This window comes from Bradyrhizobium sp. CCBAU 53421, assembly GCF_015291625.1.
Taxonomy (GTDB): Bacteria; Pseudomonadota; Alphaproteobacteria; order Rhizobiales; family Xanthobacteraceae; genus Bradyrhizobium.
The window spans coordinates 2,950,670-3,007,811 of the sequence record NZ_CP030047.1; the positions used below are offsets into that span (position 1 = coordinate 2,950,670).

Sequence of the window (57,142 nt, forward strand, 5' to 3'; positions counted from 1 at the left end):
TCGACCGTCGGCCAGTTGAGCCGTGCCGAGCGGCACGGGATCAGGAGCAGGTCGGAGCGCAGCCCGAGCATCAGGCGTTCGATCATCGCGATCGGCATGTCGTTGAGCACGGCGAGCGCGACGGTGACCTCGTCGAACTTGCCTTGCTCGGCGAATTTGTAGACCGCCACATCGTCGAGCTCGTTGAGCTGCTTCATCAGCTTCACCAGCTCCTCGGCGATGCCGTAGTTGCGGCGCGGGGCGGCGGCTTCTTCCTGCGCGATGTCGTTCAGCACCTGGCTGATCTCCTCGCGGGCCCTCGGCGATGCGACCGCGAGCAGGCGGGCGCGCACGGTTTCCTTGGCGCGCTGCAGCAGGTCGCGCAGCAGCTTGGCCGGAATGTCGATGCGCAGCCCGAGGATCTCGACCAGCTCGTCGTCGCCTTCGGCGCGGGCGACGATCGAGGAATAGCCGTTGTCGGAGAAATGCGCGCCGGCGTTCTTGGCAAGGCGCCGGATTACCTTGTCCTCGCCGCGGTCGATGATCACGTCGGTGACGGAGGCGGGCAGGTTTTCCCGTGCCGAGATCGCGAACAGATGATCCTGGCCCTTGGTGCTGGCGATCTCGCGCAGTGCGGCGTTTGAGAGGCGGCTGGAGTGGGTCAGGACCTCGCCCGCGACGCCGATGTCGTCGTCCCAAGCGAGGTGCTGAATCACCTCAAACGGCGCATAGTCGAGCGGCGCGAGCCGCTTGCTGAGCTCGGCCCGCGCACGCGTCTCGACGCGCGCGACGAGCAGGCAGAGCACGTCGTCGAACACCTTGACCTGTTCATCGTTGAGGCGGTCGCCGTCGTTCAGGAACAGATCGGTGACCTGCCGCAGCGTCTGCACGCGTTTGGCCGACGTCCCGTCCCGGACCGCATCCTCGAGTTCGGCAATAATCGATTGTGACGCCTGTTGCGCCATCGATGGGCAACCTTGTTTTCGTTGAATGACACCTGTCCGTGCACCATGCAGGGCGCGGTCTTACACCTGCGTTAAGGTGGAACCCGGTGCAAATACGGGGCCGTCGCATCCTTAACGGGCCGCGACCGGACATGATTAAATTCGCGGTTCGCTCGGGCAGCACTTGGCCACTTTGCTTTAAGGAATTGTTTACGACGATGCGCGCGCGACGGCGAAGATGTCGATCGCGGCCGCGCGCCCGCGCAACTGCGTGGAGCCGAGCGGCGCCACGACGAAATCGTGGTCCGGGGGCAGCAGGCGCAGCAGCTCGCCCGAGACCAGCAGCGGCCGGCCGGCCTCCTTGCAATGCGCCTGCAGCCGCGCCGTGACGTTCACCGTGTCGCCGAAATAGGCGATCTGGCGCCGCGAGACCCCGCATTCGCTGACCACGACCGGACCGGCATGCATTCCGGCCCGAAACTCCGGCACCACGCCGAACTCCTTGCGATAGTGCTCGGCCCGCTTGGCAAGACGGTCCTCGATCGCGAACACGCAGTCGAGATAATTTCGCGACGGCTGGCCGGCGCCGACCGGCCAGGTCACGATGACCTCGTCGCCGACATAGGCATGAACCTCGCCGCCATGCGCCACGATCGCATCGTCGATGTCGCAGAAGAAGCGGGTCAGCAGCTCCTGCACGCGGAGCTCGCCCATCGCCTCCGCCAGCGTCGTCGAGCCGACCAGATCGAGGAACAGCAGCACACGTTCCTCGCGCACCGGCTGGCGGTAGCGTCCGAGCACGATGCTGAGCAGCGTATGCCCGCCGATCATCCGGACCAGCTCGTAGATCGTCGTGATCGGGATCGAGAGCAGCAGGCCGACACCGATGATCTTGAAGAAGGTCTCCCGAATCCACTTGGCCTCGACCCCATGTCCGTACAGAACGATCTCCAGCACAATCGCGGCGATCGCGACGATGACGGCGAGGATCACCGAACGGACGATCAACTCCACAATGAGCGGCCGTCGCCGCAGCCAGCCGCCGCGCGCGGCCAGATAGAGATGCGTGGCCCAGACGATCAGGGTGAGGGCGGCGCCGTCGAGCGCGCTGCGCACATAGTTCGCGACGGAGGCTTCGTTGGATTCATCGAAGGCATAGCGAAACAGCCCGCCGACGAGCAGGCCGAACACGGCTAGAACGATCACAGGCGTCACCGCGCGCCGCATGGTTCCTCCACAGCCATGAAATATCCTGCGCGGATCGGGAAGGCCAGCCGCGCGACGGATATGAACGGGATGGGCAGCGGTCACACTAACGTATGGTCCAGCCACGGGATCGACCGGAAAGGGAAGGCGGCATGATATCGGCTCTCACCACAGGCGCGCGCAGGCTCGGGGCCATGGTGGCCGTTTTCGTCATCGCCGCCTCGTCGGCCTGGGCGGGCGACCAGGGCGATGGTGAGCAGTCCTGCGACGGCAGCACCTACCAGATGGTCGAGTGCCTCAAGGCCAAGACCGCGCAATGGGACAAGCGGATGAACGTCGCCTATCAGCAGGCGCTGAAGGATGCCGCCGGTGACAAGCAGCGCGAACAACTGCGCACCGCGCAACGGTTATGGATCCAGTACCGTGACGCGAACTGCCTGTATTACGACCTCGGCGAGGGCACCATCGCTCGCCTCGACGCCGGCGAATGCATGCGCAGCATGACGGAGGCCCGGGCCAAGGAACTGGAGAATCTCGGCCATCAGTGAGCCATCTTCCGGAGTCAGGACCGACGTCATGACTGACGGAAAGAGCCAGGACGAATTGACCCAGCTTGCGGACGAGGCGCTGCGCGCACAGCCCGGCTGCGAGACCGCCCGCGTGCCGACGGTCGCAGCTCTGCCCGACGCGCAGATCGGACGCAACTGGGAGATCCCGAACGTCGTGCTCGGCGACAGCCTGATCAGCGACGTCGACCGCGCGGTGCTGTCGGTGCATCGCCGGCTCGGCCGCAAGTTTCACCTGGTGGTGGCCTGATCTCAGCTCGCCTGAGCCTGACGCGGCGCGGGCCGCGCGGCCATGCTGATCATCCTGACCGCGAACACCGCGGCGAGCGGCACCAGGAACAGTGCGTAGAGTGGCATCTCGGGGATCCGCTTGCCGAACGAGACCGTGAACTGCAGCAGCAGATAATAGCCGCCGATTAGATGCAGCCCGCGCCACGCGCGCCGGCCGAGCATCGCGGCCGTGCGATCGAACGAGGTCGCGGTCAGCGCGATGATGACGAGATAGCCGATACCGCCGAAGACATAGGAGACGATCGAGGTTGCGGCCGCGAAGCCGGGCGGATCGAGCATCGCGAACGCCGTGATCGCGACCGCATGGATGGCGTGCGAGGCGGCGAAGGCGACGCCCAGATACCGACGGTTGCGGCGCTGCCAATGCGTCCAGGCATTCGGCCGGAGCCGCGTCAGCGCCGCCGCGGAGAAGGCGAGGCAAAAGAACAGCAGCGAGGTCCGCGCCGTGAAGCGGATCACCATCCGCACGCCCTCGACCTCGAACTGCCGCATCGCGGCGATCCAGATCGAAAGCCCGATCAGGGTCAGCGTGAGCAGGCCGAACAGCCGCCAGCCCTCGAACCAGTTTCGACGCGTCGTCATGTCCGCCTCCCGTGCCAATGTAATCGTCAATTACATTGCGCGGTCTCGCGCGGTCAATCTGTGTAATCGGTGCTTACATTCACAACCGGGTGATGCTAGAGATGCGCCATGCGCCGCCCCGCCAAGAGCACGCCTGCCGGACGCCGGCCCGCCAAGCCGCGTCCGGCCGCGGCGCGGGCGCCGGCGGCCAAGCCGTACCACCACGGCGATCTCCGCCGCGTCCTGATCGAGGCCGCGATGCAGTTGGTCGGCGAGGGCGGGCCGGAGGCGGTCTCAGTGCGCGAGGCCGCCCGCCGCGCCGGGGTCTCGCCGGGCGCGCCGTTCCGGCATTTCCCGAGCCGGGATGCCCTGATGAATGCGGTGGCCGAGGAGGCGCAGCGCCGCTTCGGCGCCGAGATCGAGGCGGCGCTGGCCGATGCGCCGCCGGGCGATCCGCTTGGCCGCTTCCGCTGTCTCGGAATCGCCTATCTGCGCTGGGCGATGCAGAACCCGACCCATTTCGAGATCATCTCCAGCCGCCGCTTCTTCGACCACGACCGTTCGGCCGGGGTCTCCAGCGACAATGCGGAGTTGATCAGCCTGACCGCGCGTACGCTGGCGGAGGCATTTTCGGCCGGCCAGCTTGCGGCGCGCGACCTGAAGCAGGTCCAGATCGCCGGCCGCGCGCTGGTCTATGGCTTTGCCCGGATGCATATCGACGGTCATCTGCCGCGCTGGGGCGTCACTGAGGCGGAGGCCGAGCAGATGGCCGCCGACATCGTCGACCTCTTCATCGCCGGCATCGCAAGGCAGGCGGCACCTGCGGCGAAGGTCTGAGGCGCGCCGCGCCGGCCGGGCATGCTCCGGGCCGGCAAATTCATTGCGCGTTCATGACGATTCAATTACGTTTTTATGACGCGGTGCAGACACCGGCTGTGCCGTATGCCTCCTGGCCGTTGCCAGTCAAGGCCGTGGCATTGCGCCGGGTTGTATTGCGTCCCACCCATGGCGCCCGCGCCTCAGCAGAACTCTTCGGTTGCCGCACTGGCCGGCGGTCTTGCCGCGATCGGCATCTGGCGGTTGATGGCGGTCGCCGCGCCGCATCTCGGCGCGCTGATCCTGATGCTGCGGACCGAGACCGATTTCGGCTCGCGGCTGTGCTTCCTGCTCACCTGGGGAATCCTGAACTTCCTGTTCATCGCGTTGCTGCGCCGGCCGGCGCTGTCGGGCGCGCTGTCGCTGACGCTGGTCGTGGTGCTGGTGCTGCTGTCGCGCTTCAAGCACGACGTGGTGCAGATGACCGCGAACTTCGTCGACCTGATGGTGATCGATCGCGACACCGCGGCGTTCCTGCTCACGATCTTTCCGAACCTGCGCTGGTCGATCATCGGTGCCGGCCTCGTCACGCTGCCTTTGATGTACGCGCTGTGGTGGCTCGATCCGTTCCGCATCCGCCGCCTGCCGGCCGCGGCCGCCTGCCTTGCCTGCACCGCGGCACTCTCGGGCTATGCCTTCGCCTGGCCGGATGAGGCCTGGCGCGGCTATTACGACGACGGCTATCTGTCGAAATTCGCGCGCTCCGGCGTCACGGCGGTGTCCGACTTCGTTGCCTATGGCTTCATGGAGTCGGATCCGAGCGCAAGCGACCAGCTCAAGATGCCACTGGTCGACGCCTGCCATCCCGCCGGGCGGCGGCCGAACATCATCATGATCCATGATGAATCGAGCTTCGACATCCGCGCTGCGTCCGGCGTCAAGGTGCCGCCGGGCTATGGCAGCCAGTTCAAATCCTATGACGGTGTCGCACGCAAATTCCTCGCCGAGAGCAACGGCGGGCCGAGCTGGTTCACCGAGTACAACGTGCTGGCGGGATTGTCCTCGCGTTCGTTCGGCCGGTTCTCCTATTTCGTCACCCGCATCGCATCGGGCCGGGTCGAGCGCGGCCTGCCGCTGGCGCTGCGCCGCTGCGGCTACGACACGCTGTCGCTGTATCCGGCGTTCGGCGCCTTCATGAGCGCGCGCAGCTTCCAGGCCACGACAGGCATCCAGCACTTCTACGACGCGCATGACCTGCATGCGAAGGACGTCGAGCCCGACAGCTTCTTCTACGACAAGGCGCTGAAGCTGATGGCCGAGCAGAGGACGCTCGGCACGCCGCTGTTCACCTTCGTCTATCTCGCGGCCAATCATTTCCCGTGGGAGACGAAATTCCGTCCCGAGCTGCTGCCGGCATGGAAGCGGCCGGGCAACACGCCGTCGATCGACGAATATCTGCGCCGGCAGACGATGAGCGCTGGCGACTATGCCGGCTTCGTTGCCGCGCTGAAGAAGAAGTTTCCGGCGCAGCCGTTCCTGATCGTGCGCTATGGCGATCACCAGCCGGAGTTCTCGCCGCAGCTGCTCGATCCCGGGCTCGACGAGGCCGGCATCGGCAAGAAGCTGATGGATTACGATCCGCGCTACTACGCGACCTATTACGCGATCGACGCCGTCAACTTCGAGCCGGTGAAGAGCCCGGCGGTGATGGACACGATCGACGCCGCCTATCTGCCGCTGGTGATTCAGGAAGCCGCCGGCATTCCGCTCGATCCGTCGTTCGAGGAGCAGAAGGCGATCATGCTTCGCTGTGGCGGCGCGTTCTACTCCTGCAAGGATGGCGCCGAAGCGCGCCGCTTCAACCGCCTGTTGATCGACGCGGGGATCATCAAGGGACTTTAGGCGCGATCATCCTACGATTTTGCGCCCACCTTCTCCCACAGCCAGCGCGCCACGGCATCGGGCGACGATGATGCGTCGTTGCCGGACGCGCGCAGGTTCGCCTCACGCATCTCGGCGATGCCGATCTTGCCGAGCAGCGGCCGCAGCGCCGCCTTGAGAGCCTCGTCATCGCGCCGCTTTGGCGACAGCAGCACGATCGCGTCGTAGGGCGGGATCGCGTGCCTGTCGTCCGCGAGCGTGACCAGGTCGTATTTCGCGATCAGCCCGTCGCTGGTGTAGCCCGCGATGACGTCGACCTCGCCGGAGGCAACCGCGGCATACATGAAGTCCGGCTGCATCGTGCGCTGGGCGCGGAACGTCAGCCCGTAGCTCTTTTGGATACCGGCCCATTCCGGCCGCGAGAAGAATTCATAATCGCCGGCGATCGACATCGTCGCGGCGTGCGAGGCGAGGTCGGCGATCGAATGGATGCCGAGCTGATCGGCGCGCTTCTTCGGCATCACCAGCGCATAGGCGTTCTCGAAGCCGAGCTCGCCGAACAGCGTGATGTCCTGCTTCGCCAGCGTCGTCCTCAGCTCGCTCAGCAGCTCGGTGCGGGGCCTGATGTCGGTGTGGTGGAACTGGTTGGCCCACAGCGTGCCGGAATAGTCGACATAGACGTCGATGTCGCCGGCCGCGAGCGCATCGAAGATCACGTTGGAGCCGAGGCCGGCGCGGGTCGTCGTCGGCAGTCCGGCCGTTTGCAGCCGCTGCGCCATCAGCGCCGACAGCACATATTGCTCGGTGAACGTCTTGGCGCCGACGACGTAGCGCGCCTGCGGCCGCGCGATCGCGGGCACCAGCGTCGCCGCGATCAGGGCCGCGATGCCGAGCCCGCCGAGCGCGGCGCGGGTGCGGCTGCGATTGCGCAGGCCGTTCTCGATCAGCGCCAGCAATTGGTCGACGACAAGCGCGAGCACCGCGGCGGCGAAGCAGCCGAACAGCACGAACACCCAGTTCTGGGTCTGCAGCCCCGCGAAGATGTAGTTGCCGAGGCTGGTCTGGCCGATCGGCGTCGACAGCGTCGCGGTGCCGATCACCCACACCGCGGCGGTGCGGATGCCCGCCATCATCACCGGCAGCGCCAGCGGCAGCTCGACCATGGTGAGCGATTGCCGCGGCGTCATGCCGACGCCCTGGGCGGCTTCCAGCACCGCCGGATCGACGCCCGACAGGCCGGTGATGGTGTTGCGCAACACCGGCAGCATCGAATAGAGCGCGAGCGCCAGCACCGCCGGCAGGAAGCCGAAGGCGGAGAAGCTGAAGCCGAGCCACGCCGCGGTCAGGGCCGCGAGCGCCAGCAGCAGCGGATAGAACAGCGCGAGCAAAGCGAGACCGGGCACCGTCTGCACGATGCTGGCGAGCCCGAGCAGCGTGCCGCGCAGCACCGGCCGGTTGCGCGCGATGATCGCCAGCGGCAGGCTGATCAGAAGTCCGAGCGCGAGCGCAGTGACGCTGACCCGGACATGATTGCCGAGATAGTCGGGCAGATGCGCAAGCGCCTCGCTCCAGCGTGGATCGCTCATGCGGTGCCGTCCCGCGGCAGCAATGCGCCGAGCCGCTCCGCCTGCCGCCGCGGCGTGCGCAAGAGTTCGCCGACATAGGCGTCGGTGTTGGCCGCGAGCTCCGCTGCCGTACCCAGCGCGAGCAGCTTGCCGCCACGCATCACCGCGACCCGATCGGCCAGCAGCAGTGCCTCGGTCATGTCATGGGTGATCATGACCGTGGTCAGTCCGAGCTCGCGATGCAATGTGCGATAGTCGTCGCCGAGCGCGTCGCGGGTCAGCGGATCGAGTGCGCCGAACGGCTCGTCCATCAGCACGATGCGCGGCTTCGCAGCCAGCGCACGCGCGACGCCGACGCGCTGGCGCTGGCCGCCGGAGAGCTCGTGCGGCAGGCGGTCGCGATGTTGAGCGCGGTCGAGCCGCACGAGGTCGAGCAGTTCGTCGACCCGCGCCGAGATTTCGGCTTGCGGCCAGCCGAGCAGCTTGGGCGTGATGCCGATATTGCCGGCGACGGTGAGATGCGGAAACAACCCGCCGCTCTGGAAGACATAGCCGATGCGGCGCCGCAGCAGGATCGGGTCGATGCGGCTGACGTCTTCGCCCTCGACTGCGACCTTGCCGCGATCGGCCTCGATCAGGCGGTTGGCGAGCCGCAGCAGCGTCGTCTTGCCGGAGCCCGAGCCGCCGACGACAGCCAGGAATTCACCCTCGGCGACGTCGAGCGAGACGTCGTCGACCGCCACCACGCGACCCTTGTCAAAGCTCTTGCCGACATGCGCGTAGGCGATCAGCGGCGTTGCGGGCATTCTCTAGCCATTCCTGGACGACCTCAGGTCTCTCACTATCGTGAACGACAGTGATAGCCCATAAAATGGACTTTGACTTGAGGTGCACGCGCCTGCATCACGCGGTTGCGCAGGCTGTTCCAGGTGGGCTCGCGAAGCGGGTCAGCCCCTTCGAGGGCTGTGAGCACACATCACACTTCGTTCTTGGGTACGTATTTGCCCATGATGCACTTATAGCTCTGCAGGCGCCAATCGTGATACGGGCCCTTGGCGAGCCAGTCGGCGATGCCGATTTGGGCATTCACAGCGCAGGCGCCCATGGTGATGCCTGATTGGTCGCTGTTGGTGACGACCTTTTCCATGCAGAGCTGAGCATTGCAGAGAATGGCGACGAGCGTAACAAGCATGATGGTCTTTATCCGTAGGATTAACCCGGTCTGAACCGAATCATGCACGGTTCATGCCATTATCAGCGACTTTGGTGTCGCAGCCGGCAAGCCCGGGATAGTACGGCTGAGCGAATCACACGCTCGCCAGCGCGTAGCCGCACGTCCGCAGATACGCTATAGTTGATCCCCAACTACGACGTGAGATCGGGGCGAGTGAGGAACGTTGCGCGGTCGGGGGCTGCATCGATGATGACGTTACCTGAGTTGGCGGCAGGTGCTTTGGAGAAGTTTCTCGCCACGCATGTCAGCCGCACCTTCGGTGCCTCGCAGGCGCGCTTTGGCGAGCTCCTGCCGGCCGCAGCCCGCATTGCGCTTGAATGCATCGGCAACAGCGATGCGCTCTACCACAATGTCGAGCACACGATGCTGGTCACGCTGGCCGGGCATGACATCATCCGCGGTCGCGCGCTGCACACCCATGTCACCGCGGAGGACTACACCCATACGATCATCGCCTGCCTGACGCACGACATCGGCTATGTGCGCGGCCTGCTGAAGGGCGATGGACCGGATGGTTATGTCATCGATGCCTCCGGCAAGAAGGTCGTGCTGCCGCGCGGCTCGTCGGATGCCGGCCTGATGCCGTATCATGTCGACCGCTCGAAGCTCTATGTGCTCGACAGGCTCGAGGCCGTGCTTCCGCTCGATCGCGAGCGCGTCGCGCGCAACATCGAGGGGACGCGGTTTCCGGCGCCGGAAGGCCAGCAGTATGACGACGAGGCGGCGATCGTCCGGGCCGCCGATTTCATCGGGCAGCTCGGCGATCCCAACTACATCAGGAAAGCCAACGCGCTCTATCACGAGTTCGAGGAGGTCGGCATCAACCGCCAGCTCGGCTATGAATCGCCGGCCGACATCGTCGACCGCTATCCGCAGTTCTACTGGAATATGGTTGCGCCGCACATCCAGGGCGCCATCAACTGTCTGAACATGACGGCAAGCGGCCGTCAGTGGATCGCGAACCTCTACAGCAACGTCTTTCGCGCCGAGCGCGAGGTCACCCTGTCCGGCCCGCAGATCTGACGCAAGGCGCCAGCGGCGCGGCGTTTCGGCGCGGCTAGCGCTGCGGTCCCCCGTCGATTGCGGGGCGTCCACATTTCAGCCTGCTTCATCGTTGCACAGTCCATGGAAATCGGCGACCTTGCGCCATGGACCTCTCCATTGACCGTGTTCTCGACCGCTTCAGCATGATCTCCCGTTTCGCTCAGTTGATTGCGATTGCCGTCGTCTGCTGGCCTGCGCTCGCAATTGCCGCCGGCCCGGTCTACGACGTCGACCTGTATGCGTTGATGTCGGGCACCTGCCGCAATGTCACCGTTGCCGGCCGCAACTATACCTGCAAGGCGGTGGCCTATTTCCACACCCTGCGCGGCCGTTCCGAATTCACCGTGGTGCTGGACGATCCTGCCGACAAGAGCCACATCGTCTCGTTCTCCGGCGAGAGCACCGAACGCACCCAGGACAATCTGTTCGAGCTTTCGGTCGACCGCATGTTGTTGAAGTCGAGCGACCGTCCGCGCGTCGATGGTTTGCCGGTGCCGCTGGTGGAGACGTCGACAGGCTCCTGCCGCCAGGTCGGAAGCTTCATCACGCGGCAGGTGTCCACCATCACCTGCGCCGCCACCGACCAAAGCGGCAAGAGGTACGAGCTGAGCTTCGAGTCGGACGGCTCGCCGATGACCCTGCGCCGGCTGCGGCAATCGACGCTGCCGTCGGAGCGGCAGCGGGCGCGTCAGATCGCGCAGCTCGAATGCCGCCTCAAGGCGCGGGCCGCGCAGGTCCTGCCGCGCGACACGACGGCCTTCATGATCCGTTGTCTTGGTGAGGACGACGGCAAGCCGGCCGGCGAACAGCGATAGCGGCGCCCGGCGTTGCTGAGCAAGTTCGAGGAGAATTCGATGCGCCTGAAAGTCACCATCATTGCCGCCATCGGCGTTGGCATCGCCGGGCCCGCCGCCGCGCAGATGTACGATCCGAACTATCCGGTGTGCCTGGAAGTCTATGGCGGCAGGCTGACGCCCGAGTACATCGATTGCAGCTTCACGTCGCTTCCGCAATGCCAGGCAACGGCGTCCGGACGATCGGCGACATGCTCGGTCAATCCCTTCTATAAAGGTCCCAAAAAGCCGACCAGGGAGCGGGGGCAACGACAACGTCAGCCCGCCAACTAGCGCTCACGTATTGTCGTCTGATGCGATGGTCGGCATGGCCGTCGCGTCGCTGGTGCCGTGGCCAACTCCGGCTGTTCTGGGGGAACCTTCCGAGCCACAAGGAGAGACCGATGCGCCTGAAACTGTTCGCGATCGCCGCAGCTGCGGTCGCCGTGGCCGGACCTGCCGCCGGGCAGGCCTACGATCCGAACTATCCGGTGTGCATGCATGTCTATGGCGGCGGCCGATTCGGCGGTGGCAATTACATCGATTGCAGCTTCACCTCGATCCCGCAGTGCCAGGCGTCCGCGTCGGGCCGCGGTGCGATGTGCTCCGTGAATCCCTTCTTCGCGCCGCCATCGCCTCCGAAGCGCCGGGTGCACCGCGGGCGGCGTCCCGCCGATTGACGCGGCAAAGGACCAAGCGAGTCAAACGCCGGCCGCAGGACCGCGTCGGGGGGAGTCCGACCCTGCGGCTATCTCCGGTGGCGGGCGCCGTATCAGGCAGACGTTAACGAATCTTCACGATAATGCGGGTTCCCTGACGGCAGCGTTCGGCAAGATCGACACCCGTCTCGAATTCGGCCACAACTAACGCGATAGTTACATATTCTGTTGCTGGATTCGTCTCGACGGGACGCGCCCTCGCCAGGACCGGCCTGGTCGACGGCAACCGGATCGCGTCAAGACTTGAAGGAATTCCATGACGGCAAGCTGGGTCAATTCCCTGGTCGACAGCGGCATCAAGTCCGACATGCTCAACTTTGCTGCGGACGGCGTCTTCACCGATGCTGAAGCCATCCAGTTGCTGGCGGACGTCGCCAATCGCGGCAGTGTCACCCAGAATGAGCTGAATTCGCTGCAGCTGATTGCGGCCAATCTGAACAGCGGCCTCACCACGTCGGACTATGTCTCCCATCTTTTCATCCAGCTCGTTGATGGGAATCCGGCGAATGCCACCTGGACCGGGGGCGGCACGACCCACGTCACGCTCGGCAATCTGCAGGTCGGCACGACGTCGACGCAGATGTCGGAACTGATCGGAAAGTGGTTCCAGGGGACCGACCTGCCGGACCCGACCTTGCCGCCCGATGCGGGCGGGAGCGGCTGGACATTGAAGGGCTACAGCGCGGTTGTCGGGCCGTTATATTCTTCGGCGGGCGCGGCCACCGTCAACGACATCTGTCAGGGCGCGGATGGCGATTGCGAACTGATGTCGGGATTGATCGACGTCGTCGTCTTTCATCCTCAGGTCATGAGTTCCATGATCGTGGACAATGGAAACGGCACCTATGGCGTGCGCTTCTATGTCAATGGTCAGGAGACATGGGAGACCGTCAATGACGAGTTTCCAGTCGTCAGTGGCACCGAGCTTGACTATGGCCACAATTACAATGAGCAACCCACGGCGATGTGGGTTGCCTTGGTGGAAAAGGCTTACGCGCAGCTCAGTTCGTCGGGACAGATTGGACACCCGGCCGTCAACAGCTACAACAACATCTCCGCCGATCCCCCGACGGACGTCCTGGAGAATCTGACCGACGCGACGAGCGTCAACTATTACCTGAGCAGTTCATCGTCCTGGTACAGCGACAAGTCTCTCTATATCTCGGCCCTCGCCAACCACGACGACGTCATCCTCGAGATTCCCTCGACGTCTCCGTACACGTATGACAGTGCCGGAAACATTCAGCTGGTTCCGGACCACGCTTTCGGGGTCGTCGGCTACGACAGCGCGACGGGCAATTTCATTGTCCGCAATCCATGGGGGAACAGCTATCCTGGCCAAAACTGGAATGTGCAGTTCGAAGTCTCGCTGACACAGATCGCCAGCGAGGGCGGCGACTTCGTCATCGACAATTCCGGCGTCGTCGACGTCGCGCCCACCGTGGTCGCGTCAAACATAACCGGCCGCGTGCAAACCTCGATTGCGGCGTCGTCGATGTTCTATGTGACGAGCGGTACTCTGCCCGTCATCGAATATGCGCTTTGGGACTCCACGGGTAACGGGCACTTCACCGTGGGCGGAGTGGCGCAGCCGAACGGGGTCGAGATCGACGTCGCCGCTTCACAATGGTCGAGCATTGCCTATCAGTTCGGTCCCGCGAGCGACACGCTGTGGGTGGAGGCGTTCAACGGCGTGTTCTGGAGCGCCTGGACCCAATTCACGGCAATTCCTGAAGGGCCCGTGGTGACGGCCGCAAACGTGACGGCAACGCACGGCCAGAGCTTTGCCGTGTCCTCGCTGTTCACCTATTCCGACCCGTTCGGCCTCGCAGCCACCCAATACGATGTCTGGGACACCGGCACCGGTGGCGGCCACTTCGTCCTGAACGGGGTGGCGCTTGCCGCCAATCAGGACAACTACATCACGGCCGCGCAGCTGTCGTCATTGACCTATCAATCCGGCTCCGGCGCGGACACGCTCTGGATTCGGGTCAACGACAGCACGGTATGGGGACAATGGTCGAGCGCCTTCACCGTCACCGCGCCGGTCGACAACGGTCCTGTCGAGGCAGTGTCGAACATTGTCGCGACTCATGGCCAGAGCTATGCGGCCACATCCTTGTTCACCTACAGCGATCCGTTCAACAGTCCTGCAACCCTCTATGACGTCTGGGACACCGGCACAGGTGGCGGCCACTTCGTCCTGAACGGGGTGGCGCTTCCCGCCAACCAGGACAACTACGTTACGCCCGCCCAACTGGCCCAGTTGAGCTATCAATCGGGGTCCGGCGTCGACACGCTCTGGATCCGCGCCAATGACGGCACGGTGTGGGGGGCGTGGTCGAGCCCCTTCACCGTCAATGCGCCGGTTGACAGCGGGCCGGTCGAGACGGTGTCGAACATCGTCGCACCCCACGGCCAGAGCTATGCGGCTTCGTCGCTGTTCACCTACAGCGATCCCTTCAACAGCCCTGCAACCCAGTACGATGTCTGGGATAGCGGCACCGTCGGCGGCCACTTCCTCCTGAACGGCGTGGCGCTGCCGGCCAACCAGGACAACTACATCACGGCCGCCCAGCTGGCGTCGCTGACCTATCAATCGGGCTCCGGCGTCGACACGCTCTGGATCCGCGCCAATGACGGCACCGTGTGGGGGGCGTGGTCGAGCGCCTTCACCGTCAATGCGCCAGTCGACAGCGGACCGGTCGAGACGGTGTCGAACATCGTCGCACCGCACGGCCAGAGCTATGCGGCTTCGTCGCTGTTCACCTACAGCGATCCCTTCAACAGCCCCGCGACCCAATATGATGTCTGGAACACGGGCACAGGTGGTGGGCATTTCCTGCTAAACGGGGTGGCGCTTGCCGCCAACCAGGACAACTACATCACGGCCGCGCAGCTGGCGTCATTGACCTATCAATCCGGCTCGGGGACCGACATCCTCTGGATCCGGGCCAATGACGGCACGCTGTGGGGCGCGTGGTCGAGCGCCTTCACTGTCACTGCTCCGGTTGACAGCGGACCCGTCGAGACGGTGTCGAACATCGTTGCTGCCCACGGCCAGAGCTATGCAGCCTCGTCGCTGTTCACCTACAGCGATCCGTTCGGCAGTGCTGCGACCCAGTATGACGTCTGGGACACCGGTACAGGTGGCGGGCACTTCGCTCTCAACGGGGTGGCACTTTCGGCGAACCAGGACAACTACGTCACGGCAGCCCAGCTGGCGTCGCTGAGCTATCAATCGGGCTCGGGCGCCGACACGCTATGGGTCCGCGCCAACGACGGCACCGTCTGGGGATCATGGTCAAGTGCTTTCACCGTGACCGCGCCGCTCGACAGCGGTCCGGTCGTGACCCCGACCAATTCAAGCACGTTGTCCGTTCAAGGCCAGACGTTCTCGGTATCCTCGCTCTTCACCTATTCGGATCCGTTCGGCAGTTCCGCGACATCGTATGATGTCTGGAATAGTGGAGGCGGCAACGGCTACTTCACACTGAACGGTGTTGCGCTCGGAGCAAATCAGGGCAACGTCATCTCGGTTTCGCAGCTCTCCCAGCTCGCGTATCACGTCGGATCGGGCACCGACACGCTCTGGATAAAGGCCAATGACGGAACCGTCTGGGGCGCCTGGTCCAGCGCCTTCACGATCAGCGATCCCTCGATCATTCCGGCCGGACAGACCCTCGAGCTTGCGTCGGCGAGTACGGCGCAAATCTCCTTTGCATCAGACACCGGAACACTGAAGCTCGATGACCCCACAGGCTTCTCCGGTACTGTCGCGGGCATGAGCGGAGCCGACGCGATCGATTTCGCCACTATCGATTTTGCTGCCGGGCAAACCGTGGCCTTTGCCGGCAACGCCGCGGGCGGATCGATCACCGTCTCGGACGGCGTCCACGCCGCCAGCATCGCTTTGCTCGGGAACTACATGGCATCCACCTTCGTCGCCGCAAGCGATGGACATGGCGGCACCAGCATCACGGTGCATCCGGATCAGGTCGCGACGCTTGCCCCGCCGCAACATGCTTGAGCGGGGCTGCTGCTCCAACCCGTGGCCGCCTGCTTACGACGGCGCGCCCATCGCATAGGGCTTCAGCACCGCATAGAGGAAATCGTGCGTCGGGGTCGGCACGCCGAGCTTGCGGCCGAGCTCGACCACCTTGCCGTTCAGCCAGGGCAGTTCGAGCCGGTTGCCGCGCTCGAGATCGAGCGCCATCGACGCCTTCATCGCAGGTGGCGCGTGCCCGATGAAGTCGAGCACTTTCGCAAGCGGCTCCGGCGGCAGCTTGATGCCGCTGGCGTGCGCGACGGCGATGATCTCCTCGCAGGCCGACACGAACAACGGGCGCAGATCGGGATCGTCGCGCAGCCTGCCGATCGGCTGGCGCGTGACGGCGGTCATGCCGGCATTGGTGGCGAGGCCGATGAATTTCATCCACAACTCGGTGTTGATCTGCTCGCTCAGCGTGGCGTCGAACCCGGCCTTCAGGCAGAGCTCGAGCAGCGCTTTGCCGCGCGGCGTGATGCGGCCGTCGAGCTCGCCGAAGATCATGCGCATGAAGGTGCCGACCTGGTTGATCACGCCGGGCTTGATGATCGAGGCAGAGATCTGCGCCACGCCGCCCATCACGGCGTCGCGCCCGAGGATCGGGATCAGCCGGTCGGGCGCGTCGATGCCGTTCTGCAGCGGGATCACTGCGGTGTCGGGACCGACCATCGGCTTGATGCGCGCGCCGGCGCTTTCGACGTCCCACAGCTTGACGCAGAACAGCACGACATCGACCGGGCCGACATCAGCGGGGTCGTCGCTCGCCTGGGTCGGGACCAGATGGGTTTCGCCGCGGCCGCCCTGAACCTTCAGACCTTCGCTGCGCATTGCGGCGAGGTGCGCGCCGCGCGCGATAAAGGTGACGTCGGCTCCGGCATGCGCGAGCGCCGCACCAAAGCCGCCCCCGACGCCTCCGGCGCCTACCACTGCGATCCGCATGCGTTTCTCCTTGTCCACCGCTTTGGCCCGCAGCCTCGGCGATGTCGACGCGAAGCGCAACCCGGTTGACCTGAAAACCGCGTGACCGGATCCTTGCGTGCCTGCGCCATCTTCCTGCGTTGACTTGCCCGCGCGAACCGCTAAGCCATTTCAGAACTTTCGGGAGGAATGCGTGGCGATGACGGAGCCGACGGCGGTCGCGCTTGACGGTGCGACGGTGGCGTTTCGGTTGGCGGATGGACGCGTCTATACCGCGGTCGAGCAGGCCAATCTTGCGGTTGATCATGGCGAGTTCGTCGCCATCGTCGGCCCGACCGGATGCGGAAAGTCGACGCTGCTCAACGTCACCGCGGGGCTGCTGAAGCCGGCAGCCGGGTCGGCGCGAATCTTCGACAAGCCGCTCAGTGGCCTCAACCGCGACGCCGGCTACCTGTTCCAGGCCGATGCGCTATTCCCATGGAAGACCGCGATCGACAACGTCGCGATCGGGCTCGAGATCCGGGGCACGCCGCGCGCCGATGCGCTCGCGCGCGCGCAGCAATGGCTGACCTCGGTCGGGCTCGGTGCCTTCGCGGGCCGCTATCCGCACATGCTGTCGGGCGGCCAGCGCAAGCGCGTCGCGCTGGCGCAGGTCCTGATCCGAGATCCGAAGATCCTCTTGATGGACGAGCCGTTCGGCCCGCTCGACGCCCAGACCCGGCAGATCATGGGCAATCTGCTGCTGGAATTGTGGACCGCCGACCGCAAGGCGGTGCTGTTCGTCACCCACGATCTCGAGGAGGCGATCGCGCTCGCCGACCGCGTCGTGATCGTGTCGGCCGGCCCCAGCGCGCGCATCATCGGCGACTGGCGCATCACGCTGCCGCGGCCGCGCGATATCGCCGAGATCAGGATGGAGAAGGATTTCCATGCCCTGCATCGCGAGATCTGGGGCGTGCTGAAGGACGAGGTGATGAAGGGCTATGTGCAGTCGACGCAGGCGGGAGCCGCCTGATGTCGCGCGTCACGTTGCTGTCTCTGCAGGTTCTGGTCGCGGTCGTCACGCTGGCGTTGTGGCAGGTCTTTTCCACCGTGCCTGTTTTCGGCAAGGTGCTGCTGCCGCCGTTCTTCTTCTCCAATCCGGTCGACGTCTTCAGCCAGATCGTAAAGTGGTTCTCGACCGGGGTGATCTGGAAGCATCTCGCGATCACGCTGTGGGAATCGATCCTCGCCTTCGTGATCGGATCGGCCGGCGGCATCCTGGTCGGCTTCTGGTTCGCGCGGCAGCCGCGCGTCGCTGCAGTGTTCGATCCCTATGTCAAGATGGTCAACGCGCTGCCGCGCGTGGTGCTGGCGCCGATCTTCGCGCTGTGGTTCGGGCTCGGCGTCTGGTCCAAGGTCGCGCTCGGCGTGACCTTGGTGTTCTTCATCGTGTTCTTCAACGTCTACCAGGGCGTCAAGGAAGTGCCGACCACGGTGCTCGACAACGGCCGCATGCTCGGCATGAACGAGCGGCAGCTGATGCGCCATGTCTACTGGCCCTCGGCGCTGTCCTGGATGTTCTCCTCGCTGCATACCTCGGTCGGTTTTGCGGTGGTCGGCGCGGTGGTCGGCGAATATCTCGGCTCCGCGGCCGGCCTCGGCTACCTGATCCAGCAGGCCGAGGGCGTGTTCGACGTCGCCGGCGTGTTCGCGGGCATGTTCGTGCTGTCGGCCTTCGTCATTTTGATCGACATGGGCGTGACGATGGTGGAGAAGCGGCTGCTGATGTGGCGGCCGACGGCGGCGACGCGGGATTGAGCAGGCTCACGCGCGCCTGCGGGTCTGCTTCGCTTCCACGAGCGCGCGGATCTTGTCCCGGACCTTCTGGTCGATGGGATTGTAGACCACAAGGCCGAGGTCGGGCCGGCCGTCGACCGCGAACACGGAATATTCGAACGCGATCGGGCCGAGCACCGGATGGCGGATGTGCTTGATCGCCTCGCCATGGGCACGGACGTCGTTATCGCGCCACATCGCCGCGAATTCGGGGCTCTGCCGGCAGAGCTCGTCGACAAACGGTTGCACCACGGCCGCGGCGCCGGCACGCGCCGCATCGACGCGGAAGGCGCCGACCACGAAACGCGCGACGCTCTCCCAATCATATTGCGCGGCGCGGGCCTTCGGATCGAGAAAGAAATAGCGCAGCACGTTGCGTCGGCTCGGCGGCTCCGATGCATAGTCCGTCAGCATGACGGTCGCGGCTCTGTTCCAGGCGACGACGTCCCATGTCGCAGTCCGCATGACGGCGGGGATCGGCTCCAGCGCGTCGAGCACGCGTTGCAGCCGCGGGGTGACGCCCTCGCTCTTCTGGTAGCGCACATCGGGCGCGCGGCCGAGGCCGAGCAGGAACAGATGCTCGCGTTCGACATCGGTCAGCATCAGCGCCCGCGCGATGCGATCCAGCACATCTGCCGACGGCGCGCCGCCGCGGCCCTGCTCGAGCCAGGTGTACCAGGTGGGGCTGATATTGGCGCGCTGCGCCACTTCCTCGCGGCGCAACCCCGCTGTGCGGCGCCGCTCCGCCGGGAAGCCGAACGCGGCCGGATCGAGCTTGCCGCGGCGGTCCTTCAGGTAGGCGCCGAGCAGGTTCTCTTGTTCGACTGAAACGCTCATGCTGTTAGCAATTATACCATGATAAGATCACTACTTTAACAGGATAGCGCGCGGGGCCAGATTTGTCTCCAACGAAACCTGGAGACTTCCTCATGCGCGTGTTCGTCACTGGTGCCACCGGCTTTATCGGCACTCCCGTCGTCAAGGACCTGATCGCCGCCGGACATCAGGTTCTTGGCATGGCCCGTTCGGACGAGGGGGCGAACGCGATCGCCGCCCTTGGTGCCGAGGTTCTTCGCGGCTCGCTCGAGGACCTCGACAGCCTGCGCAAGGGGGCAGCCGCCTCGGATGCCGTCATTCACCTGGGCTTCGTTCACGACTGGTCCAATTTCGCGAAGAGCTGCGAGATCGACCGCTGCGCCATCGAAGCGCTGGGTTCTGTTCTGGCTGGATCGGACAGGCCGCTGATCGTAACCGGGGGCTTGGCGGGATTGGCCGCGCCCGGCCAGATCGCAACCGAGGACCAAACGATATCGCCGGATTTCCCATTCCCCCGCGTGTCGGAACAGACGGCCTTGTCGCTGAAGGGCGTCCGCGCATCGGCCATGCGTCTTCCCCAGGTGCACGATCCTGTCAGGCAGGGTCTCATCACCCCCTTGATCGCGGTGTACCGCGAAAAGGGCGCATGCGCCTATCTCGGCGACGGGCAAAATCGCTGGCCGGCGGCGCATGTTCTCGATGTCGCGCGTCTCTACCGGCTGGCCATCGAAAAGGCCGAGCCGAACGCAAGGTATCACGCCGTTGCCGAAGAGGGGGTCGCGATGCGCGATATTGCCGAGACGATCGGACGGCGCCTGAAGCTGCCGGTCAAATCCATCGCCCCGCAAGAGGCGCAGGCCTTTTTCGGCTGGCTCGGCACGTTCGCGGCCTACGACATGGCGGCCTCCAGCGCGCAGACGCGCAGGAAGCTCGGGTGGCAGCCGACCGGGCCGGGATTGATTGCCGATCTCGAACAGCTGGTCTATTCGGCGCAGTAGGGCGCAGCGCAGGTGGATGCGTCGGGTGGGTTAGCCGACGGCGTAACTCACCTTCTCCGCAGGTGCGCGAAGTTGATGGGTTACGCGGAGCCTGTCATCGGGCCGCGCTTCGCGCGGACCCGTTGGTCCACCCACCCTACGAACTCGGTTCACAGCGGGAAGCACCGCATATAGGCCGCAAACAGCTTCGCATCGCTCACGCTCACCAGTCCTGCGTCTATCGCGTCGGCAAGTTCGAGGTCGCGGTTCTGGATGCGCAGCCAGGCCTGGGTATCGGCGGTGATGGTCAGGGCGGGCTCTCCAACGTGCCGCCCCGGCACCACCTGGAGGTCCTTGCCCTTGATCGTCACCGTCATGTCCAGCGCGCTCGCGCCGGTAAAGCGCAGATGGGTCACGAAATCGAGGCCGCGCGCCCGGCCGCGCTGAAATCCGAGCGACAGCGAGAAAATGTAGGCCTGGATGCTGCCTGTGTGGCGCCCGGACGTGACATGCTGGACCTTCTTGTGCGGAAACCGCCGCGTCACCGTGTCCTCGGCATCGGTATCCGGGATCACATAGACGAACTCGTCCTTGTCGATCAGCGGCTGCACCACCTCGGTGAAATGCGCGTCACGATCGCTGAGGAAGGGCCCGATCACATCTTCGCCAGCAGGACAGGCCGAGATGCAATAGGCCGCCTTGTAGCCCGGCTTGAACGACAGCGATTGCCAGACGTTCAGCGTCTCGGTGCGGGGAACGCGGGCGCGATAATCGCTGGCATCCTTGGAATCCGCGACCTTCTCCACCCACTGCGTGAAGTTGCCGAGGAAGTCGTGATAATTATGAGTGTGGCAGGACAGGAAATCGAAACCGCCGTCCGGCTTGATGGCGCCGACCGGGCAGGCGGCGACGCACAATTTGCACTCCAGGCAGGGATTGTAGTCGATCGGCTGGTCGAGGGCGTCGACCTCGCATCCGAGCAGCACGGTGCCGAGCAGCACGAAGCTGCCGAACTTCGGGTGGATGACGCTGCGATGGATTCCCATCCGCCCGAGCCCGGCTTCCACCGCGATCGGCTTGTGCTGGACCATCATGATCTTCGGCAGGTCCATCTCCATCGGGAAGGCGGCGACCGAATTGCAGGCCGGGATGCCGTGCTCGTCGAGCGCGCGAACGATGGCGCGCGCGGTTTCGTTGACGTGGTCGTAGGTGCCGTGGAATTCCTCGTTGGCGACCGATCGCGACGGCGAGCGCACCGGCTCGCGGTTCATGTGGCAGGCGATCGCGAGCAGGGAACGCGTCCGGCCGTAGACCTTGCGGATGAAGTCGCGCTGCGGCGCGATCGCGGCACGGTCGAATTCGATGATGCCGACGTCATCGGCGCCGCACTTGCGTGCGATGTCCTTGATGAGCTCCGATGAAACCGGGAGATCGCGGACCGGTTGGCTGCTGCGGGCGCGCACGGCCCTGACCGTGGGGTGATCGTCCAGGCTCATGGGTTCGGCTCTCTATTAAATGACGATCATAATATTATGAATTGGCCGAGCCTGAGGCAAGCGAATTATCTGCGGTCGTCATGTGGAACCGTCGTTGGAGGCAGATTCGCAAATGCCGGGATGACGCTCTTGCATGGCCAACGAAGCCCGTTCCGTCATCCTGAGGTGGCCGCTTCTTCAGCGGCCCTCGAAGGATGCACGGCCCGGCCGGTGGCCGTCGACCCTTCGAGACGGCCGCTTCGCGGCCTCCTCAGGGTGACGGTACGCTCCCCGCAATGAATGGGGCAGGCAGCCGTCTTCAATCCAGCAGCTTGGTATCGTCAGGCGCCTGCGGCGGCGTCTTGATCGCGATCGCCTTGATGGCGCGGCCGTTCGGCTTGGTGCCGCCATGCGGCGTGCCCTTCGGGATCACGATCAGATCGCCGGGCTTGACCGTCACTTCCTTGTCGCCAAGCCAGACCGTGCCGGTGCCTTCGAGCACGAATTGCAGCTCGTTGGTGTTGGGGTGCATGTGCTTCGGCACGTTGCCGTCCTGGATCGAGACGGTGGCGCCGTCGGCCGAGACGAACATCTTGGAGCGGAAGCCGACCTTGTTGGCGTCGCCGAGCTTGTCGCCATCCATCTCGCCGGTGTGGATGACTTGCGCGGTGATGCTCTCGGCCGCGAGCGCCGGCCGCAGCACATGGGTGACGCCGCAGCCGGCCGCAAAGGCCGCGGCGATCGAAAGCGCGGTTGCAATGCGATTCATGAAGACCTCCCTTGATGTATTCTTGGTGTTTATCGGCGTTTTTCTTTGTATCCGCGATGCTATGCCGCCGCCGCAAGCTTGACCAGTTATCGGAAAGTCGCCTTCTCAAGCCGTGCCGGCTCCTCTATCTTGCCGGCCAGTCGAACGGAGGGACGTCATGAACAAATGGCTTGGCAAGCTTGCCGGAACGCTGCTGGCGCTGACCCTGTCCACGGGCCTTGCCGCGGCGCAAAGCAAGATCACCGTCGCGGTCGGGGGCGGCGCCTGCCTGTGCTATCTGCCCACCGTGCTGGCCAAGCAGCTTGGTGAATATGACAAGGCCGGGCTTGCAGTCGAACTGGTCGACCTCAAGGGCGGCTCGGATGCGCTCAAGGCCGTGCTCGGCGGCAGCGCCGACGTCGTCTCCGGCTATTTCGACCACTGCGTCAACCTCGCGGCCAAGAAGCAGGAGCTGCAGGCCTTCGTGGTCTATGACCGTTATCCCGGCCTCGTGCTGGTGGTGTCGCCGAAGCACACCGGCGAGATCAACTCGATCAAGGACCTCGCCGGCAAGAAGGTCGGCGTCAGCGCGCCGGGCTCCTCGACCGATTTCTTCCTGAAATATCTCTTGAAGAAGAACGGCCTCGATCCGACCGGCGCCGCCGTGATCGGCGTCGGCCTCGGCGCCACCGCGGTCGCCGCGATGGAGCAGGGCCAGATCGACGCTGCCGTGATGCTCGATCCTGCCGTTACCGTGCTGCAGGGCAGCTACAAGGACCTCAAGATCCTGAGCGACACCCGCACCCAGCACGACACGCTGGCGGTGTTCGGCGGCGAATATCCCGGCGGCGCGCTCTATTCGACCGCGGCCTGGGTCAACGGCCACGAGAAGGAGGTGCAGGCGCTGACCAATGCGATCATGGCGACGCTCGGCTGGATCCATTCGCACACCGCCGAAGACATCATGGCCAAGATGCCGGACGAGATCGTCGGCAAGGACAAGGCGCAGTATCTCGCGGCGCTGAAGAACACGATCCCGATGTATTCCGAGACCGGCAAGATGGACCCCAAGGGTGCCGAAGCCGTGCTCGCCGTGTTCAGCGAGGGCTCGCCCGAGGTCGCGAAGGCCGGCATCGACGTTACCAAGACCTACACCAACAAGTTCGTCGATCAGGTCAAGAAGACGACAGGAAACGCGAAGTAAACACGTTCGGATATGCAGTCTCCGCTCATCTGTCGCGTCACCGCGCTCGACCTCGCCCTGCAGCGGCGGCCCTGGCCGTTCGCGGACCAGCGGCGCGGCGAGATCGACGCCCATTTCGCCGAGCAGCAGCGGCTGAACCCGAATCTGTGGAACGGCCGCGTCCTGCTCGGGCGCGATCCGGTCTTCGCCGGCGAGCGGCTCAGCGCGAGCTATTTCGAGACCGATTTCGCGAGCTTCCTCGCCTGGCGCGACTGGGGCTTTCCGGACAAGGAGATCTTCAACGGCTTCGGCATGGGCGCGCTGCTCTCGAGTGACGGCGCCTTCGTATGCGGTGTCATGGGCGAGCAGACCGCGAATGCCGGACGCATTTATTTCCCCTCCGGCACGCCTGATCTCGACGACATCAGGGGCGAGACGGTCGATATCGCCGGCAGCGTGATGCGCGAGCTCGAGGAGGAGACTGGGCTGCAACCGTCGGATTGCCGCGCGGACGCCGATTGGCATTGCATCTATACCGGCGTCGCGCTGGCAATGATGCAGATCCTGCGCGTCGACATGCCCGCTGACGCGCTGCGTGCGCGGATCGAGTCCAATCTCGCGCGCCAGCAAAATCCCGAGCTTGCCGGCATTTATCTCGTGCGCAGCCGCGCCGATCTCACCTCCGCCATGCCGCGCTTCGTCACCGCGTTCATCGAGACGCAGTTGCCGACGTAGATAGAGGTGAGATGGGCGGATGGCCGTTGCCTCGATCGGTCGCCATCGACGACCTGCGAGGTGAAGCAACGGCTGGCCGATCACTCGGCCACTTCAACGACCATCTCGACCTCCACGGCGTTGTTGAACGGAAGGCCCGCCATCCCGACAGCAGATCGCGCGTGTTTGCCGGCCGCCTCGCCGAACACCTCCACCATCAGATCGGAGAATCCGTTCACGACTTTCGGCTGATCACCAAAGCCGTCGGCCGAATTGACCATCCCGAACACCTTGACCACGCGCTTGACCCGATCGAGGCTCCCGAGTGCGACGCGTACCTTCGCCAGCATGATCAGGCCAACCTGACGGGCCGTGTCGTAGCCCTCCTGCACGGTGAGGTCCTTGCCGACCTTGCCCTTGTACTTCCAGTCGGCAGCCGGGGTGTTTCCCGCGAGGAAGAGCAGATTGCCGACCCGGACCGCATCGACGTAGTTGGCGACCGGTGTCGGCACGGGCGGCAGCGTGATGTTCAACTCCTTCAGCCTGGCCTCGGCGGACGGTGAATTCTGCGCCACGGCTGCCGACGGAGCGGCAGTCCATACTCCCAATCCAAGCACGCACGCACCGAACCACGAGATGAGTCTCGCTCTGCAAAGCATATGAGTCATGTGTCGCCTCCAATGACGGCTACTTCGCAGCCATCAGGATAAGGCAGAACCAGCGCAGGTTCCTTCCGTAGTTCTCCGGTCTGAAAGGTTGTCGGCGTCGCTTCGCCGAAACTTTGCGCAAGCCTCCGCCGTGGCGACGCAGCCATCGCGCTTGACATCATCGGCTGCTCCCCCTGTGATAGGGCGGCACGACAACAAAAAATGCAGTGCACAATCTCCGGGGAGGGATTCATGCCGGTCAGGAGGGCCGCCCGCTGGCTCGCGGGTCTGTCTGTCGCGGTTGCGGCGCTCGGCGTGGCCGCTGGCGCGCATGCGCAGGACAAGAAGATCAAGATCGGCGTGATCTTCGATTTGACCGGCCCGCTGGCCGGCGGCGGCTCCGAGCTGCAATATACCGGCGTCAAGATCATGCTCGACCATTACGCCAAGACCGGCGTCGAGGGTTACAAGGTCGAGGCCGTTTATGCCGACGCGCAGAGCAAGCCCGACATCGCCATCAACGAGGCCGTCCGCCTGCTCGAGCAGGAGAAGGTCGACATGGTGATGGGCTTCTTCTCCTCGGCGCAGTGCGTGCCGGTGGCGGCGCGGGTCGACCAGATGAAGAAGTTCATGTGGATCACGACCTGCATCTCCTCGGGGGTGTTCGACGGCAAGAACTACAAATACGTGTTCCGGCCGCAAGCCGCCGGCAATCAGTACGGCATGATGACGACCGACTTCATCGCGCAATATTCGCTGTCGAAGTTCGGCAAGGAGCCGAAGGACCTGCGGGTCGCCATCATCCATGAGGACGGCGCCTATGGAGTCGACGTCGCCAAGGGCAACGAGGCCGGCGCCAAGAAGGCCGGTTTCAACATCGTGCTGAAGGAAGGCTATTCGGCGACCGCGCCCGATCTGTCGGCGCTGGTGACCAAGCTGAAGCGCGCCAAGCCCGACGTGATCTTCCACACCGGCTACAATCCGGACATTACGCTGTTATTTCGCCAGGCGCGCGAGCAGGGGCTGAAGTTCGGCGCCATCGTCGGCCACGGCGCCGGCTATGGCGTCTACGAGAAGCTGAAGGAAGGCCTCGGCGCCGACGCCAATTATCTCTTCAACACCGACCCGATCTCGATCTGGCTCGCCAACCAGAACGGCATGGATCCCAAGCTGCCACCGGTCATCAAGATGGTCGGCGAGGAGTTCGACCGGCTGAAGCCCGGCGTGCCGATCCGCTCCGCCCATGTCGGCATCGGCGCGGCCAATGCCTATGTGTTCCTCGACGACGTGCTGCCGCGCGCGATCAAGAAGTATGGCGGGGTCGATCCGGATGCGTTGCGCAAGGCCGCGCTCGACACCGACATCCCCGAGGGCGGCACCATGCTCGGCTACGGCGTGAAGTTCTACGGCGAGGGCGAGCAATACGCCGGGCAGAACGCGCGCTCGTTCCCGGTGGTGCTGCAATATATCGACGACAAATCCTATGTGGTGTGGCCGAAGAGCCAGATGCAGCGCGAGACCGAGCTGCCGCTGCCGGCCGGCACCACCTACAGCTACAAATAGCTCGCTCGCGAAGGGGACGCCGTGCTCGCCGTCGAAGGCCTGGTCAAGCGGTTTGGCGGCTTTCGCGCCGTCAACAACGTATCGTTTCGCGTCGAGCAGGGCGAGATTCTCGGCCTGATCGGCCCGAACGGTTCGGGCAAGAGCACGATCTTCAACATGCTCTCGGGCACGCTGCCGCCGACCGAGGGCTCGATCCTGTTCGACGGTCACGAGATCGCAGGTCTCGCCCCGCACCGGATCATCAACCGTGGCATCGGCCGAACCTTCCAGATCCCGCGGCCGTTCCATCGCCTCAGCATCTTCGAGAACGTCGTGCTCGCCGGCTTCTACGGCCAGGGCCGCCACAGCCGCAGCAAGGCCGAGGAGGCCGCCGAACGCGCTCTGGCGATGGTCGGCCTGCCGACCGATCGTCACAGCAGCGTCGAGGGCCTCGGGGCCGCCGGCTTGAAGAAGCTCGAACTCGCCAAGGCGATCGCTACCGGGCCAAAGCTCCTGCTCGCCGACGAGAGCCTCGGCGGCCTCGACGAGGCCGAGATGGACCAAGCCGCCGACATGCTGCGCCGGATCCGCGACGAGCTCGGCATCACCATCATCTGGGTCGAGCACATCATGGGCGTCTTGATGCGGGTGGTCGATCGCGTGATGGTGCTGGATCATGGCGAGAAGATCGCCGAGGGCCTGCCCGCGGAAGTCGCGGGCAATCCACGGGTGATCGAGGTCTATCTCGGCACCGACGCGGATGCGAGCCTCGCGGCAGCAGCCGCAGCCCAAGCGCGGCGCCGGATCGGGGCGTGACCGGCATGCTGGAATTGAAGTCGATCGACGCGGGTTATGGCAGCTTCCAGGCGCTGTTCGACGTCAGCCTCGACGTCAAGGCGGGCGAGGCGGTCGGCGTGATCGGGCCGAACGGCGCCGGCAAGACCACCTTGATGCGCGTGATCTCCGGCTTGATCCGCCCGATCAGGGGCGCCATCGCGATGGAGGGCATCGACGTCGTCGCGACGCCGCCGCATCGCATCGTCAGCCTCGGGATCGCGCATGTGCCGGAAAATCGCCGGCTGTTTCCGCGGCTCACGGTGGCCGACAATCTGAAGATGGGCGCCTACATGCCGGGCGCCCGCGCGCACTATGCCGAGCGGCTGGAGTTCGTGTTCGAGCTGTTCCCGCGGCTCAAGGAGCGCCTGCAGCAGATGGCCGGCACCATGTCGGGCGGCGAGCAGCAGATGTGCGCGATCGGCCGCGCGCTGATGTCGAACCCGAAACTGCTGCTGCTCGATGAGCCGTCGGCCGGACTCGCGCCGGTCGTGGTGCAGCAGGTGTTCGAGCTGGTCAAGCGCATCCGCTCGAGCGGGCTGACGGTGTTGATCGTCGAGCAGAACGTGCAGCAGGTGTTGCGCGTGGTCGACCGCGCCTATCTCCTGGAAGCCGGCAGCATCCGCGCCGCCGGCACAGCGGCGGAGCTCGCGGCCAGCGACACCATCAAGCAGGCGTATTTGGGGGTGTGAGGGGATGATGATCGTGAATCGAGCAAGCGCACTCGCATATTTCCCCGTCATCCTGAGGAGCCGCGAAGCTGCGTCTCGAAGGATGCACGGCCCGGCTGGTGGCCGTGCATCCTTCGAGGCGCGCAAGGGCGCGCACCTCAGGATGACGGTCGAACTATTTCAGCTAGCCGACGCCTCGGTCTAAGGCAGAGCCACCATGCAATCCTTCCTCGATATCTTCGACATCTACCTGCTGGAGGCCGTGATCAACGGCATCCTACTCGGGGGCGTGCTGGCGCTGCTGGCGCTCGGGCTCAACCTGATCTTCGGCGTCATCGACGTCACCTGGATCTGCTACGCCGAGCTCGTGATGATCGGCATGTACGGCATGTACTACCTCGTGCAGGTCTTTCATCTGCCGTACTGGGCCGCCGCGCCGCTCGTCATCCTGCTGGTGGCGCTGCTCGGTGCCGCGCTGCATTTCCTGGTCATCGCGCCGCTCTTGACCGCGCCGCCGATCAACCAGCTGCTCGCCACCGGCGGCGTGCTGTTCATCCTGCAGAGCTTTGCCACCGTCGCCTTCGGCATCGACTTCCGCAACCTCGGGATCCGCCTGCCGGTGCTGGCGCTCGGTGAGATGAATTTCAGCTACGCGCGACTATTGTCGTTTGTGGCGGCGCTGGTCGGCATGGTCGGCGTCTATCTGTTCCTGACCCGCACCTTCACCGGCACCGCGATCCGCGCCATCGCGCAGGACCGCCAGATCATGCCGCTGATGGGCGTCGATCCCAAGCGGATCTACCTCGTCACCTCGGCGATCGGCGGCGGGCTCGCCGGGCTCGCCGCCTGCCTCCTGGTGCTGCAATACGACGTGCATCCGTTCGTCGGGCTGTCGTTCGGACCGATCACGTTCCTGATCTGCGTGCTCGGGGGACTCGGCAATTTCATCGGCGGCTTCGTCGCCGCCTTCGTGTTTGCCGAGATCATCTCGCTCGGCGGCCTGTTCTCCGATCTCGAATGGGGCTACGTGCTGGCCTTCGCCTTCTTCATCGTGATGATGTTCATCCGGCCCGCGGGCCTCCTGGCGAGGCGCTCGTGAACAGGCAGGCGGCCTTCTGGATCATCGCGCTGCTCGCGCTCGTCGCGCTGCCTTTCGTGCATCGCGATCCCTATCATTTGCACGTGCTGGTGCTGATCCTGATCTGGTCGTTCGCCTATACGTCCTGGTCGATCATGGGCCGCTTTGGCCTCGTCTCGCTCGGCCATGGCGGCTTCATGGGCATCGGCGCCTATGTCACCGCGCTGCTCTGGAACCACCTCGGTGTCTCGCCCTGGATCGGCATCCCCCTGAGCATGGCGACCGCGGGCGTGCTCGCGCTGGTCGTCGCCTATCCCTGCTTCCGCTTCCGCATCACCGGACACTATTTCGTGCTGGTGACCCTGGCGCTGTCGGGCATCGTGCTGCAGGTCATCACCGCGACCCGCGACTATACCGGCGGCTCGCTCGGCTACACGCCGCAGCGCGCGCAAAGCGGCACGGGCCTGCTCGCGCTGCAATTCGACGACAAGACCACCTGGTACCTGATCGCGCTCGCGGTCTGGGTTCTGGGCCTCGTGATCTGGCGCGCGATCGATCGCAGCATGATCCGCCACGCCATGGAGGCGATCTCGGAGGATGAGGATGCGGCGGCTGCGGCCGGCGTCAACGTCACCGCCGAGAAGCTCAAGATCACCCTGATCAGCGCGCTGATGACCGCACTGTCAGGTGCGCTGTACTGCCAGTACCAGATGTTCATCTCGCCGGACACCGTGAGCGGCATCGCGGTCTCCCTGCAGATGGTGTTCGCGGCGATCGTCGGCGGCGTCTATGTCGCGCTGGGGCCGACGGTCGGCGCCATCATCACCATCGTGCTGGCCGAGGTGCTGCGCATCTCTTTCGGCACCAAGGCGGTCGGCTGGGACAACCTCGTCTATGGCGTGCTGCTGGTGCTCTTCATCATCTTCCTGCCCAAGGGCATTCTTGGTAGCGTGATCGACCGGATCAAATCGCCACGCAAACCGTCAAGGGGCCATGAGCAGCAAACCGTCCCCATCGCTCGCCGATGAACTGAAACCGTACGTCGCGCCATTCCGCTTCGACGGATCGGGCGAATTTCACCTGAAGTCGTACCCGACCGCCGAGAAGGGCGGCATCGACAAGGACGCCGGCGGCAAGATCATCGAGGACAACCGCAAGCGACTCAACGACTTCCAGGAGAAGCTCTACGCCCAGGACCGCTGGTCGCTGCTCCTGATCTTCCAGGGCATGGATGCCGCCGGCAAGGACAGTGCGATCAAGAGCGTGTTCGAGGGCGTCAACCCGCAGGGCTGCGAGGTCTCCTCGTTCAAGCAGCCCTCGACCAAGGAGCTGGACCACGATTTCATGTGGCGTGCCATGATCGCGCTGCCGGAGCGCGGCCGCATCGGCATCTTCAACCGCTCCTATTACGAGGAGTGCCTCGTGGTGCGGGTGCATCCCGAGGTGCTCGGCAAGCAGAAGCTTCCGAAGAAGCTGGTGACCAAGAACATCTGGCGCGAGCGCTTCGAGGACATCTCCGCGATCGAGCGCTATCTGGCGCGCAACGGCACCGTGATCCTGAAGTTCTTCCTCAACGTCTCCAAGGAAGAGCAGCGCCAGCGCTTCCTCGACCGGCTCGAGGAGCCAGCCAAGAACTGGAAGTTCTCGATGGCCGACATCTCCGAGCGCGCGCTGTGGGCCAAGTACCAGGCCGCCTATCAGGACATGATCCACCACACCGCGACCAAAGAGGCGCCCTGGCATATCGTGCCCGCCGACCACAAATGGTTCGCCCGCGTCGTGATCGGCTCGACCATCGTCAATGCGCTCGACAGGCTGGATCTGAAATTCCCCGAGGTCGACAAGGCGGACCTGAGCGAATTCAAGCGCGTCCGTGCCGCGCTGGAAGCGGAAGGCAAGGGCGCAGCGGTCGAGAAGAAGGGCGGCGCGGCGGAGAAGAAGGCGCCGGCCAAGAAGTAGCGTACGCGTTTTGCCGGTCGCATCGTCCTCGAGTGAGGAGAGCACGTTGGTCGGGCTCCCTCCCCCCTTGTGGGGGAGGGTGGGGAGAGGGGTGGCCCCGGGCGAGATGGTCGCCGTGAGCATTGCCTGGCAACGATCGCGCGCTGCCGAAGACAAATTGGAGAGAGCACGTCGTGTGGCCACCCCTCTCCCTAACCCTCCCCCGCAAGGGGGGAGGGAACCCTGCCGTCGGTGTGTCCCTTACGTGCGCGATCGTCTGCACGATTCCTGGATAGTAGAATAATACCGCTGATTTGCACGGCGAGTCGAGTTGCCATGTCCGCCGGCTACTTTGCATGGGGTTGTTTTCGATATTTCGGTAGCGCGCCCCTGCAAGGCAGGGGAACCCTACCGTTGGTGCGTCGCTGCCGGCGTCAGATCAGCGTCACCGTCGCTAGCCCTTGCGCGAGGGCATCCAGGCGGACAGCAAATAGAAGCCGATCGCGACGATCAGGAGATAGCGGAAGCCGAGCAGGGTCGAGCACGACTCGGCGAGGCCGCCGATCACCGATCCTGCGATGTTGGAGCCGAACGCCTGATCGGGATTGGCTTCGTCGCGGAACGAGCGGGCGAAGATCACGCCGGCGAAGAACATCGGGCCGAGCGCCAGTGCGCACGGGATCACGTAGCGCCAGACGATGCCGCCGCTGAGGAACGTGTCCAGCGGCACCAGCACCGAGACCGCCAGCAGCGCCAGCAGTCCGGCATAGTGCCGCGCCAGCCGGGTCGACGGCACCTTGATCACGTACAGATTGGCGGCGAGGATCAGCAGCAGCGCGGTGAAGAACACCGCCGAATTGACCAGCCAGGTGCTGCCGAACAGCAGCGCCATCTGCACCACCGCCTTGGTCTCGAGCAGCATGAAGGCCGCACCGAGGAAGAACATCCGGTTGTTGGGCCGCCAGGCGCCTTTCGGCTTGAACAGGTAGACGAGGCCGAGCCCAAGCACGCCGAGCAGGATCATCGAGCGAACCGTCAGGTCGGGGATCAGCCTGCCGCTGACATAGAGGAACGGCCAGTCGTCGCTGGTCGATTGCTTGGCGCCCTCATTGTCAACCACGAGCCTGGCCGGCGCCAGCGGCACCCAGTCGCCGCGCTGGGCGGCTGCCTTGTCCAGTGCCTTGTCGAAGCCATCGACCGACAGGTTTTCCGGTGGAACGCTGTTCAGCCAGAACTGGCCGCGGTCGCGGAATGCGGTGGGGATGCGCGGATTGCAGCCCGCGATGATGGTGGTGAAGCCGACCGCTTCGGACGAGGTCAGCGTTTCCTTGTAGGGCAGCGGCAGCACCAGCGGATCGCAGCCGAACACCTGCTTCGCCATCTCGGCGACGCGCTGCACGATCCAGCCCTGGCGATAGTAGTTGTACATCACGAAGACGCCGTCCTGCTTCAGCACGCGGCGGACGTCCTGAAACGCCTGTTCGGTGAACAGATAGCTTTCGAGACGGATGTTGGCGTAGCCGCTGTGCAGGATCAGCGAGTCGACGAGCGCATACACCACCAGATCGTATTTGCGTTCGGTGGTGCGCAGGAAATGCCGGCCGTCGTCGAGATGCGGCACCACCCTCGGGTCCTGATACGGCTTGTCGGGATGGTTGTGGATGCCGATGTCCTGGATTACCGGATCGATCTCGACCGCATCGATGCGCTCGACGCCGAAGCGCAAGGCATGCGCGAGGTCGTTGCCGGAGCCGGCACCGATGATCATGACGTTCTTGAACGGCGCGCCGCCGCTGTGCTTCTGCAGCAGATGGATCAGCGAATAGGACGAGCCGCGTTCGTTGAACGGCATCATCTCCTGATGGCCGATGCTGTTGACGGTAATCACGCCGTTCGGTTTGTTGAGGTCGACGGCGTAATAGGGCGACCAGCGGATGTCATGGCTGCCGGAACGATCGGTGTAGAAGGCGGTAAATCCCACCACGATGATGATCGTTGCGAGGCGCAGGATCGACAGCGCCTTGTCCTGGTAGAGCAGGTAGACGATACCCGCGCAGCTGATGCCGAACCAGACCACCGGCGGCGCCTGCGCGAACGACAGCAGCGAGAACCCAACGATGCCCGCGAGGCTGCCGCCGATGTTCAGCGAATAGCCGGCGACGCGGTTGGCGTAGGCGTCGAAGGCGCGGCCGAGCGTCTGACCGAGGCCGACGAACATCAGCGCGATCAGCACGAAGAACAGCCCGGCGATCGCCTCGATCGGCACGACGAACTTGGCGAGATCCGGGTTGCGATATTCGGTGCCGAAGAACACTTCCTGCGGCGAGGCCTGATGGCCGACGTCGACCGCGAACTGGCCCCAGTTGGAATACAGCACCATGATCGTGGCCACGGCGGCGAAGGTCACGAGGGCGAGCCCCGGAAACAGCGCAAGCCAGTTGGTGCTCCGCCTCGCGGCAAGGCAGCCGCAGGACATGCCGAGGAAGGCCGCGAGCAGCACGATGTTGGTGAAGAACTGCAGGAACACGACCTTGGCCGAGAACCAGCGGATGCAGGCCAGTTCGAGGAACAGGATCAGGAATCCGACGAGGAAGAGGTTGAAGCCGGCCTGTCGCTGATTGGGCCCTTCGGCCACGTTCGTCGCGGGCATGATCCTGATATCTCCCAAACCAAAAGGACGCGCCCTTAGCACCCGGTCGCCGCCGGCAGACTAGATGCAACCGGTTGAGCAAAGATTGATTTGCCCGGCCGCATACGCACCGCGGTTGTCGCCGGCCGCCGCCGCGCATGGTGTCATGGTGTATGGAGTATGAACTGTCTCGTTGCGCGGATGTCATGGCCGCGACTAGCCCGGCCATGATGGTGCAGCCGTCGTCACGTCGCAGCTTCTCCGAACACCATCTGCCAGCCCTTGCGCGTATCCATGTATTCCCGGACCTGCTTGATGCGACCCGCCTCGACCGTGAACACGAAGCAGTAGTCGTTTTCGTAGGGCCGGCCGCCCGGCAGCGTCGCGCGCATGCGCTCCTCGACGATCACGCTGTTGCCGTCGGCATGAACGGCGCGGAACGCGATGTCGATCTCGGAGAACAGGCGGTGCATCTCGGTTGCGATGAAGCGGGCGATCGCATCCGCGCCGATCATGTGATCGGCGTGATCTAGCGCGACCGCGGTGGCGTTGCGCCCCGGCGCGATCCATTCGGCATCCGGCGCGAACGCGGCGGCAATCAGGTCGGCGTCGCGGGTCCTGAAGGTCTGCCAGGCGTTGAGGACGATTTGCTTGGCGGTTTCGTTGGTAGTCGGGCTGGTCATGGCGATGTCTCCGGAGGTGATCGATCGGCTCGATCTAGGTCAGCGTAGCGGGATGTGCTGGCCGGAATCGGACCTCATCACCTCTGGCCACTTTCCCTGATCGCGCGATGCGCTACTGTCCGCCTCATGCTTAGCTTCGAGATCTGCAACGCGGCGCGGCTGCGGCGCGACGCGCGCTATGACGGCCGTTTCTTCACCGCAGTGAAGACCACGCGGATCTATTGCCGTCCGGTCTGTCCGGTGAAGCACCCGCTGCCGCGCAACGTCAGCTACTATCCGACCGCAGCCGCGGCCGAGGCAGCGGGCTATCGGCCGTGCCTCCGCTGCCGTCCCGAAACCGCGCCGTTCTGTCCGGCGTGGAACGGCACACGTTCGACGGTTGCACGCGCGCTGAAGCTGATCGACAGCGGCGCGCTCGAGTGCGGCTCGGTGGCGGCGCTGGCCGACCGGCTCGGCATCACCTCGCGCCATCTCGCGCGGTTGTTCGAGCGCCACGTCGGCGCCAGCCCGCAGCAGGTGGCGACCACCCGCCGCGTCCAGCGCGCCAAGCGCCTGATCGACACGACAGACGATGCGATGACCGAGATCGCCTTCCGCGCCGGTTTCGGCAGCGTCCGCCGCTTCAACGCCGCCTTCGCCGACCTCTACGGCCGCTCGCCATCGAGCCTGCGCGCGTCCTCGCGCGGGCGGAGGTGAGGGGGCAACAAGGGGCGGCGGGCCCAGCCATGCGGCAACGATAGGTCAACCCGGCTGACCATCTTTACCCATTGCGGCAGCTTGCCATAATCGTCTAGAACGACGGCGCTCAAGCGCTCCCGGCAACCAACCGTCAACGGTTTTGCCCGAGGATTTCGGCGCTCAACAGGGTCTGGCAATGCTGATTCGCGGCCAAATCGATCGGATTTCGGGGGAGGTGGCCGAGGCTACCGCCACGATCCCGGCCGCACGGCCCGCCCTGCTTATTGGCGGCCTGCTTCTTACCTGCCCCTGAGGGCCGGCTGGGCATTTGCGCCTGGGCACTCAGGGGTTTGTACGAGATCACCGGACCCTGATAATCGCCCTCAACATGACGGGCGCAAAGCTTAAAGGAATTTCTGACATGGCCACCGCTGATAAGTCCGAGAAGGACCGCGTCATCATTTTCGACACCACCCTGCGCGACGGCGAGCAATGCCCCGGCGCCACCATGACCTTCGAGGAGAAGCTCGAGGTCGCCGAGTTGCTGGACGATATGGGCGTCGACGTCATCGAGGCGGGCTTCCCGATCACCTCGGAAGGCGACTTCCAGGCGGTCAGCGAGATCGCCCGCCGCTCCAAGAACTCGGTCATCGCCGGCCTGTCCCGTGCCCACCCGGCCGACATCGACCGCTGCGCCGAAGCCGTCAAGTTCGCCCGCCGCGGCCGCGTCCACACCGTGATCGCGACCTCGCCGCTGCATATGCGCGTCAAGCTGAACAAGACCCCCGAGGAAGTGATCGAGACTTCGGTCGCGATGGTCGCCCGCGCCCGCAACCAGATCGACGACGTCGAATGGTCGGCCGAGGACGGCACCCGCAGCGAGATGGACTATCTGTGCCGGATCGTCGAGGCCGTGATCAAGGCCGGCGCCACCACGGTGAACATCCCCGACACCGTCGGCTACACGGTGCCGGAGGAATACACCCACTTCATGAAGACGCTGATCGAGCGGGTGCCGAACTCCGACAAGGCGATCTTCTCGGTGCATTGCCACAACGATCTCGGCATGGCGGTCGCGAACTCGCTGGCCGGCATCGTCGGCGGCGCGCGGCAGGTCGAGTGCACCGTCAACGGCATCGGCGAGCGCGCCGGCAACGCCGCGCTGGAAGAGATCGTGATGGCGATCAACGTGCGGAACGACAAGTTTCCGTACTGGAACAAGATCGACACCACGCAGCTGACCCGCGCCTCGAAGGTGGTGTCCGCGGCTACCTCGTTCCCGGTGCAGTACAACAAGGCGATCGTCGGCCGCAACGCCTTCGCCCATGAGAGCGGCATCCATCAGGACGGCGTGCTGAAGGACGCCTCGACCTACGAGATCATGCGGCCCGAGATGGTCGGCCTGAAGCAGTCGTCGCTGGTGCTCGGCAAGCATTCCGGCCGTCACGCCTTCATCCACAAGCTGGAGGAGTTGGGTTACAAGCTCGGCCCGAACCAGCTGGAGGATGCCTTTACGCGGATGAAGGCGCTGGCCGACCGCAAGAAGGACATCTACGACGAGGACATCGAGGCGCTGGTCGACCAGGAGATGGCGGCCGCGCACGACCGCATCAAGCTGACCTCGCTGACCGTGATCGCCGGCACCCATGGCCCGCAGCGCGCGACCATGAAGCTCGACGTCGACGGCCAGATCAGGATCGAGGAAGCCGAGGGTAACGGTCCGGTCGATGCCGTCTTCAACTGCATCAAGCGTCTGGTGCCGCACGAGGCCAAGCTGGAGCTCTATCAGGTCCACGCCGTGACCGAAGGCACCGACGCGCAGGCCGAAGTCTCGGTCCGTCTCGCGCACGAAGGCCGTTCGATGACCGCCCGCGCCGCCGATCCGGACACGCTGGTCGCCTCTGCCAAGGCCTATCTCGGCGCACTGAACAAGATAGTGATGAAGCGCCAGCGCGACGTCCCGGCGACCAAGGTCGCGGGCTGACGGTTCGCTCGATCAACGCATTCGCAAGCGCGGCGCCCCGGCGCCGCGTTTTTGTTTTGCCGCGTAGCCATGCAGCCCCGTTATCCTGCTGAACCCGTCATCCTGAGGAGCGCGTAGCGCGTCTCGAAGGATGCACAGCCCCTCTGCTTCAGCCCCGTGACGAACCCCACGCGGAGAGAGTCGGGCCGTCGCCCTTCGAGACGGCCGCTGCGCGGCCTCCTCAGGGTGACGGTGAGAGATTGCGCACAGTCGATTTCCCGTCAATGCGAGCGCAGCAACTTGTCCGCCGTACCTTGGCGGAGGTGGAAGCAATCCATCTTTCAGCTTGCTGATACATGGATTGCTTCGTCGCTTCGCCCCTCGCGATGACCGCTGCGGGTGATGGGTTTGGGATGGAATCGGCCCGGATTGACCGTTTTTGGAATTCTATCCCAACAATCCATCCCATCCCGCACTGCTTTGGAATCTTCCGCGCCATCTCCAGCGTTACCCTGCGTTCTTTCCCGGGGACGCCGCCCATGCCGATCTCCTCCATCGCCGTCGACCTTCCGCGTGCCGCGACGCCCGCTGAGGCCGCGCTGACCCGCCGGGTCGACCTCACCACGCTGCGCCTGTTCGTCGCCGTCTGCGACGAGCAGAACCTGACCCGCGCCGCGCAGCGCGAGGGGATCGCGGCCTCTGCCGTGTCGAAGCGGATGAACGATTTCGAGCTGGCGTTCGGCGTCACGCTGTTCAAGCGGCTCGCCAAGGGCATGGCGCTGACGCCGGCCGGCGAGGCGCTGCTGCATCATGCGAGGGTCACGCTGCTCAATGTCGAGAAGATCGCGGTCGAGCTGTCGGAGTATTCGCAAGGCGTGCGCGGCCATGTCCGCATGCTCGCCAACCTCTCGGCGATCGTGCAGTATTTGCCCGAGGACCTCTCCACCTTCTTCGCGGCGCATGAGCTGCTCCGCGTCGATCTGCAGGAGCGGCCGAGCGGGCAGGTGGTGCGCGGCATCGAGGAGGGCGCGGCCGAGCTCGGCATCTGCTCGGCCGAGGCCGACAGCCGCGCGCTCGAAGCCTTCCATTATCGCTACGACAATCTGGTCGTCGTGATGCGGCCGGATCATCCGCTGGCCGGCCGCGAGAGATTATCGTTCCTGGAGACGCTCGATTTCGACCACATCGGCCTGCACACCGCGAGCTCGATCTATCTGCGCTCGCAATATGCGGCGACGCAGGCCGGCAAGACGATGCGGCTGCGCATCAACGTGCCCGGCTTCGATGCGGTCTGCCGCATGGTGCAGGCCAATATGGGCCTCGGCCTGATCCCCGATCGCGCCTTCGCGGTGGTCGGCGCCGGCATGGGCCTTCGTGCCATCCCGCTGCGTGACGATTGGGGGCGGCGCGAGCTGAAGATCGTGGTCCGCGATGCCGCGCATCTGTCCGCAACCGGCCGGCTGATGCTGGATTATCTGCGGACGGCGGAGACCGACTAAGTCGCTATCGGCAATGCCGGTGAAATCACGAACAGCATGCCCGTCTTGACGACGGCCGTTTCCGCTCCAGCCGCGCTCGCGGCGCTTTGACTTCGGGCCCGCGAAAGATCGTTCCGGCGTGCCAATGCCATTCTCCCAATGGGGCCCGGCTTCTGGCGCAACCGCGACCTTCGCGAGTCAGTAAAGCCGCATGGCGAGGGGGACGCCGGCCGGACCGGCCAGCAGGCCCCAGGTCTCGTCGGCCGCGACCTCGAACTCCCGGCTCTCCGCCGCGCCGCTCGCGACCTTGAGGGTAACCTTGACCTTGCCCGGCGGCAGATCGATCTCCGGGCTGTCAGACGATTCGCCACCGACTTGGCGAGCGTGCTCCAAATCGCGTCCGGCGCGAGCCGCCAATTTGACGGTCTGCTCGTTGATGGTGATAACGGCGTCTTCATCCGTGGCGTTGCCAAGCTTCAGCTTCACCTGACCTGGTCGCGGCGGCAGGCCGGCATTGGTGACGAGATTCTCGGCGGTAGGCTTGCGCAGCGACAGGTCGGCGATCGTCCTGTCGTCCTGATGGATAAGCCGGAGCAGCGCCGGTCCACCTGACGTCGCAAACGCGATCACGGCCCGGTCCGACTCGACAACCGCGCCGCCATTCTCCGTCCAGCCACGTTTGCTCAGCGCGGCGCGATAGAAGCCGAGCGTATCAGCGAGACCGAGCGGCGTCTCGACATGAACCGATTCGATGAACGGTGAATTCTTCGCGGTCCTGAGCAGCCAGGGTTTGGGCAGCGGCAAGCCCGCAGCGAGATCGTCGCGCTCAGCCGGCGCCAGAGTCGCGGCCCGAGGGACGGCGCAGAGCAGGTGCCTGGCGATGGTATTCCGCGGACAGTGCGCAACGGCCCACAACGTCACGTCGGTGGAGATCGGCCGAAAGCTGTCGTGCGAGCCCGACGGGGGAGTGCTTGTGGAGCTCGACGGAGCGGCGAATATCGGGGTCCCCTGGCCGGTGGTTGTCGTCGACCAGTGGAGGGTGCAATTGATCAAGGTCGAAAAACCGGTGTCACAATAGTGACCGGGATCCAGGCTCCGCGCGAGCGCCCCGGTCAGCGCGACGATCGTCGCGACGGCAGTCGCGGCGGCCAGGCTGCCTGCGACCAAAACACCTTTCGTTCGACGCTGCATCGCCGGCTCCAATCTCGATGAGAGCCCTGGCATCAGATGCTCGTCATGAGCTTAGTGGCTTTGGCCGCCCAAAATGTTCATCGCCGGTTTGCCGTTTTCTCAAGAAGGGATTGATCCAGATCAAGCTTGAGACGGCCCTGCTTGGAATTCTCGTTGGCGTTAAGTGACCACATCGTTTGGCGTCATATTTTATCAATGGAGGGGAAAATGCCTGCAGTTGTCATGCAGTTCGTTTCGCATCCAAAACCCGGTAGCGATCTTGCGACCGTCTTGCAGCTTGCAAAGGACGGTGCGGTGCTTTGGCGGAAACACGGGGCCGACGTTAGCTATTGGTCGGTGATCGGTGGCGAGGTGGGCAACTACGCTTTCGTCGCACGCTTCGATAGTATCGAGGCTTACGGGCGTAGTCTGGCCTCGCTCGGTGCCGATCCGGCTTTCGCAGAATTTCAAGCCAAGCGGCTGAAGGCCGGGCAATCGGATTGGGTACGTTCCAACCTTTCCGTTCAGGTCGATGTCTGACGGAGCGCCTTCTCTCTTGAATGCGAGACCGCCTTCGGGCGGTCTCGTGCTGTCTGTCGCGGCGGACGCGCGGAGCCAGGCGGCCGCGCCGCAGGTTCGCGACCTCAGTCATGCTCTAGCCGCCGTCAAGCGCGGCGAGACGATCAGCTTCCGCGATGTCTTCGATGGTGTTGGCGTTGAAGAACGGGTCCAGCGGCTCGACCGGCCATTCGACCGTCGCCAGCGGATAGCGCGCGGTCCAGCGATCGATCTTGCGCACGTCCTCCTCGACCAGCGCATGGCGCAATTCGCCCCGCAGGCGCACGCTCCAGAGGCCGATGACCGGATGGGTCTGCCCGCCGGATGACGCGACCGCGAGCTCGGCACTCTCAGCCGTGCGCGCCTGCTCCAGGCGTGCGACAAGATCGCGCGGCAGAAACGGACAGTCGCCCGCCGCGCTCAGCACCCATTTCGCATCCGGCCGGTGGGCCGCGGTCCAGTCCAGCGCGGCCAGGATGCCGGCGAGAGGGCCGGGATAATCGGCGACATCGTCGGCGACGACGGGAAGGCCGAACGCGGCGAAGCGCGCGGGATCGCCGTTGGCATTGATGATCAGCCCGTTGCATTGCGGGGCGAGACGGTCGATCACCCGCTGCAGGATGGTGCGGCCGGCGATCATGCGCATCGGCTTGTCGCCGCCGCCCATCCGCCGCGCGAGCCCGCCGGCCAGCAGAACGCCGGGGATGCTAGTCATTGTCGGTCTCGCCCTTGCGCTTGTGACGCATCGATTCCTCTTCGACATAGTCGAGGTTCTGGTCGTAGACGATCCGCTCCTGGCCCGACAGCGCGATGAAGCGCTTGCCGCGGGCGCGCCCGACCAAAGTCAGCCCGACTTGTCGCGCCAGATCGACGCCCCACGCCGTGAATCCGGAGCGCGAGACCAGGATCGGGATGCCCATCCGCACCGTCTTGATCACCATCTCCGAGGTGAGCCGCCCGGTGGTGTAGAGGATCTTGTCGGCTGGATCGACATTGTGGCGATAGATCCAGCCCGCGATCTTGTCGACCGCGTTGTGCCGGCCGACATCCTCGGTGTAGCAGACCGGTGTGCTCTCCTTGCACAGCACGCAGCCGTGGATGGCGCCGGCTTCCAGATACAGCGACGGCATCGTGTTGATGGTGTGCGTCATCCGGTAGAGCCAGGAGGTGCGCAGTTCGGCCTTCGGTAGCGCGACTTTCTCCACGGCTTCGAGCAGGTCGCCGAACGCCGTACCCTGGGCGCAGCCCGAGGTCTGCGTCCGCTTCTTCAGCTTTGCCTCGAAATTGGTGTGGTGCGCGGTGCGCACCACGACGACCTGGAGATCGTCGTCATATTCGACGTCGGTGACGACGTCGTCGTATTTGAGCATGTTCTGGTTCAAGAGGTAGCCGAGCGCGAGGTATTCGGGATAGTCGTTGATCGTCATCATTGTGACGATCTCCTGCGCGTTGAGGTACAGCGTCAGCGGCCGCTCCACCGGTACCTTGATCTCGGTCTGCTTGCCGGTCTGATCGACGCCAATGACGCGCTCGGTCAGTCGCGGATCGTCCGGATCAGGAACAATGATGGGAGCTGTGGTTGTCTCGGGCACTGCTAGACGTCCGGATGGGTTCACATGGCAACGCAGCTGGGGATATAAGCACGGGCGGAGACCGACTGGCCACTCTCCGCCGTCTTGCCGGAACCGCCATGGTCGGTCCGGCCATGAGATAACGCCGCAGGTCGCGATCCGGGTCGAACAAATCTTGTCGATGGCCGAGGACTGAGAGACATCATGGCGCAGCTTTCGGACGACTGCTTCGCGTTCGGCGGACCGATGATGTCGGTCGACGAGGCCGTCGCGATCATCGCCGCGCGCGTCAAGCCGGTCGGCGAGACCGAAGCCGTTGCCCTGGTCGACGCCGACGGCCGCATCCTCGGCCGCGACGTCGCTGCGCCCCTGCCGCTGCCGCCTTTCATGAATTCCGCCGTCGACGGCTACGCGGTCTCAGGCGCGGACCTGCCGGCGAGCGGCGAGCGCGCGTTTCCCGTCGCCGGGCGGGTGCAGGCGGGAGCGCCGGCGGAGCCCGCGCGGCCCGGCCAGGCGGTGCGCATCTTCACCGGTGCGCCGATGCCTGATGGCACCGACACCGTGTTCATGCAGGAAGACGTGCGGATCGACGATGCGGGCCACGTGATCCTGCCGCCGGGCCTGAAGCCTGGCGCCAATGTGCGTCCGGCCGGCGAGGATATCCCGCGCGGCCATGTCGCACTTGTGTCGGGCCGACGCCTGCGCCCGCAGGACATCGCCGTTGCCGCGGCCTTCGGGCTCACCACGCTCGATGTGGTGCGACGGCTGCGCGTCGGGGTGTTCTCCACCGGTGACGAACTGGCCGCGCCCGGCAGCGCGCGCACCGAAGCGCAATTGTTCGATTCCAACCGCTTCATGCTGATGGCGATGTTGCGGCGGCTCGGTTGCGAGGTCGGCGATCTCGGCATCCTGCGCGACGAGCGGGCCGAGCTTGCCGCGGCGCTCAAGCAGGTCGCGCGCGGCTACGACTTGATCCTGACCACGGGCGGGGTCTCGACCGGCGAGGAGGATCACGTCAAGGCCGGCATCGAACAGGCCGGCTCGCTGGTGCTGTGGCGGATGGCGATCAAGCCGGGCCGTCCGGTGGCGATGGGAGTAGTCGATGGCACGCCGCTGATCGGCCTGCCCGGCAATCCCGTGGCGAGCTTCGTCACCTTCGTCCATGTGGTGCGGCCGACCGTGTTGGCGCTGTCGGGCGCGGTGCCGTCGCCCTTGCTGCCGATGCCGGTGCGGGCCGCCTTCAGCTACAAGAAGAAGAGCGGCCGCCGCGAATATGTCCGTGCCTCGCTGCGCCGGGCGGCGGACGGCGCGCTGGAGGCGACCAAATTTCCCCGCGAAGGGGCGGGCCTGTTGTCGTCGCTGGTCGAGACCGACGGGCTGATCGAGCTCGGCGAGTCCATCGTGCGGGTCGAGGCGGGCGATGCGGTCGGCTTTCTCGGCTACGCCGATCTGCTGTGAGAGCCAGGACTTGCGGTCGAGCTCATGCGAGCTGAGCAGATAGCCGTCTTCTGCGATTTGAAAATCAGATCGCCCGATAGATAAACATTAACAATGGCCTGCGCGGCAACCCGACGCTGCTAGAGGCGTTCTAAATGTGCTTGCCTGTGGTATGCCAGAGAATAGAGTTGGTTGAACCGGCGCGAATTACGCAAAGCCGGGTTCCAAGGCGAGGTTTCAAGGCGAGGTTTCATGAGCGGAGACGACGTTCACAAGGTCCGTGCGTTCGAGCATCCCGGACAAGGCCGGAAGCGGGCGAAAGCCACGCCCAAGGGACGCCAGGTCGACCCCGCGGCCGCGCATGAGATCGAGGCGCTGCTTGCCGACCGGCCGCGGCGCCGCGACCTCTTGATCGAATACCTCCATCTGATCCAGGACAAATACCACCAGATTTCGGCAGCGCATCTCGCCGCGCTCGCCGACGAGATGAAGCTGTCATTCGCCGAAGTGTTCGAGACCGCGACCTTCTATGCGCATTTCGACATCGTGAAGGAGGGCGAGCCCGACATCGCGCCGCTCACCGTGCGGGTCTGCGATTCGCTGACCTGCGCGATGCTCGGCGGCGAGAAGCTGCTGAACGATCTCCAGAGCCGCGCCGGCCCCGGCATCCACGTGGTGCGGGCGCCGTGCGTCGGCCGCTGTGACACCGCGCCCGCGGCGGAGGTCGGCCACAACTTCATCGACCATGCGACCGTCACCAACGTGCTCGCCGCGGCGAAGAACGGTGACACCCATGTGCATCTGCCGCCTTACGTCGATTACGACGCCTATGTCGCCGCCGGCGGATACAAACTTCTGGTGCGCCTGCGCTCGGGCGAGCTGCCGCGCGAAGACCTGCTGAAGGCGCTCGACGATGCGTCACTGCGCGGTCTTGGCGGCGCCGGTTTCCCGACCGGCCGCAAATGGCGCGCCGTGCTTGGCGAGCCCGGTCCGCGGCTGATGGCGGTGAACGGCGACGAAGGCGAGCCCGGCACGTTCAAGGATCGTTACTATATCGAGACCGATCCGCATCGCTTCCTCGAGGGCATGCTGATTGGCGCCCACGTGGTGGAAGCGCCCGAGGTCTATATCTACATCCGCGACGAGTACCCGGCCTGCCGCGAGATCCTCGCGCGCGAGATCGCAAAACTTCCGCCCGGCGGTCCGACACTGCATCTGCGGCGCGGCGCCGGCGCCTATATATGCGGCGAGGAATCCTCGCTGCTGGAATCGATCGAAGGCAAGCGCGGCCTGCCGCGGCACAAGCCGCCATATCCATTCCAGGTCGGGCTGTTCGGCCTGCCGACGCTGATCAACAACATCGAAACGCTGTGGTGGGTGCGCGACATCGTCGAGAAAGGCGCCGACTGGTGGAAGAGCCACGGCCGCAACGAGCGTCACGGCCTGCGCAGCTTCTCGGTGTCGGGACGCGTCAAGGATCCCGGCGTCAAGCTTGCGCCCGCCGGCATCACGTTGCGCGAATTGATCGACGAGTTCTGCGGCGGCATGGCCGATGGCCACACCTTGCAGGCCTATCTGCCGGGCGGCGCGTCCGGCGGCATCCTGCCGGCCTCGATGGATGACATCCCGCTCGATTTCGGCACGCTGGAAAAATACGGCTGCTTCATCGGCTCCGCCGCAGTGGTCGTGCTCTCGCAGGCCGATGACGTCAGGGACGCCGCGCTGAACCTGATGAAGTTCTTCGAGGACGAGAGCTGCGGGCAGTGCACGCCCTGCCGCGCCGGAACCGAGAAGGCGGCGCTGTTGATGCAGCAGCCGGTCTGGAACAAGGAACTGCTCGATCAACTGAGCCAGGCGATGCGCGATGCGTCGATCTGTGGCCTCGGGCAGGCGGCCTCCAATCCGCTGACCTCAGTGATCAAATATTTTCCGGACGGGTTTCGTCCGCAGCAAGCCGCCGAATGAGCGGGCCGGGCAGGGCGAATTTCGACGAGGATTTTGAATGAGCAACAATCAGAACTCCGGCCAGATCATTCAGTTCGAGCTCGATGGCCAGCAGGTCGAGGCGCGGGCCGGCGAAACGATCTGGCAGGTCGCCAAGCGCCAGGGCACCGAGATCCCGCATCTGTGCTATTCACCCGCGCCTGACTACCGGCCGGACGGCAACTGCCGCGCCTGCATGGTCGAGATCGAAGGCGAGCGCGTGCTGGCGGCGTCCTGCAAGCGCACGCCTTCGGTCGGCATGAAGGTGAAGTCGGCGAGCCAGCGCGCCATCGCGGCGCAGAAGATGGTGATGGAGCTGCTCGTGGCGGACCAGCCGGCGCGCGAGACCTCGCACGATCCGGATTCGAAATTCTGGCACTGGGCCGAAAAGACCGGCGTCACCGAAAGCCGCTTCCCCGCGACCGAACGCTGGCACGCCGACACCAGCCATCCGGCGATGCGCGTCAATCTCGACGCCTGCATCCAGTGCGGCCTGTGCGTGCGCGCGTGCCGCGAGGTGCAGGTCAACGACGTGATCGGCATGGCCTACCGCAACCACGATGCCAAGATCGTGTTCGATTTCGACGACCCGATGGGCGAATCGACCTGCGTCGCGTGCGGCGAATGCGTGCAGGCCTGTCCGACCGGCGCGCTGATGCCGGCCGTCATGCTGGACGACAAGCAGAGCCGCGTCACCTGGCCCGACCGCAAGGTGGATTCGCTGTGCCCGTATTGCGGCGTCGGCTGCCAGGTCACCTACGAGGTCAAGGACGAGAAGGTGATCTACGCCGAAGGGCGTGATGGCCCCGCCAATCACAACCGGCTCTGCGTCAAGGGCCGCTTCGGCTTCGACTATATCCATCATCCGAACCGGCTGACCAAGCCGCTGGTTCGCCTGCCGGGCGTCAAGAAGGATGCCAACGACCAGGTCGATCCGGCCAATCCCTACACCCATTTCCGCGAGGCCTCCTGGGAGGAGGCGCTCGATCTTGCCGCGGCGGGCCTCCGCAAGATCCGCGACGAGAAGGGCGCCAAGGCGCTCGCCGGGTTCGGCTCGGCCAAGGGCTCTAATGAAGAGGCCTATCTGTTCCAGAAGCTGGTCCGCACCGGCTTCGGCTCCAACAATGTCGACCACTGCACGCGGCTGTGTCACGCCTCGTCGGTCGCAGCTTTGTTCGAGGGACTGAGCTCCGGCGCGGTGTCGGCGCCGTTCTCGGCCGCGGCCGACGCCGAGGTGATCTGGGTGATCGGCGCCAATCCGACCGTGAACCATCCGGTCGCGGCGACCTACATCAAGAACGCCGCCAAGCGCGGCGCCAAGCTCTACGTGATGGACCCGCGGCGGCAGACGCTGTCGCGCCACGCCACGCAGCATCTCGCCTTCAAGCCGGGCAGCGACGTCGCGATGCTGAACGCGATGATCCACACCATCATCACCGAAGGCCTGACCGACGAACAGTACATCGCCGGCTATACCGAGGGCTATGACGACCTCAAGGCGAAGATCCAGGAGTTCACGCCGGAGCGCATGTCGCCGATCTGCGGCATTCCCGCCGAGACGCTGCGCGAGGTGGCGCGCGCCTACGCCAGCGCCAAGTCGTCGATCATTTTCTGGGGCATGGGCATCAGCCAGCACGTCCACGGCACCGACAATGCGCGCTGCCTGATCGCGCTGGCCCTGATCACCGGCCAGGTCGGCCGTCCCGGCACCGGGCTGCATCCGCTGCGCGGGCAGAACAACGTGCAGGGCGCCTCCGACGCCGGCCTGATCCCGATGTTCCTGCCGGACTATCAGCCGGTCGGTCGCGACGACATGCGCGGCGCCTTCGAGAAATTGTGGGGGCAGGAGCTTGATCCGGTGCGCGGGCTGACCGTCGTCGAGATCATGAACGCGATCCATGCCGGCGAAATCCACGGCATGTATGTCGAGGGCGAAAATCCCGCGATGTCCGATCCTGACTTGCAGCACGCGCGCCAGGCGCTGGCCAAGCTCGATCATCTCGTGGTGCAGGACCTGTTCGTCACCGAGACCGCGTTCCACGCCGACGTCATCCTGCCGGCCTCGGCATTCGCCGAGAAATCCGGCTCCTTCACCAACACTGACCGCCGCGTGCAGCTGGCGCGCGAGGTGATCAAGCCGCCGGGCGATGCGCGGCAGGATCTCTGGATCATCCAGGAGATCGCCAAGCGGATGGGATTGCCCTGGAATTATGCCGGACCTGGCGAGGTCTTCACCGAGATGGCTGAGCTGATGCCGTCGCTGAAGAACATCACGTGGGAGCGCTTGGTGCGCGAGGGCGCGGTGACCTATCCGGTCGACGATCCCGACAAGCCGGGCAACGAGATCATCTTCACCACCGGCTTCCCGACCGAGAGCGGCCGCGGCAAGATCGTGCCGGCCAAGGTGATCCCGCCGGACGAATTGCCCGACGACGAGTATCCGATGGTGCTGTCGACCGGACGCGTGCTCGAGCACTGGCACACCGGCTCGATGACGCGCCGCGCCCAGGTGCTCGACCAGATCGAGCCCGAAGCGGTGGCGTTCATGACGCCGAAGGACATGCGCAAGAAGGGGCTCGCGCCCGGCGACTTCATCCGTCTCGAGACTCGCCGCGGCGCGGTCGAGGTCAAGGTGCGCGCCGACCGCGACGTGCCCGAGAACATGGTCTTCATGCCGTTCTGCTATGCGGAAGCGGCGGCGAATTTGCTGACCAACCCGGCGCTCGACCCGTTCGGCAAGATTCCGGAGTTCAAGTTCTGCGCGGTCCGCGCCGAGAAGATCGATATCCGGACGGCGGCGGAATAGCCGTCCGGGCCAAAACAAACGCAACGCGGCGACGCCAACCCGCAGGGAGATCAGCATGCGAACGATCATAGTCGGAGCACTTTGCGCCATCGCGATGGTCGCGAGCGCACAGGCCGCGGTCAAGGAAGAGCCGGTCACCTACTCGGACGGCGAGACCACGATGAAGGGCTTCGTGGTCTATGACGATGCGAGCCAGGCGAAGCGGCCCGGCATCATCATGGTGCACGAATGGTGGGGCATCACCCCGCATATCCACAACGAGGCGCGGAAGTTCGCGGAGCAGGGCTATGTCGCCTTCATCGCGGACATGTATGGCGACGCCAAGACCGCCGACAATCCGAAGGACGCCGGCGCGCTGTCCGGCTCGGTGATGAAGAGCCCGAAGGTGATGGAGCAGCGCTTCAACGCCGCGCGCGAGCAACTCGCCAAGCAGGCCTCGGTCAATCCGCAGCGGATCGGCGCGGTCGGTTACTGCTTTGGCGGCGCGGTGGTGCTGAACATGGCGCGCACCGGCGCTGATCTCGCCGCCGTTGCGGGCTTCCACGCGTCGCTCGGTCTCAACACGCCCGCACCGGCGCCGGGCACCGTCAAGGCAAAAATCCTGATCCTGAACGGCGCGGACGATCCGTTCGTGAAGCGCGAGCAGTACGATGCGCTGAAGAAAGATTTCGACGCCGCGAAGGCCGACTACCGGATCATCGAGTATCCCGGCGCGGTGCACGCGTTCACCAACCCCGAAGCCACCGAGCTCGGCAAGAAGTTCAACCTGCCGCTCAAATACGACGCCAAGGCCGATCAGGAATCGAAGGCCGAGGCGGCCAAGCTGTTCGCCGCGAACCTTCAGAAATGAGCCAACCGGCCGCCCACATGGTGCCGCAGCATTGACGCCGGCAATCGCCGATACTCCGGAAACGATCAAGGTCATCATTTCCGGCGGCTTCGCGGCAGTCTATCGCGAAGTGCTGCCCGAATTCGAGCGCAGCACCGGCATCAAGGTGGAGACCGGCTCCGGCGCATCGGAGGGCACCGGCCCGAAGACAATCCGGCACCAGCTTGCGCACGGCACCAAGGCGGACGTGGTGATCCTGTCGCGCGAGGGACTGCGCAAGCTGAACGAAGACGGGCGGATTCGCGCGGGATCCGACACTGGTCTCGCGACGGCGCCCTTGGCGGCCGCGGTTCGCTCAGGCTCTCCGAAGCCGGACGTCGGCGACGCGATCGCGCTGAAGAAAGCCTTGATCGATGCGGGTCAGGTGGTGGCGCCGAGCAGCACCAGCGGACAATTCGTCCGCGACAAGGTCTTCCCCAGGCTGAACCTGCCGGACACGGTGCGACTCACCCTCGAGGCGCGCGGCACCGAGGCGGCCGAAGCGCTGCGCGCGGGCAAGGCCAATCTCTCGATCGGGCCGACCAGCGAGCTGGTGCAGGAGACCGGCATCGAGGTCGTCGGTCTGCTGCCTGCGGATCTGCAGCTTGTGCAGACCTTCACGGCTGCTGTCGTCAGCGACTCCAGGTCGCCTGACGCAGCCCGGCGCCTGATCGATTTCCTTTCCTCGGATACCGATATCATGCGCGCGGCGATCAAGCGGGCGGGCATGGAGCGGCCACGCGGATAGGCTGCCGTCGCATCGTGCCGAAGCGCCGGCGGCGGCGCGGCTTAGCGATCTCCGTTGCCGGGCGCGACATTGAGCGGCGCGCCACCGGTCGAAATCGGACCCGCCGGTTTTGGCGCCCGAACCGGCGGCCGTCTCGGCTTCGGCGCCGCTTGCGCGACCGGTGCTGGATGCGGCTGGTCGGCCGTTGCCGTGGCCTGCGGTGGCACGGGAGCAGGAGCGGGGCGCTGCAGCGCGTCGACCTTCGAGGCCAGGGCCGCCAGCTGGTCGGCGATCGTCTTCATCTGCTCCTGCTGGTCCGCCACCGACTTGCTGAGCGCGCCGATGTCGTCCTCGAGCTTCTGCTGTGTTGCGAGCAGATCCGGCAACGTCTCCTTGTCGCCCGCGGCCGCACTGTCACCGGGCGCAGCGTTGCCCAGCGAGGGCACCAGCGGCGCGATCTGGGGCCAGGCGTAGACGCCTCCGGCGCCCACACAGGCGAGGATGACGACCAGCAGGAACCACGGCCAGCGGCGGCGCGCAGCGGGAACCGGGCTTGACGGCGCATGGCGCTGCCATGCCTGATCGGAATCGTTGGTCACCCATGCTTCCTAGTCTGCTTCGGCAGCTGTTGCAATCGATGCCGAGTCTGACCACTTTGGGGGCCATGACCCCCTCGTCCGGAGCCCCATTGGCCCCCACGCACACGTCCCAACTTCTTGAGGAACTCGTCGCTCAAGCACCGGACGGCCCCGTCGATCTCGAATGGCTCCTCAGTAACCTGGACAAGCGGTCGTTCGGCCTGCTCCTGCTGCTGTTGGGGCTGCTGGTGATCATCCCCGGCGTCGCGACGGTTGCGACGCTGGCGCTGCTGTTTCCGGCGGTCGAGATGATGCGTGGCCGCAGCGCGCCGTCGTTTCCGCATTTCCTGTCGAAGCGGCAGTTCGACTTCAAGCGCTTCAAGCGGTTCACCGTCCTCGTCCGTCCGATGCTCCAGGCGATCGAGCGCATCAGCCGGCCGCGCTGGGACGCGCGTCGCGACGTGATCGATCGCCTTGTCGGACTGGTCGTGTTTCTCTTGGCCTTCTCGGCAGGCTGGCCGCTGCCTCTGGTCAACGTCATTCCGGGAATGGTGGTCGTCCTGATCGCGATCGCCTACCTGCAAGAGGACGGCCTGCTGCTGGCCATTGCGATGGCGGCGGCGCTGATCTGCCTGCTTGGGCTCGGATGGACGCTGTGGGCCACGTTCGGAGCCGTGATGAACTGGATCGGGCTGTGACGTTTCGTGCAGTGAGATGTCCCGACTTCGGGGGTCGACATCTCGCAGCGGCTTGATCATGATCTCGCCTGACGCCGCGGCAAACAGCGGCGCGAATGGGGAGAACACATGCGTTGCATCACACTCGCGGCGATCGCCGCGCTCAGCCTTGTTTCGACTTCGGCGGTTCTTGCCGCCGACAAGAAGTACGATCCCGGCGCCAGCGATACCGAAATCAAGATCGGGCAGACCATGCCCTATAGCGGTCCAGCCTCGGCGTATGGCACGCAGGGCAGGGCCGAAGCCGCCTACTGGAAGATGATCAACAGCCAGGGCGGAATCAACGGCCGGAAGATCACCTTGCTGAGCATGGACGACGGCTATAGCCCGCCGAAGACGGTGGAGCAGACCCGCAAGCTCGTCGAGCAGGATGAGATCCTCGCCAATATCGGCTCACTCGGCACGCCGACCAATTCGTCGATCCAGAAATATCTCAACGGCAAGAAGGTCCCGCATCTCTTGATCTCCACCGGGGCCTCGAAGTGGAACGATCCGAAGGAATTCCCCTGGACCACGCCGTTCTATCCGCCCTATGCGCAGGAAGCGAAGATCTACGCCAAGTACATCGCCAAGGAGCTGCCGAGCGCCAAGATCGGCGTGATCTACCAGAATGACGACTTCGGCAAGGACTACCTGAAGGGCTTCAAGGAGGGGCTGGGAGAGAAGGCCGGCCTCATCGTCAAGGAGCTCAGCTACGAGGTCACCGATCCGACGATCGATTCCCAGATCGTCAACCTGAAGGCTGCGGGCGCCGACGTGCTGATGACGATCACGACGCCGAAGTTCGGTGCGCAGGCGATCCGCAAGGTGGCCGATCTCGCGTGGAAGCCGACGCACTTCATCGTCTCGGTCTCAAGTTCGATCGGCGGCGCGCTCGAGCCCGCCGGCCTCGAAGCGTCCACCGGTCTCATGACGGCGCTGGCGACCAAGGTGGTCGGCGACCCCGCGTGGGACACCGACAAGGGCGTGCAGGACTATCTCGCCTTCATGAAGCAATGGTACCCCGAAGGCAATCCGATCGATGGCAGCAACCAGATCGGGTATTTGTCCGCGCAGTTCACGGCAATCATCCTGAAGAACTGCGGCGACGTGCTGACCCGCGAGAACCTTTTGAAGCAGGCCACCAACCTGAGCAAGGTCTCGCTGCCGCTATTGCTGCCCGGCATCACGGTGTCGGTGTCGCCGACGGACTACTCCACCTTCGACACCTTCAAGCTCGCGAAGTTCGACGGCAAGACCTGGAAGTTCTTCGGCGAGAACATCAGCACCGCGTCGCGCTGAGGACCAGCGAGAGGCGGCCGAACTGACGAGCATCCGTGGACGCAGCAGATGTGCTGCGTCCATGTGAAGCGTTTCAATGCCGCCGTTGGCCCAAGCGATCAACGGCTCGAAAATGTTCTAGTGCGGACGTCTTGATCGCTTGAGTTCGGCGACTTGAAACTTCCCGGCGGCCTGCAGACTGCTGCAAAGCCAATAGGCTCTATTTCGGTATTCGCCGAGGAACCATTTGGTCTCGACACAATCCACGTAGGACTTGTAGGTGAGATTGTCCCTGCACGTCGACGAGAAGGGTCCATAGGCTTGTCCGCCCGCCGATTCGCTGCACCCAACCCAGGGGTCCTTGCCGTGCGGGAGGCTGGACTCGCAACCGCCGTTGCAGTTGCTGGCGACCTTCTCCAGCTTGGCGATCCTCCCCAATACTGAATCTGGCGCAGGCGACGGCGCTCGCGCGGTCGAAGATGACGTGTGACCGGCCAACGATGTCCGGCGAGCAGCCACTCTGCTGCTTGCGACCTCCTTCGGCCTGTTCGGCCTTGCCGCCGGCTTCGGCGCGTCGACCGTGATGGAGGGAAGCGGGGCGCTGGAGCCTGTTGCTGCGGTCTGCGACGCGGCAGGGCCGCACAGCAGGAGCGTTGACAGGATAGCGACGGCGGAGGGCGCGACAAACCTTGACGACAATTTCATGACCTTGTCCTCTCAAGGACGGACATGCCGTCCTAATTGCATTGCCACGCGGATTCAACTAGCCGAAATTCCAGAACTTGGCCACTGAGGGGCGGAGGAATTTCTGCCGATGACCGGCCTTGACATGGATGCTGGGGAGGATGCGGACCACGCACCCAAGGCCGCTGCCATGTCTGCCGCCGGCTCAAGCCGGAATTCGCGGCGTTGCTCGATGTCGCCTTTGACCCAAAGCGGACTTTGACTTCTGGCAATTTTAACTCTTATCGGCCATCGATGTATCCTAGACGTTGAATTTGAGTAAACTCTCGCGCGCCTATGCTGACGCGCTTCAGAATCTTTGTCGGGAGATCGTTGATGGCTCAAGAAAGTTCGAGGCCGCGTATCGGCGAAGGGCGCATCGGCAGTTCTCTCTGCGCCGCGATCGGCGTGCTCAGCGTCGCTGCGGTGCTATGCCTGCGCTACCCCGCCTTTCTCACGACGCCTGAGCTGCGCGTCCATTACGACGTCGAGCTGCTCCGCCTCACCCTCGCGATCGCCATGGTCGTCGGTGCCTGGCTCGGCGTCATCGGGATCGTGCTTGGCGGCCCGCGGGTGCCCGCTACGATCGGCCTCAGCGCGCTTTTTTTCGCCACGCTGCTTGGTGGGCCCTACGTGCCGACACCAGATTTTCTCCAGCCGCGCTTCTATCTCGGCCTCGACTGGCTGGTGCTCGATCTATTCTTCACCGGCGCAGCATTCGTGCTGCTCGAGTGGGTCTTCCCACGGGTGCGGCCGGAGCAAGGGCCGCTCAGCCCCGGCTGGAGGCTCGATCTCGCCTATTTCGGAGTCAACCACCTGCTGATCGGCGTCTTCCTGGTGGTCTCGACACATTTTGCCCATGACTATTTCGCCTGGGCGATCAGCCCGTCACTGCAAGCGCATGTCGTGGCCCTGCCGGCGATCGTCCGCTTCGTGCTGGTGATCCTGGCGGCCGATGCAGTCGAATACATCTCCCACCGCGCCTATCACGAGGTGCCGTGGTTGTGGCGAATCCATGCGGTTCATCATTCGCCCGAACACATGGACTGGCTCTCGGGATCGCGCCTCCATTTCTTCGAGCCATTGGCAACGCGCGCCATGGTGCTGGTGCCGATCGTCCTGCTCGGCTTCCCGCAGGACACGATCTTCGCCTATCTCATTTTCATCTCTGTGCAATCTGTGCTGATCCATTCAAACATCAAGATGGATGTCGGCTGGCTGCGGTACGTGATCGTCACGCCGCAATTCCATCACTGGCACCACGCCTCGGACGCCGAGGCCATCGACAAGAACTATGCGGCACACACGCCGCTGTTCGATATGCTGGGCAGAACCTGGCACCTGCCCAAAGACCGCTGGCCGGTCAAATACGGAACGGTGAAGCCGATCCCCGGCGGCATGCTCGGCCAGTTCGCGTACCCCTTCATCGGGCCGGTGAAGGAATTCCTCGAACATCGGGACCCATGAAGCGGCGTGTTCCGCTGTTGCCAGCACGAGAGTCGCAGCGTGTTTGCTCGCTGAGGAAAATCGGGTGAGGCGACGCCGGTGACGTGTGCTCTCCGGCAATTCGGCGACGGAGTAGAGTTGGCGGCATGTCCGAAGTTGAGGTAGACCTGAAGTAGCTGGCCGACTGCAAAGACGACGCGACTGACCCGAAGCGAACTTTCGTCAACTCCAGCCTCGCTTGGTCAGAAGCGGACCGATCTCCGCCGCAAGCCAAATCACCACGATCACTATAACCAGAAGGAGGAAGCCACATCCGGCTCCAAATGACCGCTCGGGAGGCGGGGGCGGTACATAATCCATGCTGGCATCTCCGTTGCAATTGCCAACGCGCGGCTTCCCAATGACGATGACGAGCGCATCACATTTCATGCACGCTCAAGTAGCGCTCGCTTATTAATAGATCGCTACTGATGGACCCTATTTGCCTTCCGCTTTTGGCCCAAAGCGGACACCGCGGCGGCACGGAACGATGGCGGCCGTTGACCCGATGGCGTGACGACTGACAAGATCGTCTCAGCGCCATGGCCATGTCAGAACAACCATCAGGCTGGTGAAAGTCTGCGTGCTCAACGTTTCGGGGTGCGCCCGCGGATATGGTCAAAGCCTTGTTTGATTGCGGCGAAGCGCGCGTCGACCACCGGCTCGAATTCGAGGTCGGTGAAGATATAGGGCCAGTCGTTCTCGACGCCTTCGCGGACGAGTTCACCGACATAGAAAGGATCGATGCCCTGAGCGACGCGTTCCCGGATCTGATTGATCCGCTCGGCAAGCGGGCCCGACGTCGGCATGGCACGGACCGCCCCCTCGAAGCGCTTGGGCAGGTTGCGCCCCGAGTTTGTGATTTGAGTGCGGATGAAGCCGGGACAGAGCACCGATACGCCAATCCCGCGCGGCGCGAGTTCAGGCCGCAATCCTTCGGACAGCGCGACCACGCCATACTTTGAAACGTTGTATGCCGTGCTGCCCCCGGAGATAAGCCCGGCGAGCGAGGCCGTGGAGACGATGTGTCCACCCTCGCCATGCTGCTCGATCAACGGCCCGAAAATCTCGATCCCCCAAATGGTCGCCATCAGGTTGACGCCCAGGGTCCAATTCCACGACGCGTCGGTCCAGGTGCCATAGGGCCCGCCGCCGCCGACGCCGGCGTTGTTGACGAGGATATGCACCTTGCCGTAGCGGGCAATTGTGGCTTCGGCGGCGGCCACGAGTTCGGCCTTGAGCGAGACGTCCGCCTTCACGCCGTCGACATCGACGTTGGTGCGCCTCAGTTGCTCGAGCGCCGCGGACAGCGCCGCTTCCTCGATATCGCAAAGCATGACTTTCGCCCCCGCCTGGGCGAAAGCGGTCGCGATCCCCAATCCAATGCCTGACGCTGCACCGGTCACGAACGCGGTCTTTCCAGCGAGTTCCTTCACGCGCATTCTCCCCTGTGCATGCGGACACCCTGGCCCAAAACACCAAGTGTCACCGGACGCCATATCACCGCACTTTCGAGCGATTGGGAAGTGAGCGGGATGTCCGCGTCTGGCCCAGGGCTGACACTGTTGCGACGCTGGCCGATGTCTTCTTCGGCGCAAACGAGGCGATGCCTAGACATCGCCGACGCGCCTTCCATTCAGGGGGACGCCTTCCGGTGCGTGCCGATGCAGTGCTCGTGCGCACCGTTCAGCGTCGTGTTCGTCCGGCGGGGGATGTCGTGAGAATGCGAAGCTGCGTCACCACCACAACTGTCATCGCCCGGCCCCGACCGGGCGATCCAGTACGCCGCAGCCTCTCGGCTCAATAACCTGCCTCTGGAATACTGGATCACCCGCGCATGCGAAAGCGGGTGATGACGCCGAAAAAGCTGTTTGAAATCTTGAATTGCGATCCATCCTCATCGTCGTCCCTGCCCAGGGCGCGATTGCGCTCCGGAGCAGGGACCCATAACCACAGGCCGTCATTGCTGAGCGACGCCCGAAACGACGAGTCCCATCCACAATACCAGCCGCGGCGTATGGGTCCCTGCTTTCGCTGGGACGACATTGGATATGGGCACCAGCATTCGCGCCCCGCGAACTCGCCATTGCCAAACCTCGCATTGACCGCGCCGCCGTGGCCGGGCACAGCGTGCGGGCGGTGTCATTGAACGGTCGCAAGAGCCGAAGGGGATACCGTCGTATCGGATTTTGCAGTGCAGCAACGACGCAGTTTAGCCCCTGCTAAAGGGGCAATGGCAATCGTCGTTGCTTGTCTGTAATGGTGCGACCGGATGTCTCGGGGCCGGTATCGTGCTCCGCAATACGCGGGAGGAAACATGCGTAAATTCATTTTGGCTGCGGCGTCGATCGCGGCTTTGACCTTTGTCGGGCAGGCTTCGGCGCAGTCGCCGATCGTCATCAAGTTCAGCCACGTGGTGGCGTCGGATACGCCGAAGGGCAAGGCGGCCGAGAAGTTCAAGGAACTCGCCGAGAAGTACACCGGTGGCAAGGTGAAGGTCGAGGTCTATCCGAACTCGACGCTCTACAAGGACAAGGAAGAACTCGAGGCGCTGCAGCTCGGCGCGGTGCAGATGCTGGCGCCGTCGAACTCGAAGTTCGGCCCGATCGGCATCAAGGAGTTCGAAGTCTTCGATCTGCCTTACATCCTCCCCGACCTGAAATCGCTGCGCAAGGTGACCGACGGTCCGCTCGGCGCCCAGCTGCTCAAGAAGCTTGATTCCAAGGGCATGACCGGTCTCGCCTATTGGGACAACGGCTTCA

The 57,142-nt window shown here is 64.6% G+C and carries 51 protein-coding genes (2 of these 51 cut by a window edge); 33 read left to right on the top strand and 18 right to left on the bottom strand.

Going from position 1 to position 57,142, the window contains the following annotated elements; genetic code table 11:
• Both XH92_RS13865 and XH92_RS13870 read right to left on the bottom strand, forming a co-directional pair.
• Nucleotides 1-944, bottom strand: partial view of a DUF2336 domain-containing protein gene (locus XH92_RS13865; RefSeq protein ID WP_194459703.1) — the 5' portion only. It extends 163 nt beyond the left edge of the window; 944 of the gene's 1,107 nt are visible here — the first part of the coding sequence; its start codon is at nt 942-944; the stop codon falls past the left edge of the window.
• Nucleotides 945-1,133: 189 nt separating this feature from the next.
• Nucleotides 1,134-2,150 carry an adenylate/guanylate cyclase domain-containing protein gene (locus tag XH92_RS13870; RefSeq protein ID WP_194459704.1) on the bottom strand — a complete coding sequence of 339 codons (1,017 nt, stop codon included), beginning with the start codon at nt 2,148-2,150 and terminating at the stop codon, nt 1,134-1,136.
• 131 nt (nt 2,151-2,281) lie between these two features.
• Between XH92_RS13870 and XH92_RS13875 the strand changes: the two genes are divergently transcribed.
• Nucleotides 2,282-2,677 (top strand): lysozyme inhibitor LprI family protein, encoded by a 396-nt coding sequence (locus tag XH92_RS13875; RefSeq protein WP_246788398.1) that lies wholly within the window; start codon nt 2,282-2,284, stop codon nt 2,675-2,677.
• Nucleotides 2,678-2,705: 28 nt separating this feature from the next.
• Nucleotides 2,706-2,945 carry a hypothetical protein gene (locus tag XH92_RS13880; RefSeq protein WP_194459705.1) on the top strand — a complete coding sequence of 80 codons (240 nt, stop codon included), beginning with the start codon at nt 2,706-2,708 and terminating at the stop codon, nt 2,943-2,945.
• Nucleotides 2,946-2,947: 2 nt separating this feature from the next.
• On the opposite strand, the gene XH92_RS13885 is transcribed toward XH92_RS13880, so the two are convergent.
• The gene (locus XH92_RS13885) at nt 2,948-3,568 is read right to left on the bottom strand and encodes a hypothetical protein (RefSeq protein ID WP_194459706.1); all 621 of its coding nucleotides are present in this window, start codon (nt 3,566-3,568) and stop codon (nt 2,948-2,950) included.
• Between the two features lie 108 nt (nt 3,569-3,676).
• Here XH92_RS13885 and XH92_RS13890 point away from each other — a divergent pair, with 108 nt between their 5' ends.
• The gene (locus XH92_RS13890) at nt 3,677-4,384 is read left to right on the top strand and encodes a TetR/AcrR family transcriptional regulator (RefSeq protein ID WP_194459707.1); all 708 of its coding nucleotides are present in this window, start codon (nt 3,677-3,679) and stop codon (nt 4,382-4,384) included.
• 168 nt (nt 4,385-4,552) lie between these two features.
• Nucleotides 4,553-6,265, top strand: a complete 1,713-nt coding sequence (locus tag XH92_RS13895) for a sulfatase-like hydrolase/transferase (protein WP_194459708.1) — start codon at nt 4,553-4,555, stop codon at nt 6,263-6,265.
• 11 nt (nt 6,266-6,276) lie between these two features.
• Here XH92_RS13895 and XH92_RS13900 read toward each other — a convergent pair whose 3' ends face one another.
• The 3 genes from XH92_RS13900 to XH92_RS13910 all read right to left on the bottom strand — a co-directional run bounded on the left by XH92_RS13900 (nt 6,277) and on the right by XH92_RS13910 (nt 9,001).
• Nucleotides 6,277-7,830, bottom strand: coding sequence for an ABC transporter permease/substrate-binding protein (locus XH92_RS13900; RefSeq protein WP_194459709.1), 1,554 nt, complete (start codon nt 7,828-7,830; stop codon nt 6,277-6,279).
• On the bottom strand, nt 7,827-8,615 hold the full coding sequence (locus XH92_RS13905; protein WP_194459710.1) for an ATP-binding cassette domain-containing protein: 789 nt from the start codon (nt 8,613-8,615) through the stop codon (nt 7,827-7,829). The genes XH92_RS13900 and XH92_RS13905 overlap by 4 nt, the downstream gene beginning before the upstream one ends.
• 170 nt (nt 8,616-8,785) lie before the next feature.
• Complete coding sequence (locus XH92_RS13910) at nt 8,786-9,001, bottom strand: hypothetical protein (protein WP_021077148.1); 216 nt, start codon at nt 8,999-9,001, stop codon at nt 8,786-8,788.
• A gap of 228 nt (nt 9,002-9,229) precedes the next feature.
• Here XH92_RS13910 and XH92_RS13915 point away from each other — a divergent pair, with 228 nt between their 5' ends.
• The 5 genes from XH92_RS13915 to XH92_RS13935 all read left to right on the top strand — a co-directional run bounded on the left by XH92_RS13915 (nt 9,230) and on the right by XH92_RS13935 (nt 15,669).
• Nucleotides 9,230-10,066, top strand: coding sequence for a hypothetical protein (locus XH92_RS13915; protein ID WP_029078817.1), 837 nt, complete (start codon nt 9,230-9,232; stop codon nt 10,064-10,066).
• A gap of 125 nt (nt 10,067-10,191) precedes the next feature.
• Nucleotides 10,192-10,902 (top strand): hypothetical protein, encoded by a 711-nt coding sequence (locus XH92_RS13920; protein WP_246788399.1) that lies wholly within the window; start codon nt 10,192-10,194, stop codon nt 10,900-10,902.
• Between the two features lie 39 nt (nt 10,903-10,941).
• Entirely contained in the window at nt 10,942-11,214 is a 273-nt protein-coding gene (locus XH92_RS13925) for a DUF3551 domain-containing protein (RefSeq protein ID WP_194459711.1), read from the top strand.
• A 110-nt stretch (nt 11,215-11,324) separates the two neighbouring features.
• The gene (locus XH92_RS13930) at nt 11,325-11,600 is read left to right on the top strand and encodes a DUF3551 domain-containing protein (protein WP_194459712.1); all 276 of its coding nucleotides are present in this window, start codon (nt 11,325-11,327) and stop codon (nt 11,598-11,600) included.
• 295 nt (nt 11,601-11,895) lie between these two features.
• The gene (locus tag XH92_RS13935) at nt 11,896-15,669 is read left to right on the top strand and encodes a C2 family cysteine protease (RefSeq protein WP_194459713.1); all 3,774 of its coding nucleotides are present in this window, start codon (nt 11,896-11,898) and stop codon (nt 15,667-15,669) included.
• A 33-nt stretch (nt 15,670-15,702) separates the two neighbouring features.
• On the opposite strand, the gene XH92_RS13940 is transcribed toward XH92_RS13935, so the two are convergent.
• On the bottom strand, nt 15,703-16,626 hold the full coding sequence (locus XH92_RS13940; RefSeq protein ID WP_246788400.1) for a ketopantoate reductase family protein: 924 nt from the start codon (nt 16,624-16,626) through the stop codon (nt 15,703-15,705).
• A 178-nt stretch (nt 16,627-16,804) separates the two neighbouring features.
• On the opposite strand from XH92_RS13940, the gene XH92_RS13945 reads away from it, so the two are divergent.
• On the top strand, nt 16,805-17,620 hold the full coding sequence (locus XH92_RS13945; protein ID WP_194459715.1) for an ABC transporter ATP-binding protein: 816 nt from the start codon (nt 16,805-16,807) through the stop codon (nt 17,618-17,620).
• Nucleotides 17,620-18,405: an ABC transporter permease gene (locus tag XH92_RS13950; protein ID WP_194459716.1), complete on the top strand. Its 786-nt coding sequence runs from the start codon at nt 17,620-17,622 to the stop codon at nt 18,403-18,405. Before XH92_RS13945 ends, XH92_RS13950 begins: the two co-directional genes overlap by 1 nt.
• Before the next feature lie 6 nt (nt 18,406-18,411).
• On the opposite strand, the gene XH92_RS13955 is transcribed toward XH92_RS13950, so the two are convergent.
• Complete coding sequence (locus XH92_RS13955; RefSeq protein WP_194459717.1) at nt 18,412-19,260, bottom strand: helix-turn-helix transcriptional regulator; 849 nt, start codon at nt 19,258-19,260, stop codon at nt 18,412-18,414.
• Between the two features lie 92 nt (nt 19,261-19,352).
• Here XH92_RS13955 and XH92_RS13960 point away from each other — a divergent pair, with 92 nt between their 5' ends.
• Nucleotides 19,353-20,237: an SDR family oxidoreductase gene (locus XH92_RS13960; RefSeq protein ID WP_194459718.1), complete on the top strand. Its 885-nt coding sequence runs from the start codon at nt 19,353-19,355 to the stop codon at nt 20,235-20,237.
• Nucleotides 20,238-20,386: 149 nt separating this feature from the next.
• On the opposite strand, the gene XH92_RS13965 is transcribed toward XH92_RS13960, so the two are convergent.
• Nucleotides 20,387-21,712, bottom strand: a complete 1,326-nt coding sequence (locus XH92_RS13965; RefSeq protein WP_194459719.1) for a 4Fe-4S binding protein — start codon at nt 21,710-21,712, stop codon at nt 20,387-20,389.
• A 298-nt stretch (nt 21,713-22,010) separates the two neighbouring features.
• The gene (locus tag XH92_RS13970) at nt 22,011-22,460 is read right to left on the bottom strand and encodes a cupin domain-containing protein (protein WP_194459720.1); all 450 of its coding nucleotides are present in this window, start codon (nt 22,458-22,460) and stop codon (nt 22,011-22,013) included.
• 157 nt (nt 22,461-22,617) lie between these two features.
• Between XH92_RS13970 and XH92_RS13975 the strand changes: the two genes are divergently transcribed.
• Both XH92_RS13975 and XH92_RS13980 read left to right on the top strand, forming a co-directional pair.
• The gene (locus tag XH92_RS13975; protein WP_194459721.1) at nt 22,618-23,643 is read left to right on the top strand and encodes an ABC transporter substrate-binding protein; all 1,026 of its coding nucleotides are present in this window, start codon (nt 22,618-22,620) and stop codon (nt 23,641-23,643) included.
• A 12-nt stretch (nt 23,644-23,655) separates the two neighbouring features.
• Nucleotides 23,656-24,357: an NUDIX hydrolase gene (locus tag XH92_RS13980; protein WP_194459722.1), complete on the top strand. Its 702-nt coding sequence runs from the start codon at nt 23,656-23,658 to the stop codon at nt 24,355-24,357.
• Between the two features lie 80 nt (nt 24,358-24,437).
• Here the strand turns inward: XH92_RS13980 and XH92_RS13985 are convergent, their stop codons facing one another.
• Complete coding sequence (locus XH92_RS13985; RefSeq protein WP_246788402.1) at nt 24,438-24,869, bottom strand: RidA family protein; 432 nt, start codon at nt 24,867-24,869, stop codon at nt 24,438-24,440.
• Nucleotides 24,870-25,235: 366 nt separating this feature from the next.
• Between XH92_RS13985 and XH92_RS13990 the strand changes: the two genes are divergently transcribed.
• The 6 genes from XH92_RS13990 to XH92_RS14015 all read left to right on the top strand — a co-directional run bounded on the left by XH92_RS13990 (nt 25,236) and on the right by XH92_RS14015 (nt 31,067).
• Nucleotides 25,236-26,546: an ABC transporter substrate-binding protein gene (locus XH92_RS13990; protein ID WP_194459723.1), complete on the top strand. Its 1,311-nt coding sequence runs from the start codon at nt 25,236-25,238 to the stop codon at nt 26,544-26,546.
• Between the two features lie 21 nt (nt 26,547-26,567).
• Entirely contained in the window at nt 26,568-27,341 is a 774-nt protein-coding gene (locus tag XH92_RS13995) for an ABC transporter ATP-binding protein (protein ID WP_194459724.1), read from the top strand.
• A gap of 5 nt (nt 27,342-27,346) precedes the next feature.
• Nucleotides 27,347-28,051 carry an ABC transporter ATP-binding protein gene (locus XH92_RS14000; RefSeq protein ID WP_194461253.1) on the top strand — a complete coding sequence of 235 codons (705 nt, stop codon included), beginning with the start codon at nt 27,347-27,349 and terminating at the stop codon, nt 28,049-28,051.
• A gap of 196 nt (nt 28,052-28,247) precedes the next feature.
• Complete coding sequence (locus XH92_RS14005; protein ID WP_194459725.1) at nt 28,248-29,129, top strand: branched-chain amino acid ABC transporter permease; 882 nt, start codon at nt 28,248-28,250, stop codon at nt 29,127-29,129.
• Complete coding sequence (locus tag XH92_RS14010) at nt 29,126-30,136, top strand: branched-chain amino acid ABC transporter permease (protein WP_194459726.1); 1,011 nt, start codon at nt 29,126-29,128, stop codon at nt 30,134-30,136. Before XH92_RS14005 ends, XH92_RS14010 begins: the two co-directional genes overlap by 4 nt.
• On the top strand, nt 30,102-31,067 hold the full coding sequence (locus tag XH92_RS14015) for a polyphosphate kinase 2 family protein (RefSeq protein WP_194459727.1): 966 nt from the start codon (nt 30,102-30,104) through the stop codon (nt 31,065-31,067). The genes XH92_RS14010 and XH92_RS14015 overlap by 35 nt, the downstream gene beginning before the upstream one ends.
• A gap of 433 nt (nt 31,068-31,500) precedes the next feature.
• Here the strand turns inward: XH92_RS14015 and XH92_RS14020 are convergent, their stop codons facing one another.
• Both XH92_RS14020 and XH92_RS14025 read right to left on the bottom strand, forming a co-directional pair.
• Nucleotides 31,501-33,696, bottom strand: coding sequence for a hypothetical protein (locus XH92_RS14020; RefSeq protein ID WP_194459728.1), 2,196 nt, complete (start codon nt 33,694-33,696; stop codon nt 31,501-31,503).
• Nucleotides 33,697-33,920: 224 nt separating this feature from the next.
• Nucleotides 33,921-34,358, bottom strand: a complete 438-nt coding sequence (locus tag XH92_RS14025; RefSeq protein ID WP_194459729.1) for a nuclear transport factor 2 family protein — start codon at nt 34,356-34,358, stop codon at nt 33,921-33,923.
• Nucleotides 34,359-34,484: 126 nt separating this feature from the next.
• Here XH92_RS14025 and XH92_RS14030 point away from each other — a divergent pair, with 126 nt between their 5' ends.
• The 3 genes from XH92_RS14030 (at nt 34,485) to XH92_RS14040 (ending at nt 38,498) form a co-directional block, all read left to right on the top strand.
• Complete coding sequence (locus XH92_RS14030) at nt 34,485-35,054, top strand: bifunctional transcriptional activator/DNA repair enzyme AdaA (protein ID WP_194459730.1); 570 nt, start codon at nt 34,485-34,487, stop codon at nt 35,052-35,054.
• A gap of 403 nt (nt 35,055-35,457) precedes the next feature.
• A complete protein-coding gene (locus tag XH92_RS14035; protein WP_194459731.1) occupies nt 35,458-37,020 on the top strand; it encodes a 2-isopropylmalate synthase in 1,563 nt (520 codons plus the stop codon).
• 518 nt (nt 37,021-37,538) lie between these two features.
• Nucleotides 37,539-38,498 (top strand): LysR family transcriptional regulator, encoded by a 960-nt coding sequence (locus tag XH92_RS14040; RefSeq protein ID WP_194459732.1) that lies wholly within the window; start codon nt 37,539-37,541, stop codon nt 38,496-38,498.
• Between the two features lie 177 nt (nt 38,499-38,675).
• Here XH92_RS14040 and XH92_RS14045 read toward each other — a convergent pair whose 3' ends face one another.
• Nucleotides 38,676-39,644, bottom strand: a complete 969-nt coding sequence (locus XH92_RS14045) for a hypothetical protein (RefSeq protein ID WP_194459733.1) — start codon at nt 39,642-39,644, stop codon at nt 38,676-38,678.
• 231 nt (nt 39,645-39,875) lie between these two features.
• On the opposite strand from XH92_RS14045, the gene XH92_RS14050 reads away from it, so the two are divergent.
• Nucleotides 39,876-40,187, top strand: coding sequence for a hypothetical protein (locus XH92_RS14050; protein WP_246788404.1), 312 nt, complete (start codon nt 39,876-39,878; stop codon nt 40,185-40,187).
• A gap of 115 nt (nt 40,188-40,302) precedes the next feature.
• Here XH92_RS14050 and mobA read toward each other — a convergent pair whose 3' ends face one another.
• Together mobA and XH92_RS14060 are read right to left on the bottom strand one after the other, a co-directional pair.
• Nucleotides 40,303-40,920, bottom strand: coding sequence for a molybdenum cofactor guanylyltransferase MobA (gene mobA, locus XH92_RS14055; RefSeq protein WP_194459734.1), 618 nt, complete (start codon nt 40,918-40,920; stop codon nt 40,303-40,305).
• A complete protein-coding gene (locus XH92_RS14060; protein ID WP_194459735.1) occupies nt 40,913-41,797 on the bottom strand; it encodes a formate dehydrogenase accessory sulfurtransferase FdhD in 885 nt (294 codons plus the stop codon). The genes mobA and XH92_RS14060 overlap by 8 nt, the downstream gene beginning before the upstream one ends.
• Nucleotides 41,798-41,980: 183 nt before the next feature.
• Here XH92_RS14060 and glp point away from each other — a divergent pair, with 183 nt between their 5' ends.
• The 5 genes from glp (at nt 41,981) to XH92_RS14085 (ending at nt 49,618) form a co-directional block, all read left to right on the top strand.
• Nucleotides 41,981-43,234 (top strand): gephyrin-like molybdotransferase Glp, encoded by a 1,254-nt coding sequence (glp, locus tag XH92_RS14065; protein WP_194459736.1) that lies wholly within the window; start codon nt 41,981-41,983, stop codon nt 43,232-43,234.
• 231 nt (nt 43,235-43,465) lie between these two features.
• Nucleotides 43,466-45,178, top strand: a complete 1,713-nt coding sequence (locus tag XH92_RS14070) for an NADH-ubiquinone oxidoreductase-F iron-sulfur binding region domain-containing protein (protein ID WP_194459737.1) — start codon at nt 43,466-43,468, stop codon at nt 45,176-45,178.
• Nucleotides 45,179-45,215: 37 nt separating this feature from the next.
• Nucleotides 45,216-48,002 carry a formate dehydrogenase subunit alpha gene (fdhF, locus tag XH92_RS14075; protein WP_194459738.1) on the top strand — a complete coding sequence of 929 codons (2,787 nt, stop codon included), beginning with the start codon at nt 45,216-45,218 and terminating at the stop codon, nt 48,000-48,002.
• A gap of 55 nt (nt 48,003-48,057) precedes the next feature.
• Nucleotides 48,058-48,852, top strand: a complete 795-nt coding sequence (locus XH92_RS14080) for a dienelactone hydrolase family protein (RefSeq protein WP_246788406.1) — start codon at nt 48,058-48,060, stop codon at nt 48,850-48,852.
• A 31-nt stretch (nt 48,853-48,883) separates the two neighbouring features.
• Nucleotides 48,884-49,618 carry a substrate-binding domain-containing protein gene (locus XH92_RS14085; RefSeq protein WP_246788408.1) on the top strand — a complete coding sequence of 245 codons (735 nt, stop codon included), beginning with the start codon at nt 48,884-48,886 and terminating at the stop codon, nt 49,616-49,618.
• A gap of 41 nt (nt 49,619-49,659) precedes the next feature.
• On the opposite strand, the gene XH92_RS14090 is transcribed toward XH92_RS14085, so the two are convergent.
• Entirely contained in the window at nt 49,660-50,196 is a 537-nt protein-coding gene (locus XH92_RS14090; RefSeq protein WP_194459739.1) for a hypothetical protein, read from the bottom strand.
• 38 nt (nt 50,197-50,234) lie between these two features.
• Here XH92_RS14090 and XH92_RS14095 point away from each other — a divergent pair, with 38 nt between their 5' ends.
• From XH92_RS14095 to XH92_RS14105, 3 genes are all read left to right on the top strand, one after another.
• Nucleotides 50,235-50,873: an exopolysaccharide biosynthesis protein gene (locus XH92_RS14095; RefSeq protein ID WP_246788548.1), complete on the top strand. Its 639-nt coding sequence runs from the start codon at nt 50,235-50,237 to the stop codon at nt 50,871-50,873.
• A 108-nt stretch (nt 50,874-50,981) separates the two neighbouring features.
• Nucleotides 50,982-52,193 carry an ABC transporter substrate-binding protein gene (locus tag XH92_RS14100; protein ID WP_194459741.1) on the top strand — a complete coding sequence of 404 codons (1,212 nt, stop codon included), beginning with the start codon at nt 50,982-50,984 and terminating at the stop codon, nt 52,191-52,193.
• 999 nt (nt 52,194-53,192) lie between these two features.
• Nucleotides 53,193-54,362: a sterol desaturase family protein gene (locus XH92_RS14105; RefSeq protein WP_246788409.1), complete on the top strand. Its 1,170-nt coding sequence runs from the start codon at nt 53,193-53,195 to the stop codon at nt 54,360-54,362.
• Nucleotides 54,363-54,967: 605 nt separating this feature from the next.
• Here the strand turns inward: XH92_RS14105 and XH92_RS14110 are convergent.
• Entirely contained in the window at nt 54,968-55,816 is an 849-nt protein-coding gene (locus XH92_RS14110; RefSeq protein WP_194459742.1) for an SDR family NAD(P)-dependent oxidoreductase, read from the bottom strand.
• An 881-nt stretch (nt 55,817-56,697) separates the two neighbouring features.
• Between XH92_RS14110 and XH92_RS14115 the strand changes: the two genes are divergently transcribed.
• On the top strand, nt 56,698-57,142 hold the start of the coding sequence (locus XH92_RS14115) for a TRAP transporter substrate-binding protein (RefSeq protein ID WP_194459743.1). Its footprint extends 560 nt past the window's final position; only the first 445 of its 1,005 coding nucleotides appear in the window; the start codon lies at nt 56,698-56,700; the stop codon falls past the right edge of the window.

Coding starts and splice junctions, on each gene's coding strand:
- glp (WP_194459736.1), top strand. CDS start 41,981: ATGGCGCAGCTTTCGGACGACTGCTTCGCGTTCGGCGGACCGATGATG.
- XH92_RS13910 (WP_021077148.1), bottom strand. CDS start 9,001: ATGCTTGTTACGCTCGTCGCCATTCTCTGCAATGCTCAGCTCTGCATG.
- XH92_RS14020 (WP_194459728.1), bottom strand. CDS start 33,696: ATGCCCGCGACGAACGTGGCCGAAGGGCCCAATCAGCGACAGGCCGGC.
- XH92_RS13920 (WP_246788399.1), top strand. CDS start 10,192: ATGGACCTCTCCATTGACCGTGTTCTCGACCGCTTCAGCATGATCTCC.
- XH92_RS13965 (WP_194459719.1), bottom strand. CDS start 21,712: ATGAGCCTGGACGATCACCCCACGGTCAGGGCCGTGCGCGCCCGCAGC.
- XH92_RS13960 (WP_194459718.1), top strand. CDS start 19,353: ATGCGCGTGTTCGTCACTGGTGCCACCGGCTTTATCGGCACTCCCGTC.
- XH92_RS13905 (WP_194459710.1), bottom strand. CDS start 8,615: ATGCCCGCAACGCCGCTGATCGCCTACGCGCATGTCGGCAAGAGCTTT.
- XH92_RS13955 (WP_194459717.1), bottom strand. CDS start 19,260: ATGAGCGTTTCAGTCGAACAAGAGAACCTGCTCGGCGCCTACCTGAAG.
- fdhF (WP_194459738.1), top strand. CDS start 45,216: ATGAGCAACAATCAGAACTCCGGCCAGATCATTCAGTTCGAGCTCGAT.
- XH92_RS14025 (WP_194459729.1), bottom strand. CDS start 34,358: ATGACCAGCCCGACTACCAACGAAACCGCCAAGCAAATCGTCCTCAAC.
- XH92_RS13950 (WP_194459716.1), top strand. CDS start 17,620: ATGTCGCGCGTCACGTTGCTGTCTCTGCAGGTTCTGGTCGCGGTCGTC.
- XH92_RS13925 (WP_194459711.1), top strand. CDS start 10,942: ATGCGCCTGAAAGTCACCATCATTGCCGCCATCGGCGTTGGCATCGCC.
- XH92_RS14000 (WP_194461253.1), top strand. CDS start 27,347: ATGCTGGAATTGAAGTCGATCGACGCGGGTTATGGCAGCTTCCAGGCG.
- mobA (WP_194459734.1), bottom strand. CDS start 40,920: ATGACTAGCATCCCCGGCGTTCTGCTGGCCGGCGGGCTCGCGCGGCGG.
- XH92_RS14095 (WP_246788548.1), top strand. CDS start 50,235: ATGCCGAGTCTGACCACTTTGGGGGCCATGACCCCCTCGTCCGGAGCC.
- XH92_RS13895 (WP_194459708.1), top strand. CDS start 4,553: ATGGCGCCCGCGCCTCAGCAGAACTCTTCGGTTGCCGCACTGGCCGGC.
- XH92_RS13900 (WP_194459709.1), bottom strand. CDS start 7,830: ATGAGCGATCCACGCTGGAGCGAGGCGCTTGCGCATCTGCCCGACTAT.
- XH92_RS14015 (WP_194459727.1), top strand. CDS start 30,102: ATGAGCAGCAAACCGTCCCCATCGCTCGCCGATGAACTGAAACCGTAC.
- XH92_RS13935 (WP_194459713.1), top strand. CDS start 11,896: ATGACGGCAAGCTGGGTCAATTCCCTGGTCGACAGCGGCATCAAGTCC.
- XH92_RS13945 (WP_194459715.1), top strand. CDS start 16,805: ATGACGGAGCCGACGGCGGTCGCGCTTGACGGTGCGACGGTGGCGTTT.
- XH92_RS14030 (WP_194459730.1), top strand. CDS start 34,485: ATGCTTAGCTTCGAGATCTGCAACGCGGCGCGGCTGCGGCGCGACGCG.
- XH92_RS13915 (WP_029078817.1), top strand. CDS start 9,230: ATGATGACGTTACCTGAGTTGGCGGCAGGTGCTTTGGAGAAGTTTCTC.
- XH92_RS13880 (WP_194459705.1), top strand. CDS start 2,706: ATGACTGACGGAAAGAGCCAGGACGAATTGACCCAGCTTGCGGACGAG.
- XH92_RS13970 (WP_194459720.1), bottom strand. CDS start 22,460: ATGAATCGCATTGCAACCGCGCTTTCGATCGCCGCGGCCTTTGCGGCC.
- XH92_RS13930 (WP_194459712.1), top strand. CDS start 11,325: ATGCGCCTGAAACTGTTCGCGATCGCCGCAGCTGCGGTCGCCGTGGCC.
- XH92_RS13890 (WP_194459707.1), top strand. CDS start 3,677: ATGCGCCGCCCCGCCAAGAGCACGCCTGCCGGACGCCGGCCCGCCAAG.
- XH92_RS14070 (WP_194459737.1), top strand. CDS start 43,466: ATGAGCGGAGACGACGTTCACAAGGTCCGTGCGTTCGAGCATCCCGGA.
- XH92_RS13990 (WP_194459723.1), top strand. CDS start 25,236: ATGCCGGTCAGGAGGGCCGCCCGCTGGCTCGCGGGTCTGTCTGTCGCG.
- XH92_RS13940 (WP_246788400.1), bottom strand. CDS start 16,626: ATGCGGATCGCAGTGGTAGGCGCCGGAGGCGTCGGGGGCGGCTTTGGT.
- XH92_RS14105 (WP_246788409.1), top strand. CDS start 53,193: ATGCTGACGCGCTTCAGAATCTTTGTCGGGAGATCGTTGATGGCTCAA.
- XH92_RS14005 (WP_194459725.1), top strand. CDS start 28,248: ATGCAATCCTTCCTCGATATCTTCGACATCTACCTGCTGGAGGCCGTG.
- XH92_RS13870 (WP_194459704.1), bottom strand. CDS start 2,150: ATGCGGCGCGCGGTGACGCCTGTGATCGTTCTAGCCGTGTTCGGCCTG.
- XH92_RS14050 (WP_246788404.1), top strand. CDS start 39,876: ATGCCTGCAGTTGTCATGCAGTTCGTTTCGCATCCAAAACCCGGTAGC.
- XH92_RS14040 (WP_194459732.1), top strand. CDS start 37,539: ATGCCGATCTCCTCCATCGCCGTCGACCTTCCGCGTGCCGCGACGCCC.
- XH92_RS14100 (WP_194459741.1), top strand. CDS start 50,982: ATGCGTTGCATCACACTCGCGGCGATCGCCGCGCTCAGCCTTGTTTCG.
- XH92_RS13885 (WP_194459706.1), bottom strand. CDS start 3,568: ATGACGACGCGTCGAAACTGGTTCGAGGGCTGGCGGCTGTTCGGCCTG.
- XH92_RS13875 (WP_246788398.1), top strand. CDS start 2,282: ATGATATCGGCTCTCACCACAGGCGCGCGCAGGCTCGGGGCCATGGTG.
- XH92_RS13980 (WP_194459722.1), top strand. CDS start 23,656: ATGCAGTCTCCGCTCATCTGTCGCGTCACCGCGCTCGACCTCGCCCTG.
- XH92_RS14080 (WP_246788406.1), top strand. CDS start 48,058: ATGCGAACGATCATAGTCGGAGCACTTTGCGCCATCGCGATGGTCGCG.
- XH92_RS13975 (WP_194459721.1), top strand. CDS start 22,618: ATGAACAAATGGCTTGGCAAGCTTGCCGGAACGCTGCTGGCGCTGACC.
- XH92_RS14035 (WP_194459731.1), top strand. CDS start 35,458: ATGGCCACCGCTGATAAGTCCGAGAAGGACCGCGTCATCATTTTCGAC.